The following is a 57229-nucleotide window of genomic DNA, read 5'->3' as shown; positions in this document are numbered from 1 at the left end:
TGGCGTGCGATGTCGTCCATCGACAACGCGTCGTAGGAGGTGTCGGCGAACAACTTCCGCCCGATGGCGATGAGTTCGGCCCGGCGGGCCGACGAGCGCTGGGTACCGCGCACGGCGGGCTGCTTGCTGATGTTCACTTTCGACCCAGGTCTCCTGCGGGCGGCGGGACAATCCCGCCGCAGTATGGCAGGTCGGGCGGCCCCTGGAGGGCCTCCGGGCTACAGCAGTCCCAGCTGGGTCACGAGCATCGCGAGGACCACGACGAGCGTCCATCCCATGATGTGCTCGAGGATCTTCGGTCCGTCGTCCCGGGGGCCGCCGGTGCGGGCGCGGGTGACGATGGCTGCGTTCGCGGTCATGGCTTCTCGCTGGTCTCGGTGGTGCGTGGGCTCCCCCCGCGGCTCCGTCCACCTTGCCACCGTGAGCGGCTTCCGCGATCGAGACGTTGCTCACACGCCGACGGGCCCCGGCTTCCCGGGGCCCGTCCGCCGAGCGGGCTCAGCGCACTCCCACCGCCGCGAGCGCCTTGCGCTGGCGCGGGGTCGGATGTGCCGGGAAGTAGAGGTAGCAGACGCCTCCGGTGCCGGAGACGACCTTGCCGGAGGCGTTGTACCGCTTGGTCCGCAGCCAGATGTTCTCCCACTCGCGCCGCTTGTAGACGCGGCGCACGGCCTCGTTGTCGTCCGAGGCGGGGTCGTTGGCGATCACATCACCGTCGGCGGTGAAGCCGATCACGGTCATCAGGTGCCCCGACGTGCCGTACCCCGCCCCGGTCAGCTCCTCCTTGAGGAACGACTGGGACGTGATGGCCGGGATGCCGGCGGCGATCAGCGTCTCCAGGTCGGTGAGGGAGCGGAGACGGGTGACCACTCCCTGCAGGCCCTTGAAGGTGGCCGCGTAGGCGGCGTTGAACGGCCAGTTGCCGCAGCCGGCGTACTGGTAGTCGTACGTGTACCGGGCCGCGTGGCAGATCTGCGGGTCGGCGAACGAGGGGTCGACCCAGGACAGCTGCTCCTCGGTGAGCCTGCCGCCCCAGTACTCGATGATCATCTGCGAGGAGGTCGGGCTGCACCAGGCCTCGCCGCCGTTGTCGTACTCCGGGTACTGGCCCTTGTGGATCTCCTGCGAGTAGCGGGGGACGATCAGTTCCCGGGCCAGGCCGGGCGTGGAAGCGGGGACGGTGAACCGGTCGGGGATGTCGGAGCCCATCGCGCCGGCCCGCCACACGGTTGGGGTGAGGCGGGTGCCGGGGCGGCGGTGCAGCGTGAGACGCAGCCGGTAGGAGACCAGACGCAGGCCCGAGGCGGCGTCGTCGACGGCGAACGTGTCCGTCCAGACGCTGCTCTTCCCGTCGCCCTGGTCGTCCACCGAGGTGCGCCGGATGTCCTGGTCCCCGGCCGCCCAGCGGCCCATGACGTACCAGGGGGTGTCCGTGCCGTCGGAGTACGTGCCCTTCAGCTCCACCTGGATCCAGGTGCCGTCGGGGGTGTGCGCGTTCCAGGAGGCGATGGCTTCCGTGGCCGGAACCCTGAGACGGTGCACGGGCGACGTCCAGGTCGCGTACTCCCAGGCAGCCGTGCGGCCGGTGTGCGGGTCGGTGTAGTCCGTGGTGCCGGCGGCCCTCGCGATCACCAGACCGGGACGGGCACCGGCGACGGCGCGGGTCCCGTCGGCGGTGCCGCTGCGCCAGTCGGTGTACGAGGTCCAGGCCCGGTTGTCGACGGTGCGGGCGGCGGCCCGCCCGCCGCCGGTGGTGTCGGAGGCGCCGGCGGTCGTGGTGCCGGCGTACGCCGGACCCGCGCTCCCGGCGACGGTGGCGACGACCGCCGCGGTCAGGAGGGTTCTGCGCGACGGCAGTTCGGCTCTGCTCATGGGTGGAGGACCCCCAGGTGTCGGAGTCGGGACAGGACAGTGCACGGCCGGACGGACGGTGTGCGTCCCGCCGGATGGAACGTGTGTGCGCCAACTATGGACGCAGCCGGGCGGATCCGGCCAGCATCCCGGCCGTGCCGCTCCCGGCCAACATGGGACTCGACCAATGGCGGGACCTGCGGCAGCCACGCCGGACCGGGGCCTAGAGTGCTCCCGTCAGCCCCTCACCCCCGGGAATCAGCCATTCACGATCTCGCCGCCCGCATCCGCCGGCTCGCCCCCTCCTGCGGCCCGGTCCGGCTCGTCGGTGTCGACGGGCACGCCGGCTCGGGGAAGTCGACCTTCGCCGGCCGGCTGGCCGAGGCGCTGGACGGCGCCCCGGTACTGCGGCTGGACGACATCGCCTGCCACGAGGAACTGTTCGACTGGACCGGACGGCTGCTGAGCGAGGTGATCGAGCCGCTTAGCCGCGGCCGGACCGCGCACTACCGCCCGTACGACTGGCGCACCCGGCGCTTCGGGCCGCCCCGCCCGCTCCCTCCGGCGCCGGTGATCGTCGTGGAGGGTGTCGGCGCGGGACGCCGGGCGCTGCGCCCGCATCTGGCGCTGCTGCTGTGGCTGGACCTGCCCCGCGAGGAGTCCTGGGCGCGCGGCCGGGCGCGGGACGGCGAGGAGCAGCGGGAGTTCTGGGACGACTGGGTGCGCGCGGAGCGCGAGCACTTCGCCGACGATCCCTCACGCCCCTACGCGGACCGTCTGGTGCGGCAGTGCACGGAGGGATACGAGGTGCTCAACGGGCCTGCCGGGGCGGACGCATCCACCCCTCCGCTCACGCATGGTGACGGACCGCCGTCAATGTGGTGAACTCGTGAAGAGCGGGTCCCGGACAAGTTGCCGCAGTCCCTCAACCGCGCTTGACCGGGGGCCCGTACAGGTCTTACGTTCTCAATGTGCGGCTCTCGGAGTCGCCCGCAGACACGAAGCCCCCGGTTGTTCCCCCGTGACCGGGGGCTTCGTTCTGCCCTCTGCGCGTTTGTCGACCGCTCAGCGGCATATGACGATCACCCTCGGTCACCAGACGCCCCGGCGTTCTCCCCTCTCACCTCGCCACTCGACGGGCACGGCACCCTACGGACGTGACGCCGCCGCGGGTACGATGCCCTCGGTGCGACCTACGGACGCTGCTTCGCGCACCTTGCAACTCCGGTCCGCGGTACAGCGGTTCGACCACAGGGAGCCGACGGGCCAGGGCCGGCCGGCACACCGACGGGGGCACGGTTTGTGGGGGACGTGATGGACTTCGGCACGCAGGGCCCGCGGGCCCCGGCCGACCTCGCCTGGCTGCGAGGCGTGGACGCCTACACCATGGGCGCCTATCCGCAGGCCGAGGAGGAGTTCCGGGCCGCGGTGCGGATCGACCCGGGGATGGCCGACGGCTGGCTCGGGCTGCACGCGCTGCGCGTCGACACGACGACCGCGCTGCTGCGGATGTTCCGGCACCGGGACCGTTTCGGGGAACAGCGCACCCGGCACCGGCGTACGCTCAACTCCTGGTACTGGCTCGGCTGGTGGGTGCAACCGGTGCTGGAGAACCCCCGCGATCTGCTGCTGGCGCACGCCTCCCACTGGCTGGACGGCCGCCATGTCCCCGAGCTGGACCGGGCCCTCGCGGGGCTGCCCCCGGTGGACACCGACCCGCAGGTCCGCTTTCTGCACGCCTGCCGCGCCTACCTCGTCAAGGACTGGGAGCAGTTGGTCCGGCACACGGACTCACTGGTCGAGGACCCGATGCTGGGCATCGAGGCAGGTCTGTTCGGCGGCATGGCGCGGGTGCGGCTCGAAATGTACGGGCAGGCCGAACCGCTGCTGTCGGCGGCGCTGATGCGATGCCGCAGCGAACAGCCGCAGCGCAAGGAGCTGCGCTACTGGCTGGCCCGCGCCCATGAGGGCACCGGCCGCAGCGCCGCCGCGCTTCCCCTGTACCGGGCCGTGCACCGGGTGGATCCGGCCTTCATGGACACCTCCGCCCGGCTGGCCGCGATCGCCGAGGGCGATGGCTACGACGATGCCGCCGACCTTGCGTCGATCACCTTGACGGGTGCCGGGCAGGACATGATCGACGGCCCCGACACACTCGACCCGCTCTTCGGTGCCGAGGGTCGTGACCTGCGCCTGTCGTCGGAGCCTGAGCCGCCGTCTCCGCTGCCGTCGGTCACCGGTCCGGGTGTGCGCGAACGGGCGGGCAGTTCCGGGGCACCGGTGCCGACGGGACCGACCGACCCCGCGTTACTGGAGGAGGCGCTCGCGGAACTGGAGCGCATGGTGGGGCTGGAGCCGGTGAAACGGCAGGTCAAAGCGTTGTCCGCGCAGCTGAACATGGCGCGGCTGCGGGCCGGCCAGGGGCTGCCGGTGCAGCCGCCGAAACGGCACTTCGTCTTCTCCGGGCCGTCCGGAACGGGGAAGACCACGGTGGCCCGGATCCTGGGCCGGGTCTTCTACGCCCTCGGACTTCTCGGCGGTGACCATCTGGTGGAGGCCCAGCGGGCGGATCTGGTGGGCGAGTATCTCGGACAGACCGCGGTGAAGGCCAATGAGCTGATCGACTCCGCGCTCGGCGGTGTGCTGTTCGTGGACGAGGCGTACTCCCTGTCCAACTCCGGGTACGGCAAGGGGGACGCGTACGGGGACGAGGCGCTTCAGGTGCTGCTGAAGCGGGCCGAGGACAATCGCGATCACCTGGTGGTGATCCTCGCCGGGTATCCGGAGGGCATGGACCGGTTGCTGGCCGCTAACCCCGGGCTGTCGTCCCGTTTCACCACACGGGTGGACTTTCCTTCGTACCGGCCGCTGGAGCTCACCGCGATCGGTGAGGTGCTGGCGGCGGAGAACGGGGATGTGTGGGACGAGGAGGCGCTGGACGAGCTGCGGTCGATCGCCGGGCATGTGGTGGAGCAGGGGTGGATCGACGAGTTGGGGAACGGGCGGTTTCTGCGGACGCTGTATGAGAAGAGCTGTGCGTATAGGGATCTGCGGTTGTCGGTGTATTCGGGGGAGCTGACGCGGGAGGATCTGGCGACGTTGCGGCTGGCGGATCTTATGCAGGCGTACGGGGAGGTGCTGTCGGGGCGGGGGCCGGCGGACCCACCGGGGTTGTGAGCAACCCTGGCGGACCCACCGGGGTTATGAGCCCCGGTGGGTTGAGCCGGCGGCCGGTGTGTTCGCTCGCCCCGCCGTAGGGGTGCCGCTGCGCCCACCCGTGCCGCCCTGGGGGCACCTCCCAGGCCCTTAAGGCACTGGGGGAGGCACGATTGCCCGCAGCTAGGTTGCCATGGCTTCTTGTTGGGGGATCGTCGAGCGCTGGGGGGTTAGGGTTACCTGTCTGTGGGCTGGGTCTCGTACCTCTCCTACCAGGAGTTCCAGGACGTCCTCCAGGGCGACCAGGCCCAGGATCTTGCCGGAGGCGTCGGTGACCTGGGCCAGGTGGGTCGCCGCACGGCGCATCACCGTGAGGGCGTCGTCCAGGGGCAGCTCGGGGCGCAGGGTCGTCATGGGGCGCCAGAGCTGCTGTGGAACGGCGCGGTCGGAGTCCTCCAGGTCCAGTACGTCCTTGACGTGCAGGTACCCCATGAAGGCGCCGCCGTCCGCGGCCACCGGGAAGCGGGAGTAGCCGGTGCGGGCGGTGAGTTCCACGATCTCTCCCGGGGTGACCGCGGGCGTGACCGTCACCAGCGACTCGCGGTCCAGCAGGACGTCCGTCACCGGGCGGGAGCCCAGCTCCAGGGCGTCCTCCAGACGTTCGGCTTCCTCGGGGTCGAGGAGACCCGCCTGGCCGGCGTCCTCCACCAGCCGGTTGAGCTGCTCGCTGGTGAAGACGGCCTCGACCTCGTCCTTCGGCTCGACGCGGAACAGCCGTAGAACGGCCTGGGCGCAGGCGCCGAGGGCGACGGTGACCGGCCGGCACAGCCGGGCGAACCAGACCAGTCCGGGGCTCAGCCACAGCGCGGCGGTCTCCGGTGCGGCCATGGCCAGGTTCTTCGGCACCATCTCCCCGATGACGAGGTGGAAGAAGACCACGACGGCGAGCGCGATGACATAGCCGAGCGGGTGGATCATGCCGTGCGGCAGGTGCATCCACACGAACGCCGGCTCGAGCAGATGGGCGACCGTCGGTTCGGCGACCGCGCCCAGCGTGAGCGAGCAGACGGTGATGCCGAACTGGGCGGCCGCCATCATCTGCGGCAGATGCTCGAGCCCGTACAGCACCTGACGGGCGCGGGCGGTGCCGAGCGGTTCGATCTGGCTGCGGCGGACGGAGACCAGTGCGAACTCGGCGCCGACGAAGAAGCCGTTGGCGAGCACCAGCAGCGCGGCGAAGAGGAGTTGCAGGACGCTCACCGTGCCACCTCCACAAGCGGCAGCGGTGCCGTTCTGACCAGCCGGACGCGCTCGGCGCGGTAGTGGCCGACCGCACGCACCGACAGGCGCCAGCCGGGCAGCTCCGCGCGGTCCCCGACGGCGGGAATGCGTCCGAGCAGATCGGCGACCAGGCCGGCCACGGTCTCGTAGGGCCCCTCGGGCACCTGCAGGCCTATGCGCCGCAGGATGTCGACGCGGACTCCGCCGTCGACGTCCCAGGCCGGGTTGCCGTCCTCCGGCGGGGCGGGGGCGAGTTCGGGGACGTCCTGTCCATCGTGCTCATCGCGCACCTCTCCGACGATCTCCTCGACGATGTCCTCCAGCGTGACGACGCCGGCCGTGCCGCCGTACTCGTCGACGACGACGGCGATGGGCTGCTCGCTGCGCAGCCGCGTGAGCAGCGGCCGTACGGGCAGCGTCTCGGGGACGAGCAGGGCCGGGCGGGCGATGCGGCCGACGGGAGTGCGCAGCCGGTCGGCCACGGACACCGCGAGAGCGTCCTTGAGATGGACCATGCCGACGATCTCGTCGATCCGGTCCCGGTACACGGGGAAACGGGACAGTCCGGTGGCCCGGGTCAGATTGACCACGTCCTCGGCGGTCGCCGACGACTGCAGGGCGCTGACCTTCACGCGTGGGGTCATGACGTGCTGGGCGGTCAGTTCGCCCAGGGACAGGGTGCGGACGAAGAGGTCGGCCGTGTCCTGTTCGAGGGCGCCGGCCCGGGCGGAGTGCCGGGCCAGGGAGACGAGTTCGCCGGGGGTGCGGGCGGAGGCCAGCTCCTCGGCGGGCTCGAAGCCCAGGGCGCGCACCAGACGGTTGGCCACGGCGTTCAGCCCGGCGATCACCGGGCGGAACAGCCGGGCGAAGGCGTGCTGCGGGCCGGCCACGAAGCGCGCGACCTGCATCGGGCGGGACACCGCCCAGTTCTTGGGCACGAGCTCACCGATCACCATCTGGACCGCCGAGGCCAGCAGCATGCCGACGACGACGGAGACCCCGGGGACCGCGCCTTCGGGTATGCCGATGCCGGTGAAGGTGCCGTGCAGCAGTCCGGCGAGGGCCGGCTGGGCCAGCATGCCGACGACGAGGGAGGTGATGGTGATGCCGAGCTGGGTGCCGGAGAGCTGGAAGGACAGCTCGCGGAGGGACTCGACGACTCGGCGGGCGCGCCGGTCGCCGGCCGCGGCGGCCTGTTCGGCGTCCGGTCGTTCGACCGTCACCAGGCCGAACTCCGCGGCCACGAAGAACCCGTTGGCCAGAATCAGTACGAACGCGGCTGCGAGCAGCAGCAGGGGGGTGGTCATGATGCCGCCGCCTCCACATGCGCGCGGGCCCGGGAATACGGGTCCGCGCTATGTCGGCAGGGGGCGGCGCAGGTACTGCAGGACGATCCGTCCATCGCCGGAGAGGGTCACTCCTCGGGTAGCTGGAGCCCCTGGGCACCGGGCGGGGCGGCAGGGGCGGAGGCGCTGTCGTCGCGCCTCCGCCCACCAGATTAATCAAGACATGGGCGACTGTGGCAGGTGGACGTCCCCGGACGCTTCCCTGAGCCGCCCCCGTACGGGCCCGCGGAGCCGGTCGGTGAGACCGGCCCGGGGTTCAGCTTTGGGGCGTCCCGTGGCCGGGCCTTGAGCGCTCCTCGACGAGGGCCCGCAGGGCGCGCGCGTCGGCGATGGCACGCTGCTTGGCGATGCCCGGCTGGATGCCGAGCGCGGGCAGGCTGGTGCCGTCGCTGAGGTCGAGGAAGACCCAGGGATCACCCGGGCGGAGGTTCACCTGAAGGATCTCCGCCCACTCCAGTCGGCGCCTGCTCACGATGTTGACAACCGTGACGCCCGCCTCGTCGGCGACGACTTTCGGCCGGGCCAGCAGGAACAGCACACCGGCCAGCAGTGCGGCGGTGAACACGAAGCTGATCCGCTCCCCCGGGCTGAGCTGCTCCAGCAGGAGCGCGACCAGGGTGATGACCACCAACAGCGCGATGCCGGCCGAATGCAGCACCGCGCGGGTGCGGGACGGACGGAAGGTGACGGGCAGCGCGGGCGGCCGGCCCGGAAGGGTGTCGGACATGGGAGTGCTCCGGGCCGGTCAGAGGCGGCAGGCGTGGATGGCCGTGGTGAGGATGGCGCGCGCGCCGATGTCGTACAGATCGTCCATGATCCGCTGGGCGTCCTTGGACGGGACCATCGCGCGGACGGCGACCCAGCCCTCGTTGTGCAGCGGGGAGACGGTCGGGGACTCCAGGCCCGGGGTGAGGGCGACGGCCTTCTCCAGCTGCTCGACCCGGCAGTCGTAGTCCATCATCACGTACGTCCGGGCGACCAGGACGCCCTGGAGGCGGCGCAGGAACTGCTGCACCTTGCTCTCGACGGTCGGGTCGGCGTCGGCGGAGGCGCCGGTGCGGCGGATGACGACCGCCTCGGACTTCATGATCGGCTCGCCGAAGACCTCCAGGCCCGCGTTGCGCAGGGACGTGCCGGTCTCGACGACGTCGGCGATGACCTCGGCGACGCCCAGTTCGATGGCGGTCTCGACGGCGCCGTCGAGGTGGACGACGGAGGCGTCGATGCCGTGGTCGGCGAGGTGCCCCGCGACGATCCCCTCGTAGGACGTGGCGACCGTCCTGCCGGTGAGGTCGGTGACGCCGTTGGCCGTTCCGGGCCTGGTGGCGAAGCGGAAGGTGGAGCGGGCGAAGCCGAGGGGAAGGATCTCCTCGGCGTCGGCGCCGGAGTCGACGAGCAGGTCGCGTCCGGTGATGCCGACGTCCAGCTTGCCGGAGGACACATAGATCGCGATGTCGCGCGGGCGGAGGTAGAAGAACTCCACCTCGTTGGCCGGGTCGACGATCCGCAGTTCCTTGGACTCGCGGCGCTGCAGGTAGCCGGCCTCATGCAGCATCTCCCCCGCGGGGCCTGACAGGGAACCCTTGTTGGGGACGGCGATGCGCAGCATGAGGTCGGCTTCCTTCGTGTGTGGAGGGGTGTGTCGGGTACGTCGGATCTACAGATGGGCGTAGACGTCGTCGAGGGAGATGCCGCGGGCGACCATCATCACCTGGACGTGGTACAGCAGCTGGGAGATCTCCTCGGCTGCCGCTTCCTTGCCCTCGTACTCGGCGGCCATCCAGACCTCGGCGGCCTCCTCGACGACCTTCTTGCCGATGGCGTGGACGCCCTTGTCGACGAGCTCGGCGGTGCGGGAGGTGGCGGGGTCGCCGTGGGCGGCCTTGTGCTGGAGCTCGGTGAAGAGCTCCTCGAACGTCTTCTTGGACATGGTGGTCCTTACCCTACGCGGTGACGGGGACTGCTCACCGCCAGGGTTCGGACACCGAACGCAGTGTGGCCGCGGTGGCCACGGCCGCGGTGACCGCCTCGTGGCCCTTGTCCTCGCTGGAACCGGGCAGTCCGGCCCGGTCCAGGGCCTGTTCCTCGTTGTCACAGGTGAGCAGGCCGAACCCGACGGGCACCCCGGTGTCGACCGACACCTGGGTGAGGCCCTGGGTGACGCCCTGGCACACGTAGTCGAAGTGGGGCGTGCCGCCCCGGATGACGACGCCGAGGGCGACGACCGCGTCGTAGCCCCGCCCGGCCAGGACCTTGGCGACGACGGGGAGTTCCCAGCTGCCGGGGACCCGGAGCAGGGTCGGCTCGTCGATGCCGAGGTCGTGCAGGGCGCGCAGGGCGCCGTCCACCAGTCCGTCCATCACCTTCTCGTGCCACTGTGCCGCGATGACGGCGACCCGCAGATCACCCACATTACGTACCGTCAGCTCCGGTGCACCCTTGCCGCTCACGTCTCTCCTCGGTTCTCTTACTGGTTGCCGCAGGCCGGCACGGTCGGCGTGTCCAGCCAGGGCAGGTCGTGGCCCATCCGGTCCCGCTTGGTGCGCAGGTACCGGAGGTTGTGCTCGGTCGTGGTGACGGGCATCGGCTCGCGCCGGGCGACCTCGATGCCGTACCGGACGAGCGCGTCGGACTTGTCGGGGTTGTTGGTCATCAGGCGGACGCTGCGGATCCCGAGGTCGGCGAGGATCTGCGCGCCGGCGCCGTAGTCGCGGGCGTCGGCGGGCAGGCCGAGTTCCAGGTTGGCGTCCAGGGTGTCCCGGCCGCGCTCCTGGAGTTCGTAGGCGCGCAGCTTGGACATCAGGCCGATGCCGCGCCCCTCGTGTCCTCGCAGGTAGACGACCACGCCCCGGCCCTCGGCCTGGATGCGGGCGAGGGAGGCGTCCAGCTGGGGGCCGCAGTCGCAGCGCTGGGAGCCGAAGACGTCGCCGGTGAGGCACTCGGAGTGCACGCGGACCAGGACGTCCTCGCCTGCGCCGACGTCGCCGTGGACGAGGGCGACGTGCTCGACGCCGTCGACGATGGAGCGGTAGCCGTACGCCGTGAAGGTGCCGTGGGACGTGGGCAGCCGGACCTCGGCCTCACGGCGGACGATGGGCTCGGCGGACCGGCGGTAGGCGATCAGATCCTCGATGGAGATGATCGTCAGTCCGTGCTTGCGGGCGAAGGGCACGAGTTCGGGCAGCCGCAGCATGCGGCCGTCCTCACCGGCGATCTCGACGATGGCACCGGCCGGCCGCAGCCCGGCGAGGCGGGCGAGGTCGACCGCCGCCTCGGTGTGGCCGTTGCGCACGAGCACACCGCCGGGGCGGGCGCGCAGCGGGAAGACATGGCCGGGGCGGACGAAGTCGGAGGGTCCGGCGGTGCCGCCCGCCAGCAGCCGGAGCGTGGTGGCGCGGTCGGCCGCGGAGATGCCGGTGCTCACTCCGTGGGCGGCGGAGGCGTCGACGGAGACGGTGAACGCGGTCTTCATCGACTCGGTGTTGTCCTCGACCATCTGCGGGAGCCGCAGCCGGTCCAGTTCGTCGCCCTCCATGGGGGCGCAGATCAGGCCGCGGCACTCGCTCATCATGAAGGCGACGATCTCCTCGGTCGCCATCTCGGCGGCGATGACGAGATCGCCCTCGTTCTCTCGGTCCTCGTCGTCGACGACCACGACGGGACGGCCGGCCGCAATGTCAGCGACGGCCTGCTCCACCGGGTCGAGCCGGAGGTCGAGGTCCTCGGTGCCGTACAGGATCGGTGCCGCGCTCATGCCGGCGCTCCTTCCGGGGCGGGCCGCGCCTCGCGGGAGCGCAGCCACCAGTCGCGCAGGCCCCAGAGGACCAGTGCGCCGTAGATGATGTAGACGAAGCCGGAGAAGGCGAAGCCGTTGGCGAAGTTCAGGGGGACGCCGACGAGGTCGACGAGCAGCCAGGCGAACCAGAACTCGACCATGCCGCGCGCCTGGGCGTACATGGCGACGATCGTGCCGACGAAGATGTAGGCGTCCGGCCAGGGGTCCCAGGACAGGGACGGGTAGAGGGTGAACAGCCCCCCGACGGCGAGGGTGCCGACGGCCGCCGCACCCGCCAGGAGGAATCGTTCGAGGTTTGTCGCGAACCGTACGGCGATGGCGCCGTCCTGCGCCTGCTGCCGGCCGCGGTTCCACTGCAGGAAGCCCCAGGCGGCGACCAGCATGACGACGACCTGCTTGCCCGCGCTGCCCGAGAGGTGGGCGGTGGCGAAGGCGGCGAAGAGGATGAGCCCGGAGACGAACTGGGCGGGCCAGGTCCACAGGGAGCGGCGCCAGCCGAGGGCGAGGGCGATCAGACCGATCACGTTGCCGATCATGTCCGACCATTTGATGTGCTGGTCGAGGACGGTGAACGCCTCGGAGTTGAGCCAGTTCACCGGGCCGCCCCCTCGCCGATCGCGCGGTCGCCGAGCATCCGCTCGACGTACTTGGCGATGACGTCCACCTCGAGGTTGACCGGGTCGCCGGGCTGCTTGCTGCCGAGCGTGGTCAGGGCGAGGGTGGTGGGGATGAGACTGACGGTGAAGTAGTCGGGCCCGGCGTCGACGACGGTGAGGCTGATTCCGTCGACGGTGATGGACCCCTTCTCCACGACATAGCGGGAGAGGTCCGCGGGGAGCGAGATCTTCACCAGCTCCCAGTTCTCCGACGGCGTGCGCTCGAGGATCTCGCCGGTGCCGTCGACGTGCCCCTGCACGATGTGGCCGCCCAGACGCCCGCCCACCGCCATGGGGCGTTCGAGGTTGACGCGGGAGCCGACGGTGAGGACGCCGAGGCTGGAGCGGTTCAGGGTCTCCGCCATCACGTCGGCGGTGAACTCGTCGCCTTCGTGCTCGACGACCGTGAGGCAGACGCCGTTGACGGCGATGGAGTCTCCGTGTTGGGCGCCCTGGGTGACGACGGGGCCGCGCAGCCGGAAACGACAGGCGTCGTCGAGGGTCTCGACGGCGGTGACCTCGCCCAGCTCTTCGACGATTCCGGTGAACACTTCCCGGGTCCTCCTGCCTCTTCGGGCACGGACTCCGGGGCCTGTCGATGACGACAGAGACTACGAGCGAGGATCCCGGGAACGACGCCGGACAGGGCTCGCCGCGAGGGCGAACCGGTACGGCGGCGTGCATGGATGCCCGCCCGCCGCGCACTGCCTCCCATCCGGACTTTAACCGTCGGTCCAGGAATTTCACCTGGTCAACCGGTCGCTGGAGGCGACCGGGTCGCGGACTGTAACCGCCGGTTCGGACTTTCACCGACCCCGGAGTGCGCTGCTACTGGTACAGGGCCAGTCTGCCACGACCGGCCGTCACCCATGCGGGGGAGGGGTGTGGGGTGCCTCACAGGGGGTGACGCGGGGGCTGCCGAGCGTGGCTCGGCGGGGAACTGCCCAGCGGTCGCCCCCACCCGGAGCTTGGTCCATACCTATTGACGCTATGGTCTAGTCCTCTTAGGGTCCGAGCCAACTCCCGGGCCAGGGAGCCTGCTGAGCCCTGCAGACCGGCCCGGCGGCGGTGACGACGGCCCTTGCCCGCCGCCGGGTCTCACCATGTGCGGATGCGCTCGCTGCCGGACCCGGCGAAGCTGGTCCTCCGACGCGGGGCGCTCCGTCCGGGGGCGCCGGTGTCCGAAGGGGATGAAGCAGCATGACCACGATCCTGGTGACCGGCGGGACCGGAACGCTCGGCAGGCATGTCACCGAGCGGCTGCGGGCGGACGGGCACGAGGTGCGGGTGCTCAGCCGGCACGCGCAGCCGTACGCCGTCGACCTGCGCGAGGGAGGGGCCGGGCTGGACGCCGCCGTCACGGGCGTGGACACGGTCGTGCACTGCGCGACCTCAGCGCGCGGGGGCGATGAGCAGGCCTCGCGCAACCTGATCGCGGCGGCGCAGCGGGCCGGGGTGGGCCATCTTGTCTACATCTCGATCGTCGGCGTCGACCGGGTTCCGTTCGGCTACTACAAGTCCAAGCTGGCGGTGGAGCGGCTGATCGAGGGCTCCGGGATGGGCTGGACGGTGCTGCGCACGACCCAGTTCCACGACCTGGTCTTCACGCTGTTTCAGGGCCTGGCGAAGCTGCCGGTGATGTTGCTGCCGGCGCGGGTGAAGGACCAGCCGATCGACGTCACCGAGGTGGCCGGCCGCCTGGCCGAGCTGGCGCAGGGTGCGCCGGCGGGGCGCGTCGACGACATGGGCGGTCCTGAGGTGCGCACGTTGGACTCCTTGGCGCGGGCGTATCTGAAGGCGGCGGGGCGGCGGCGGGCGGTGGTGAAGGTTCCGCTGCGGGGTGCTGCGTACGAAGCCTTTCGTGCAGGGGGGCACTTGGCGCCGGAGCGGGCGGTGGGTAAGCGGACGTTCGAGGAGTTCCTTCGGGCGCGGTTGGGATCCGGCACCGGGGGCCGGTGAGGTCGGGGTTGCGCTTCTCACATGGTTTGGTGTCCGGGGGGTGGGCTGCGCATCCGGCGTTGTGCAGGGTGCCCTGCGTTGGTGTGGGCCGGGGGCGGTTTGCGCAGCCCGGCGCTTGCGGGGTGCCGTCGCGCCCACCCGTGCCGCCCCAGCGGCACGACTGCCCGCGGATCGCGGCAGTGGGCCGCGGGAGCGGCCTGCGGCCGTCCGCGGAGGGCGGCAGCGGGCCGCCTACGGCGGGGAGGGGGCGGGGCGGGGGTGTTCGCCCGCAGTGGGTGGCGCGTCCGCGCCGGTCGGCTTCGGCAACAGGCGCAGTCGCGCCAGTCCGAGGACGGACACCCCCGACCCGGCCCCGCACCACCCACCCACCCACCGTGGGCCGCTAGCGGCCGGGGCTGCCGAAGAGGTCGTTCTGGGCCTGGTCGCGGGCTGTCAGGAGGGCTCCGCGCAGGACCGCGCCGCCGCCCAGGGTGCTGGGGCGGACCTCGGCGGGCAGGGGCGAGAGGACGGCCAGCCGGTCACGCACCCGCGCCGCCAGCGCCTCACCGCCCGCCTGTCCCACCTCGCCGCCCAGCACCACACGCCCGGGATCCAGCAGTGCGACCACGGACGCGACGCCCACCGCGACCCGGTCGGCGAGGCTGTCGAGGAAGCGTGCGGAGGCGCTCCCTGCCGTCGCCACGGCCGTCCGCACCGCCCCCGCCGCCGCCGGTTCGATCCCGGGCTCCGCCTCGATGCCGTACTCCGCCGCCAGTTCCGCGACCGCCGCCGCGCCCACCAAAGAGTGAAAGCCGCCCGCGCAGTCGGTGGCCGAGGGCAGGCCCCGGGTGCCCGGAACGGGGAGGAAGCCGATCTCGCCCGTGCCGCCGGAGGCACCCCTGCGCAGGGTGCCGTCGAGGATCACGGCGGCGCCGGTGCCGTGCCCCAGCCACACCAGCACGAACGTGTCCCGGTCACGGCCCGCGCCGTCGCGCTGCTCAGCCAGCGCGGCGAGATTCGTCTCGTTCTCCACACTGACCCGGGCCTCCGGCAGCCGTTCCTGAAGTGCGGCGACCAGACGGCGATGCCACTCGGGCAGCCCGCTGGAATCGCGCAGTTCGCCGCTCGCGGGGTCGATCAGCCCGGGCGCCCCGATCCCCACGGTGTGCAACCGGTCGACGCCCGCCTCCTTCGCCGTCCGCTCGACCAGCGCCACCGCCTGCTCCACCGCGGGGCCCGTCCCCGCGTCCCCGGTGATGGGCAGGGACGCCTCGGCGAGCACCTCGCCGACGAGGTCGGACACGATCACGGCGACGCCCTCGGTGCGGACGTCCAGCGCGGCCAGATGAGCCCGGCCCGCGACGATGCCGTACAGCTTGGCGTTGGGTCCCCGGCGCTGCTCCCCCGTCTCGCCGGCCACCGCGATGAGCCCGGCCGCGGTGAGACGTTCGACGAGGTCGGCGACGGTGGGCCGGGACAGACCGGTCAGCTGTTTCAACTGCCGCGCGGTCAGCGGGCCTTCCTGCTGGAGCAGACGCAGCGCGAGCCGGTCGTTGATGGCTCTGGCGGTGCTCGGGGATGCGGCCATGCCGGGATCCTTCCAGATCGGCGGAACCGGTCGGCACGGGAACCGGCAGCGCGGCGAACGAGGAGGGCTCCGAAAACCCCCTTATCTTTCAGGCAGGGTCCCTGATAGTTTACGCCGCGCCGAACAACAACGGCCAACCGGAGGGGCGGGTTCAATGGGTGCAGTGGTGTACGGACAGCGCGAGGTGAGGCGGGCACGGTACGCCGTGGCCGCGGTGTTCGCCGTGCACGGCGCCGTCACCGGTTCGTTCGCCACCCGGGTCCCCTGGATCCAGGACCACGCCGGGGTGAGCGCCGGTCAGCTGGGCCTCGCCCTCGCCTTCCCCGCGCTCGGCGCGTCCGTCGCGATGCCGCTGGCGGGGAGCGTCAGCCACCGCTTCGGCGCCCGGACCGCGCTGCGCGGGCTGACGGCGTTGTGGACGCTCGCGCTGATCCTGCCGTCGGCCGCCCCCAACCTGCTCACGCTCTGCCTGGCCCTGTTCGTCTTCGGCGCCACGGCGGGCATGGCGGACGTGGCGATGAACGCGCTGGGCGTGGAGGTGGAGAACCGTCTCAACAAGTCGATCATGTCGGGGCTGCACGGCATGTGGAGCGCCGGCGCCCTGATCGGCTCGGCGGCGGGCACACTCGCCGCCCACCTGGGCTCGGACGCCCGGCTGCACCACGCGCTTGCCGCCGCCGCGCTGACGGTGGCGGCGGTCACCGCCTGCTCGTGGGTGCTCGATCTGCAGCCGGCTGAGGACGAGGACCCGCCGCCCCGGTTCGCGCTGCCGCCCCGCTCCGCCCTGCTCATCGGTGCGATCGGTTTCTGCGCGGTGTTCGCGGAGGGCGCCAGCCTGGACTGGTCGGCGGTCTATCTGCGCGACCAGCTGGAGACCTCGGCCGGTCTCGCGGCGGCCTGCACGACGGGCTTCACGCTCACGATGGCGGTCGCCCGGATCGCGGGCGACCGTGTGGTGGACCGCTACGGCGCCGTGCGCACGGTCCGCGCCAGCGGTGTGGTCGCCGTGCTGGGCGGACTGCTGATCGTGTTCGCCGAGCACCCCGCGATGGCGATGGGCGGGTTCGCGCTGATGGGACTGGGCATCGCCGTGGTCGTACCGCTGTGCTTCGCCGCCGCCGGCCGCAGCGGTTCCAATCCGAGCCTGGCCATCGCGGGCGTCGCGACCATCACCTACACCTCGGGGCTGATCGCCCCGAGCGCGATCGGACTGCTGGCGCAGGCGACCAGTCTGATGGTGTCGTTCGTCCTGGTGACCGTGCTGTCCTGCGGCGTCGCGAGCTTCGCGGGCGTCCTGCGCGCCGGAGACCGTACGAAGGTCACGCGTCCGGACGCAGCAGTTCCCGAGCCGCGTCCCTGAACGCCTCGCTCCAGGGCGCCGGGCGCAGTGTCCCGGCGTCCAGCCGCACCAGCACCCGGCTGCCGCGGGCGTAGGTGACGGCCCCGTCCGCCGAGCAGAAGCGGAAGCCGTAGGTGAGCCCGGTGGTGCCCAGCCGGTCCAGCCACAGGTGGACCGCGTAGGTACCGGGCCGGGTCACCGGGGCCTCATAGGTGACGCGCAGTTCCTTGACGGCGTTGCAGGCGTCACCGGCCGCGGCCCAGTCGCCCTCGAAGCGGACGCCGTTGTCGTGCCACAGCTCGGTCCAGGCCCGCTCGACCAGCAGAGGGTAGCGGGCGTTGTGCAGCAGCCCCAGCGCGTCGAGGTCGTCGAAGTGAACGGTCACGGGGATCAGCCGGCCGTACTGAAGTGCGGGTGCGGGCGGTGCTTCGGCGGTCACGGGCGGTACTCCTGGGACGTACGAACTGAGTGCCATGGAACCGAGCGCCATGGAACCGAGCGCCGCAAACTGAGTGCCCTCTACAACGAGCACTGGCGCCCCCCCCCATCCTAAGCAACCGCTCAGCCAACCCCCACCCACCGGGTCACCTGCACAAAGCACTCCCCCGCAACCCGCACAATGGTTCGGACAAGCTCGACGAACAACGAAGAAAGCGACAGCCCATGGATCTCGGCGTCCGCTGGACACTGCACGGCGGCGACGGACGCACCCCGGCCCCCGGCGCGGTGGTCCGCCCCGACGAACGGCTCTCCTGGCCCCGCACCGTGGGCCTCGGCGCCCAGCACGTCGTGGCGATGTTCGGGGCGTCGTTCGTCGCCCCGGTGCTCATGGGTCTGGACCCCAACCTGGCGATCATGATGTCGGGCGTCGCGACCGTCGTCTTCCTGCTGGCCACCCGCGGCCGGGTGCCCAGCTACCTGGGCTGTTCTCTCTCCTTCGTCGGCGTCGCCGCGGTGATCCGGGCGCAGGGCGGGTCCAGCGCCACCGTCACGGGCGCGGTGTTCGTGGTCGGGGCCGCGCTGTTCCTGGTGGGTCTGGCGGTGCGGCGCTTCGGGGCACGGATCATCCACGCCACGATGCCGCCGATCGTGACCGGCGCGGTGGTGATGCTGATCGGCTTCAACCTGGCGCCGGTGACCGCCGCCACCTACTGGCCGCAGGACCAGTGGACGGCCCTGTTCGTGATGCTGTTCACCGGTCTGGCCGTGGTCTGTCTGCGCGGCTTCTGGTCCCGGATCGCGATCTTCCTCGGTCTGGTCTTCGGGTACGCCCTGTCCTGGGCGCAGGACCGGATCTTCGGGCAGATCCACTCGGCGGACGCGAGCGGCAAGGTCACCGACCACTGGCGCCTCGACCTGTCCGGGGTGGGCCGGGCCGACTGGATCGGCCTGCCGGACCTGCACGGCCCGTCCTTCGAGTGGTCGGCGATCCTGGTCGCCCTGCCGGTGGTCATCGCGCTGATCGCCGAGAACGCAGGGCATGTCAAGGCGGTCGGCGAGATGACCGGCGACAACCTCGACGACAAGCTCGGCACGGCCATCTCCGCCGACGGTGTCGGCTCCATGCTGTCGACCGCCGTCGGCGGCCCGCCGAACACCACCTACTCGGAGAACATCGGCGTGATGGCCGCGACGCGCGTGTACTCCACGGCCGCGTACTGGGCCGCCGCCGGTTTCGCCCTGCTGTTCGGCCTCTGCCCGAAGTTCGGCGCGGTCGTGGCGGCCATTCCGGGCGGGGTGCTCGGCGGGATCACGGTGATCCTCTACGGCATGATCGGCCTGCTCGGCGCCCAGATCTGGACCAACGCCAAGGTGGATCTGCGCAATCCGCTGAATCTCGTACCGGCCGCGGCGGGCATCATCATCGGCGTCGGCAATGTCTCGATGGAGTTCACCGACACCTTCTCGCTCAGCGGTATCGCCCTGGGCACGCTGGTGGTCATCACCGGCTACCACGCGCTGCGCGCCTTCGCCCCCGCCCACCTCAAGACGCAGGAGCCGCTGCTCGACGAGGGCACGTCCTCCTACGACGCGGAAGGTCAGCGCGCCAAGTCGTAGGCGTACGACGGGGTGAAGGTGCCCGGCGCTCCCTTGCAGCCGTCCGACTCGCCGGGGAGCTTCACCCACAGATAGCCGTGGATCCCGGCCTCGCCGGTGCTCAGCGTCGGGGTCCGGCCGAGCTTGCGGCCCGCCGGGTCGCACCACTCGCCGTCCGCCGGCGCGCCGTTGCCGTTGCGGCTGGTGTCGATGACCGCGCCGAGGGTCGACGGGCCGCCGAGGGCGTCGAGCACGGCACGGTCGTAGGCGATCTCGTCGGCTGTGCTGTGGAAGTTGGAGACGTTGCTGAAGATGCCGTCGGAGGAGGCGGCCGAGGCGGCCCCGGCCTGCCGCAGCCAACCCGCCTGCTTCGCCGGCGCGTTCCAGCCGGAGTGCCCGGCGTCGAAGTAGACCCGGGCCCGGGGGTTGGCCTGCTTCATCACCCGTCCGGCGCGGGCCAGCGAGGCGAAGCGGTCGGCGCGCTGTCCGGCGGAGAGGCATTCGGACTGGGCGATCGAGTCGGGCTCGAGGATCACGATGACCTCGCCGCTGCCCAGTCCGGCGGCGAAGCGGTCGATCCACGCGTCGTAGGCACCCAGATCGGGTGCTCCGCCCTGGGAGTGCCCGCCGCAGTCGCGGTCGGGGATCGCGTACGGCACGAGGACCGGCGTCCGGCCCTGGGCGGCGCCGCCGGACGCCACGGCGCGCACCCGGGACATGATCGAGTCCGGCGAGTAGTCGGCGAACCAGACGGCCGCCGGCTGATCGGCAATCCGGGACTCTATGACCGCGCGGCGCGAATCACCGGGGTTGGCCCGGACCCAGTCCAGGACCTGGCTCTCGGGGTGCCGGTACAGACGGGTGGACACGGCCGTGGCCTGCCGTTTCTTCTCGGTCCTGGAGGAGGACGGCTTGGGACTCGCCTTCTTCTTCGCACTGGCCGTCGGCGACGGGGACGCGGTGGCCGACGGGGAGGGCGACGGCACGGCGGGCAGCGGTTGCAGGCGCGGCGACGCGGAGACCTCGGGACGGGCCTCGTCCGCACCGCGCCCCTGACCGATCGCCGAGATCATCCCGGTGGCCGTGCCGACGGCGACCACGACGGAGGCCGCGGCGACCATCGTGCCGCGACGGGCGGCACGGCGGCGCTCCGCTCTTTGTGTGGACAGGCGCTGGGCACGCGAGCCTGGCACAGTACTGCTCCCCCTCCCCCACGGCGGTGTGCGTTCCCCCGTTCCGGGGAAGCGTCGGGCCCGCCGCCACTGGCACCACCCTAAAGGTGCCACTCTGCGCTCATGGCGCAAGGCGAACAAGTCCCGACTCCCGTGGACGGGGTCGTCTCCCGTTTGCGCGCCCTGGACGCGGCCCTGCCGGCGGGGGACGGGGTGGCGGTCTTCAACCGTGTCTACCTCGCCGTGACGGAGGCCGTGGACCGGCGCATCGACGCCGGACGATTCCCGGACGCGCGGGCGGCGATCGCGCTGGACGTGCGGTTCGCGGAGCGCTATCTGGCCGCGGTCGACGCGGTGTTGGAGGAACGGCGGCCACCGGCCTGCTGGCGTCCGTTGTTCGCGTTCCGGCACCATCCGGGCGTACGTCCGCTGCAGTTCGCGCTCGCGGGCATCAACGCGCACATCGGCCACGATCTGGCGCTGGCCGTCGTGGACACCTGTCGTACGCTGACCTGCGAACCCGTCGACCTGGAAGACGAGTTCGACCGGGTCGGCGATCTCCTTCTCTCGCTGGAGGAACGCATCCGCGAGGAACTGACGCCGGGCCCCGATCTGCTGCGGATCGCCGATCCGCTGACCCATCTGCTCGGCGCGTGGAGCCTGGAACGCGCCCGGGACGCCGCATGGACGGCGGCACGTGCCCTGTGGGCGCTGCGCGGACTGCCGGACATCGCCGGTGAGTTCACCGAGCGACTGGACACGGCGGTGGGTTTCGCCGGCCGCATGCTGCTCACCCCACTGCCTGACTGATCGGCCGTGGTGGGTGCGAAGCCCGCCCGGCCGATTCCGGTCCTGCTGCCCGCGGGCAGCGCCAGGGCCCGGCGGCGGGTCGTCGACCACGCCGACGCCTGGATGCCCACCGGCATGGCCGTCGAGGCCCTGACCGCGCAGTGGCGGCCGTTGCAGGAACTGGCCGCCGAACGCGGGCGCACCGAGCCGCTGCGCACGGTGCTGCGGGTGAACACGGTGTACTCGCCGGGGAGCCGGACGGGAGCGGACCGGCGGCCCTTCCACGGCGGCGTCGACCAGATCGTCGAGGACCTGGTCGCGCACGCCGCGACCGGTCCGGACGAGATGCTGATCGACCTGCAGAGCTCCACGCGTGACGCCGAAGAACTCAAGGACGTCGCCGCCGAGGTGTACGAGAAGGCACGGGCCGCCGGCGTCCGATCGGGGTCAGTCCTCCGGGAGTTCGACCGGGGCGATCTCGTCGTAGAGGTCGCCCGGGCCCGGGTTGGCCGGGTCGGTCTCGCCGCCGAGGTGGTGCATCACACCCCAGACCGCGTTCAGCGCGGTCTGGACAGCACCCTCGGCCCAGCCCGCCGTCCAGGAGATGTCGTCACCGGCGAGGAAGATGCCCCGCTTGTCCTCCGGCAGCGCCTCCTGCATGAAGTGGGTGAACAGGCGCCGCTGGTAGCGGTAGTGGCCGGGCAGATTGGCCTTGAACGCACCCATGAAGTAGGGCTCGTTCTCCCAGGAGACGGTCACCGGGTTGCCGATGATGTGCTTCCTGATGTCGACCTTGGGGTAGATCTCGCCGAGCGACTTCAGCATGACCTCCATCCGCTCGTTCGCGGACAGCGGCAGCCACTTCAGGCTGTCGTCGCACCAGGTGTACGACAGACAGATCACGGCCGGCTTGTCGGGACCGTCGTCCAGCAGGTACGTCCCACGCGTCATCCGGTCGGTGAGCGTCATCGACATGACGTCCCGCCCGGTCTCCTCGTCCTTGTCGAGCCAGAACGGCCGGTCCACGGGCACGAAGAGCTTGGAGCTCTCCATGTAGTGGGTCCGCTCGATGGCGGTCCAGTGATCGATGGGGAAGAGCGAGTCGTCGCAGGCGATCTTGGAGAGCAGCATCCAGGACTGGGCGGTGAAGATCGCCGCCCGATACGTGCGGATGTCGCCGTCGGCGTCCGTCACCGTGATCCGGTTGCCCGCGGTGCGGGTGAGCCGGGTCACGGCCGGGCGCGGCTCGCCGTCCACGTGGAGGGACTTCAGCGAGGTGCCGAAGGGCCAGTGGACGATCTTCTCCGGCTCCCGCTCCCACAGCCGCAGGGGCAGCTGCTGGGAGCCGCCGACGATGCCGCGGTGATGGTCGTCGGCCTCGGTGTAGACGACCCGCAGAATCTCCAGGATGGAGTTGGGGAAGTCGGTGTCCCACCCGCCGGTCCCGAACCCGACCTGCCCGAAGATCTCCCGGTGCCGGAAGGACTTGAAGGCCTCCGACTCACAGAGGAACCCGTAGAAGGTCTGGTTGTCGAGCTTCTCGACCAGCTTCGCCCAGATCTCCCGGATGCGCGGCACGTCCCGCTCGCGCAGGGCCCGGTTCATGTCGGAGAAGTCGGCACCCTCCTCCAGGCACCGCGCCCAGGCGTCGGCGACGTCCCGGTAGACCTGCGGCAGATCGTCAAGCGTCTCGGCGTAGTGCGACTCGCCCTTGAGGTCCACAACGGTGGAAGGCGTGGCCTCGGCGAGAGGGTTGGGAAAGGCCCGGGTGCGAAGTCCCACCAGGTCGATGTAGTGCTGGAGGGCGGTGGAGGACGGCGGGAAGCGCATGGCGCCCATCTCGGCGGTCAGCGCGGGGTCACAGCCCTCGAACCCCACGGTCCGCAGCCGCCCGCCGATCCGGTCGGCCTCGTAGACCACCGGCTTGAGCCCCATTTTCATCAGCTCGTACGCGGCGACGATGCCGGAGAGACCGCCGCCGATGACGGCGACCTCGGTGCCGTGCTCGGTGGCGGGCACCTGCCCGAGACCGGCTGGATGGGCGAGGAAGTCGTCGTACGCGTACGGGAAGTCCGGGCCGAACATGGTGATCGGCGGCTGCTGCTCGTCGGTGTGCTCGACGGCGTTGGGCACCGTGGACGTCATGGGGGTACGGACTCCTTGCGGGGGTGGTACGGGGGAGGTTCAGACGAGGGACCCGTAAAGGGCGGGGCGGCGGTCCTGGAGATACGGGTTGTTCTCGCGGGAGGCGGCGAGGAACACGGGGTCGGCGTCGGCGAGGACGAGTTCCTCGGTGCGCCCGGCCCGGGTGCGGGCGACTCCGTCGGGGGCGGCGAGTGTGGACAGGCCGACGAACTCGAACTCGCCCTCCTGGCCGACCCGGTTGACGTACGCGATGTACATCTGGTTCTCGAACGCTCGGACCGGCACGACGGCTTCGGCGACGAACTGGAAGGGGTGGAGCTGCGCCGTGGGCACCAGCAGAAGGTCGGTGCCGGCGAGGGCGTGGGCGCGGACGTTCTCCGGGAACTCGACGTCGTAGCAGATCATCAGGCCGACGGTGAGGCCGTCGAGCTGGGCCTGGACGACAGTCTGCTCGCCCGGGGTGAAGTGGTCCCGCTCCAAGGAGCCGTACAAGTGCGTCTTGCGGTAGTTCGCGAGGTGGGTGCCGTCGGCGGAGACGAGCTGGACGGAGTTGTACACCGTGTCGCCGGCGCGCTCCGGGTAGCCGTAGGCGACGGCGAGGCGGTGCCGGGCGGCGGTCTCCGCGATCGCGTCGGCGGCGTCGCCGTCGGCGGGCTCGGCGAGCCGGCGGAGATCGTCGCCGATGGCGTATCCGGTCAGGAACAGTTCCGGGGTGACGAGCAGCGCGGCGCCTGCGGCGGCGGCGCGGGCGGCTGCGTCGTCGAGGACCTTGAGGTTCTCGGCGACGGATCCGGGCCGGCCGGAGCTCTGGAGCAGGGCGGTGCGCATGCGTGTTCCTCACGGGTACGCGGGGGTTTTGGGGGCCAGGTAGACGGTACGGTCGGGCGGCTCGGGGGGACAAGGAGGAGCCGTTGCGTGCTGGTGAGGGGTTTGTTGCGTCGGGGGTGGGGTTGGCGGCGATTCGTTGCCGAACAGCAGCGCCGGACCCGGCCCCGCACCACCCACCCACCGTGGGCGCTACCCAAGCCCCCACCCCACCCGCAGATCGCCGCAGGCGTCACGCCCGCGCCTTCGCGAACAGCAGCGCCGCCGTCGCCAGGTACGGCACCGCGAGTACCGCGAAGGCCGTGCTGTGCGCGTGCCCCGAGGCGATCAGCGCGTAGACGCCGAACGTGCCGACCGTCGCCAGCTCCGTTCCCAGCCCCGCGACCGAGGTCAGCGTCGCCCGCCCGGAGTCCTCGATGCGCCGCTGCAGCCGGGCGTCGGCCAGCACGGTCGCCGCCTGGAACCCGCCGAAGGCGAGAGCGACGAGGACCAGCCCCCACGGAGTGCCGTCGGCCGCGCCGAGGACCAGCGCCAGACCGGCACCGGCCAGCAGCGCCGCGAGACCACGTCTACCGAGCCGCTCACCCTCACCCGCCAACAGGCTCCCGGCCGTGGCACCGGCCCAGATCACCAACAGCAGATACGGCACCGTCCCGTCCGCGACACCGGTGTCGCGGACCAGCAGCGGCGTGTACTCGTCGAGGGCGCCCCACACCGCGCTCACGGCCGCGACCAGCAGCAGCGCCCCCCGCACGGACCGGTCGGCGCGCGCCTCCGCGAGCCCGGCGCGCAGGGTCCCGGTCCAGGACCCGTGCCCGTCGGCGGGGGTGCGGTGCTCCGGGAACCGCAGCGCCGTGGCGGCTGTCAGCAGACACACCAGCACGCTCGCGGCGCCGACGGCGGCGTGCCCGCCCCAGGTGAGCACGGGACCGGCGAGTCCCATCGCCGCCATCACGGCGACCAGACCGGCGGCCCGGGCCCGTCCCATGATCCGGGCGTAGTCCCCAGCCGCGTCGAGCCGTTCCAGCTCGTCGTAGACCAGCGCCTCCAGCGCACCGGACCCGAGCGCACCGCCGGCGCCCCACAGCACGAAGCCGAGGGCGAAGGCGCCGTACGACGGCAGCAGGACCCACAGGGCGAGGCCGGCAGCGGTCAGCAGCGGGCCGAGCCACAGCAGCAGCCGGCGGGAGACCGTGTCGGCCCAGGCCCCGGAGGGGACCTCCAGCAGCACGCCGGTGATCGACCAGAGGGCGAACAGGGAGGAGATCTGCCAGACGGACAGCCCGGTGTCGCTGAACAGCAGCGCGTACACCGGGTACAGCAGAACGAATTCTTCGAGGAACGAGTAGCCGTACAGCGTGGTCGTCAGCCGTCGCACACGGACGTCGGAGGCACGCGTGGGCGTGAGAGTCATGAGGCCTTCCCGAAAGGGCAGTTCGGACACCGGACGTGGAGGACGTACGGCGTCCGAGGCGGCCCTCGGGCGGCCCGACTGGTGGATCAATGTCGCCAGATCATGACACCCATGCTAGCCCCCCACACCCACCGCTCACCGCCCCCGCGCAGACATCGCAGGCGGCAGCACCACATCACCGCTGCGCTTCAGACGCTGCCAGGGCAGCCGGTAGCCGTTGACAGCGGTCAGGCAGGCCTGGAGAAGCACCAGGTACATGAGCTGGCGGTACACCACCTGCTGCAACGGGAGCGCCCACAGCGGCCGGAGGCTCTCCCCGTCGAGGCGGAAGGCATAAGCCGCGCAGACGGTCTGCACGGCCAGCACACCCGTCCAGGCAAGCATCGTGGTGAGCGGGTTGCCGAACACCAGGCCGTAGACCATCAGCAGGTCGATGAGCGGGGCGAGGAGCGGGGTGACGATCTGGAACACGGCCAGCAGCGGCAGGCCGAGGCGCCCGAAGTGCCCCGCGTGGCCGCGCTCGACCAGCGCGTGCCGGTGTTTCCAGGCGGCCTGCATGGTGCCGTAGCTCCATCGGTAGCGTTGGCGCCACAGTTGCCGCAGAGAGGCCGGCACCTCGGTCCAGGCGAGCGCGTCCTCGACGTAGCGGACCTGCCACCCGGCCCGGTGCAGGGCCATGGTGATGTCGGTGTCCTCGGCGAGGGTGTCGTCGCTCATCGTCCCGGCCTCCCGCAGGGCCGTGACGCGAAAGGCACCCACGGCGCCGGGGATGGTGGGCATGCAGCTCAGCAGGTCGTACATGCGGCGGTCGAGGTTGAAGCCCATGACGTACTCGATGTGCTGCCAACGGCCGAGCAGACCGCGGCGGTTGCCGACCTTGGCGTTGCCCGCGGTGGCGCCGACGGCCGGGTCGGCGAACGGCTGGACGAGGCGTCGTACGGTCGAGGGGGCGAAGACCGTGTCCGCGTCGAGCATGACGACGAGGTCGTGGGAGGCCCGCCGGACGCCGGTGTTGAGGGCGGAGGCCTTGCCGCGGTTCGGCTGCCGTACGACGGTGACCGCGTCGAGTCGGAGCGACTCCGCGATGTCGGCGGTGCCGTCGTCGGAGCCGTCGTCCACGACGATGATCTCGACGGGGTGGTCGCCGGCCGCGAGCGAACGGAGCGTCTTGGCGATGCACAGCTTCTCGTTGTGCGCGGGTACGACGACACTGACCGGCCGCGTCACGGATGCGCCAGGGTGCACGCGCGGACGCCGGCGGGCGTGGTGACGGGCGAGGACGAGCAGCAGTGCGCACCGGCCGAGGACGAGGATGCCGACGGTGAGCAGCAGCACGCCGAGGACGGACATCGTCGCCCCGGACACGCTCACGGCGGCCACGAACACACGTCCCTTCCACAGGGTGCCGGTGTCGACGGGGCTGCTGAGGCTGTCGGTGCCGAGGACGTCGGCGAGGGTGGTGAAGCGGTAGCCCTCGGCCTGGAGCCTGGGGATCAGGATGTCGAGGGCCGCGACGGTCTGGGACCGGTCCCCTCCCGCGTCGTGCAGGAGGACGACCATGCCGCGGCCCGGCGCGCTCGGGGCGGCCGCGTCGGCGATCGCGCGGGCTCCCGGGCGCTGCCAGTCCCTGGTGTCCTGGTCGATGAAGGACAGGACGTAGCCCTTGTCACCCAGGTGCCGTGCGGCGGACCAGTCCGCCCCGTCCAGTGCGGCGGTGGTGGAGGAGTAGGGCATCCGCAGGAGCGAGCTGTTGACGCCCGCGGCCCCGGCGAGGGCGAGCTGGGTCAGCGCCATCTCGCGGTCGATGTCGCTCTCGGAACGGGTGGACAGGTCCGGGTGGGAGAAGGTGTGGACGCCGATCTCGTGACCGGAGCGGATGACGTCGCGCAGGACCCCGGGGTGATGGACCGCCTGCTGTCCGGTGACGAAGAAGGTGCCGGGTGTGCCGTGCCGGTCGAGGACGGCCCGGATGCGGGGCGTCCACACGGGGTCGGGGCCGTCGTCGAAGGTGAGGACCACGGTCCGGTCGGGCGGGCGGTAGGTGTTGAGGCTGCCGCGGGTGGTGTCCAGGACCGGGCCGCCGTCGGCGACCTCGCGGGGTACCCCGGCAGGGGGCCGCGCGGTGCGCCCCTCCTGGTCCCCGGAGAAGGTCCGCGTCGTGTACCCCTGGGCCAGCAGCACGGAGACGACGAAGGCCAGGAGGACGAGCGGAACGACGATGCGGAAGCGGTGACGGGAGGGCAGAGGCGCCCGGTTCCTCCGCGGCCCCGGGGTCGTCGGTGGGGGCCGGACCGGCGAGTGGGGGCGCCTGCCCATCACTCCGCCGGCGGGGCCTCGGAGTCGGGCGAATCATCCGTGCCCGCAGAGGGACCGTCCGTCCCGGTAGAAGGACTGTCCGTCCCCGCAGACGGGTCATCCGTCCCCGAAGAAGGACTGTCCGTCCCCGCAGACGGGCCATCCGTCCCCGAGGAAGGACCGTCCGTACCCCCAGACGGGTCATCCGTCCCCCCAGACGGGTTATCCGTCCCCGCGGACGGACCATCCGTACCCGCGGACGGATCATCCGTCCCCGAAGACGGACCATCGGTCCCACCAGACGGATCACCCGGAGCCGACGGAGGCGCCGGATCGTCCCCGGTACCGGTCGGCGGCGCCGTCGGGTCCTCGGGGCCGGGGGCAGGCGCGTCGGGCTCGTCCGGAGACGGCGGATCCCCGTCGTCTTCGCCCGGACCCCACGGCACCGGACCACCGGGAATGAACGGAGCCGCCGGGCCGAGGACCGAGTCCTCGGACGACGTGGACGGCGGAACCAGCAAGGCTCCCGCACCGAACTGATCGCCGCCGACGTCTCCCGCAGCGATCCGCCCCGGGTCGAGAACCCCGCTCGGCGGGAGCGTTTCCCCGTCCGGGCCCTGCGGCTCCGGCATCGCCGGCGCCGTGGCCTCCCCGGGCAGCGGCGGCAGCAGGGCGCTCGGCGCGAAGGGCGTCGCCCCCATGAGGGTGAGCGCCAGTACAGCCAGATACGCGGCCGCCGCTCCTGCCAAGCCGTACCAGGTGCGCTGGACGATCCGCGCGCGCCTGCCGGTGGAGTCGACAAACACGGGGAGGTTCGGATCAGCCGACGAACCTATCCCGCTTTGTCCGGAATTATCCTGACTCAGCATGAGCCCAGCGTACGCCGGTACGGGCCTGCCTACGTCGGTGAGCCCGAGGAGAACCGCCGCAGCAGCGGTGACAGCACCAGCACCGACTTGGTCCGCTCCACGAACGGCTCACCCGCGATGCGCTCCAGGACCCGTTCGAAGTGCCGCATGTCGGAGGCGAAGACCTGGGCGACCGCGTCCGCGTCACCGGTGACGGTGGAGGCGGCGACGACCTCCTGGTAGCGCTCCAGGCCCCGCCGGATGGTCTCCGGGGACGTGTTGCTGCGGCAGTAGATCTCGACGAACCCCTCCGTCTCCCAGCCGAGGGCCGCGGGGTCCACGCGTACGGTGAATCCGGTGATGGCCCCGGTGGCGCGCAGCCGGTCCACCCGCCGCTTCACGGCGGGCGCGGACAGGCCGACGAGCTGGCCGATGTCCGCGTAGGAGCGGCGGGCGTCCTCGGCAAGGGCGTGCACGATGCGTTCGTCGAGATCGTTCAGCACTGCGGGTGGTTCACTTCGCTTCTGATGCGGCCGGTGCGGCGGCGAGCCGGGAACGGCGGTAGCCGTAGAGGAAGTAGAACACGAGCCCGACGACCATCCAGATGCCGAAGACCACCCAGGTGGCGGTGGACAGGCTGCCCATCATCCACACGCAGAACGCGAAGCCCACGGCGGGCAGCACCGGCGACAGAGGCACCCGGAAGGTGCGGGGCATCTCCGGGCGGGTCCGGCGCAGCACCACGACGGCCACGTTGACCAGCGCGAACGCGAACAGGGTGCCGATGCTGGTGGCGTCGGCGAGCTGGCCGAGCGGGATGGCGGCGGCGAGCACGCCGCAGAAGAGGGAGACGATCAGGGTGTTGGTGCGGGGCGTGCCGGTCTTCGGGCTGACCTTGGCGAACGCCTTGGGCACGAGCCCGTCCCGGGCCATGGCGAACAGGATGCGGGTCTGCCCGTAGAGCACAGTCAGGACGACGCTCGCGATGGCGATGACGGCGCAGAACGCCAGCAGCGTGCCCCAGAAGGTCTGGCCGGTGACCTCGCGCATGATCTGGGCGAGTGCGGCCTCGGAGCCGGTGAACCGCTGCCAGGGCTTGGCACCCACGGCGACGGCGGCGACCAGGACGTACAGCGCGGTGATGATGGCGAGTGAGAGCAGGATGGCGCGGGGCAGGTCGCGCTGGGCGTTCCTCGCCTCCTCGCCGGCGGTGGAGGCCGCGTCGAAGCCGATGTACGAGAAGAAGAGCGTCGCCCCCGCGGCGCTGACACCGGCCATGCCGAGCGGCATGAAGTTCTCGTAGTTGCCGGAGCGGAAGCCCTGGGCGCCGATGGCGCAGAACAGCACCAGGGCGCCGATCTTCACGACGACCATGATGGTGTTGGCGCGGGCGGACTCGCGGGCGCCGCCCATCAGGAACGCCATGGCGAGCAGGACGACGATCAGCGCGGGCAGGTTGAAGACGCCGCCGTCGCCGGGCGGTGCGGACAGCGCGGCCGGGATGGTGACGCCGATGGTGCCGTCGAGCAGTTCGTTGAGGTACTCGCCCCAGCCGACGGCGACGGCGGCGACCGACACGCCGTACTCCAGCATCAGGCACCAGCCGCAGACCCAGGCGACGAGCTCGCCCATCGTTGCGTATGCATACGAGTAGGAGGAGCCGGAGACCGGGATGGTGCCCGCCAGCTCGGCGTAGGAGAGGGCGGAGAAGAGGGCCGTCAGTCCGGCTATGACGAAGGACAGCGTGACGGCCGGCCCCGCCTTGGGGACGGCCTCGCCGAGCACGACGAAGATGCCGGTGCCGAGGGTGGCACCGATGCTGATCATGGTCAGCTGCCACAGCCCCAGGGAGCGGCGCAGCGAGCCGCCCTCGCCCTGGCCACCCTCGGCGACCAGGCGTTCCACGGGCTTGCGGCGCATGAGGCGCCCGCCGACCCCCGGCGACTGCGGGGCGGCGGGACTTCCGTTGTGCGGGGGTGCGCCTTGGTCGAGCACGCGCTGACTCCTTCATCGCTGCCGGTCTTCCGCGGCAGGGACCGACAGCGTCCCGCGACAGCCGGGACCCGTCGAGCGGGCCCCCGCCGCACCACGTACAGCGCGTAACCCTACGAGGTTTGTCGTTGCTCGTGAAATGCAGCAACCTTGCGTACCTCCGCAAGATCATTGCGTTACTCACGGGGACGCGGGTGTTCATTGTGCGGGGGCTTTGGTCCGTTGCGTCCCTCGCCACCGGGAGGGGCCCGGAACACGCCGGGACACGCCGCGGCCCCCGCCGTTCCCGGGGGCGGGATCGGCGAGGGCCGGGCTGTGGAGGCTGCCGTCAGTTCCAGCTGGCGTGGAGGGGCTTGCCCTCGGCGTAGCCGGCGGCGCTCTGGATGCCCACGACGGCCTTCTCGGCGAACTCCTCCAGCGAGCCGGCACCGGCGTAGGTGCAGGAGGAGCGGACGCCCGCGATGATCGAGTCGATCAGGTCCTCCACGCCGGGACGCTCCGGGTCGAGGAACATCCGGGACGTCGAGATGCCCTCCTCGAACAACCCCTTGCGGGCCCGGTCGTACGCCGACTCCTCGGAGGTGCGCTTGCGCACGGCACGCGCGGAGGCCATCCCGAAGGACTCCTTGTAAGGGCGGCCGTCGGCGTCGTGCTGGAGGTCGCCCGGGGACTCGTAGGTCCCGGCGAACCAGGAGCCGATCATCACGTTGGACGCGCCGGCCGCGAGCGCCATGGCGACGTCGCGCGGGTGGCGGACACCGCCGTCGGCCCACACGTGCTTGCCGTACTTCCTCGCCTCGGCGGCGCACTCCAGGACGGCGGAGAACTGCGGCCGGCCGACGCCGGTCATCATGCGGGTGGTGCACATGGCCCCGGGGCCGACACCGACCTTGACGATGTCCGCGCCGGCCTCGATCAGATCTCGGACGCCCTCGGCGGAGACGACGTTGCCGGCGACGACCGGGACCTGCGGGTCGAGGCCGCGCACCAGCTTGACCGCGCTGATCATCGAGTCCTGGTGACCGTGCGCCGTGTCGATGACGAGCGCGTCCACGCCCGCCTCCAGCAGTTGCTTCGCCTTGCCCGTCACATCGCCGTTGATGCCGACGGCGGCGGCGATGCGGAGCCTGCCGTGGGCGTCGGTGGCCGGGGTGTACAGGGTGGCGCGCAGGGCGCCCTTGCGGGTGAGGATGCCGGCCAGGCGGCCGTCCCGGTCCACGGCGGGCGCATAGCGCCGGTTGGCGGCGTCAAGGGTGTTGAAGGCCTCGCGCGGATCCATGTCGGCGTCGATGAGGATCAGGTCCTTGGACATGACCTCCTCGAGCTGGGTGAAGCGGTCCACGCCGGACAGGTCGGCGTCGGTGACCACGCCGACCGGCCGGTGTCCGTCGTCGACGACGACGCCCGCGTTGTGGGCGCGCTTGGGCAGCAGGGCGAGCGCGTCGGCGACGGTCTGGTGAGGTGCCAGCACGATCGGGGTGTCCAGGACCAGGTGGCGGCCCTTCACCCAGGTGACGACCTCGGTCACGACCTCGATCGGGATGTCCTGCGGTATGACGGTGAGCCCGCCGCGGCGCGCCACGGTCTCGGCCATGCGGCGGCCTGCGATGGCGGTCATGTTGGCGACGACGAGCGGGATGGTGGTGCCCGTGCCGTCCGGGGAGCTGAGGTCCACGTCCTGCCGCGAGCCGACGGCGGAGCGGCTCGGCACCATGAAGACGTCGTCGTACGTCAGGTCGTAGGCGGGCCGGATGTCGTTGAGGAAACGCACGTGCTGCACATCCCAGTTGATCAGAGGTGGCCCCCGGACAGGACAGCCAGGGGGAAGAGCACGTACTTCATTGTCCCATGTCGACCGGAATGCCATCCCCCGGGAGCATCGTCCAAGCTGGTCGGAGCGCTGCTCGGAGAATCCTCCGAAGGCCGCCGCGCGCAGGGGCGAAGCCCGCCGCCCCTCCGCGTCGGCCGCCGTCAGGCGGCGTCGGGGTCCGCGCGGTTGAGGGCGGACCGCGGGGCCGGTCCCGCCGTCATCAGGTAGTCCGCGGCCGACGTGTCCGTCACCAGACTGGTGACGAGACCGGAGCGCAGCACGGCGTCGATCGCGGGCCCCTTGCGCTGTCCGCCGGCGATCGCGACGACCTCGGGGACCCGGCGGAGCTGGTCGGTCTTGACGGTGATGCACCGCTCTCCGAGGTCCCGGCCGACCCGGCGTCCCTCCGCGTCGAAGAGGTGCGCGGACATCTCCGCGGCGACGCCGAGGGAGGCGTAGTGCGCCCGCTCCTCGTCGGTGAGCATGTCGTGCACCGTCGAGATGCCCGGCTCCCACGAGCCGATGGAGACACAGGCGACGGTGACCTTGTCGAAGTACTCGAAGGCCCGGGCGATCCCGGTCTGGTGGCGCAGCGCCTCCGCGGTGGCCGCATCCGGCAGCAGCATGGGCGCGTAGATGGGGTGGGCGTCGCCGCCCGACACCTGCGCGGCGCGCCGTACGGCCTCCACCGAGCCGCGCTCGGCGGTCCCGGCGTCGTACACACCTGTCAGCTGTACGACGGTGCAGGGCGGCAGCCGGTCCAGGGCCGCCGCCATGTGGATGGTGGACCGGCCCCAGGCCAGACCCAGTACATCTCCTTCGTTGACCAGCTCGCCGAGCAGGTCGGCGGCCACCTCTCCGAGGTTCTCGGGGTCGGGCGTCTCCTCTGCCTCGGCCGGGGACTCCACCACGACGGCGTGCCTGAGCCCGTAGCGGGCGCGGAGCGCGTCGGAGCGCTCGGCGTCGAGCTCGGCCGGGACTCGGATCTCGATCCGTACGAGATCCCGTTCGAGGGCGGTCTCCAGGACCCGGGCCACCTTGAAGCGGCTGACGCCGAACTCCTCGGCGATCTGGATCTTGGACTTGCCCTCGAGGTAGAAGCGGCGGGCCATGGCCGCCGCCTGCACCAGCTCAGCGGGTCCCATCCGCATGGCTGACCGGCCCGCCGACATACCCGACACGGCGCTCTCCTCACTGCTGTTCACACTCTGGATTCGCCGTTCATCCTTGCAGATCCGGCGCGGTCGATCAGCCCTGCCGGGGGCCGTTCATGTTCCTGACGCTCAGTGGTCGCATGCCCACGATGCCTTGGCGGTCGCGGCCTCCGCCTGATTGCGCAATGCACGTACCGCTTCGGCCGGGTCGGCTGCCCCGTACACGGCGGAACCCGCGACGAAGACATCGGCGCCGGCGTCCGCGCAGCGCTCGATGGTGGAGGCCGAGACACCGCCGTCGACCTGCAGCCAGAGCTCCAGGCCGTGCTTGCGGATCAGCTCACGGGTGCGGCGGATCTTCGGCAGCATGATGTCGAGGAACGGCTGCCCACCGAAGCCGGGCTCCACCGTCATGACCAGCAGCATGTCCAGTTCGGGCAGCAGATCCTCGTACGGCTCGATGGGCGTGGCCGGCCGCAGTGCCATGGAGGCGCGGGCGCCCTTGGCCCGGATCTCCCGGGCGAGCCGCACGGGGGCGGTGGCCGCCTCGACGTGGAAGGTGACGGAGCCGGCTCCCGCCTCCACGTACTGGGGCGCCCAACGGTCGGGGGCCTCGATCATCAGATGGCAGTCCAGCGGAGTGTCGGTCGCACGGGCCAGCGACTCCACGACCGGCGCGCCGAGCGTGAGGTTCGGGACGAAGTGGTTGTCCATGACGTCGACGTGGAGCCAGTCGGCTCCCTCGACCGCCTTCGCCTCGTCCGCGAGGCGTGCGAAGTCGGCGGACAGGATGCTGGGGCTGATCTGCGGGGCCATGCACCAAGACTGCCACGTTCCGCGGGGGTTGCCCGCACCGGTCCGCGTGACGGACGCCGCGACGGTCGGCCACGTCCGCACGGCGGTCCCGCACCCGTTCCTTTTTCCACCCCGGAACACCCCCTTGTCCGGATCCCGCCGGGCGGGCATCAACCGCGCAACCTCGCCCCGGCCGGGCACACCAGCACCGGTGCGCTGCTCGGCCGGGGGTGGGTGTCTCTCGCCGGCGCTTGCCGGGTGCCGCTGCGCCCACCTGCCGCCCCAGCGGCACGACTGCCCGCAGCTGCGGCAGCTCCCGCCTGGCCACCCGACCCCGCCCAGCCGGAACCAACCGACCACGCCCGCCAGGCGTTAGCGCAACCCACGCCCCGGACACACCCAGCCGATACCGCCCGGGGGCGGCCGGTCGTGCCTGGTAGGCCGTCAGGCGGTGCGGCGGATGACGGCCAGGTACATTGCGTCGGTTCCGTGCAGGTGGGGCCATAGCTGGACGTCGGGGCCCTCGCCCAGGTGTGGTACGCCGGGGAGCAGCGGCCTGGCGTCGATCAGGTCGGCGGCCGGGAACTGCTTGAGGAGGTCGGCGACCACGGCCCGGGTCTCCGCGAGGTGCGGCGAACAGGTGGCGTAGCCGACGACCCCGCCGACCCGCACGGACTCCAGGGCGTTGCGCAGCAGCCCCCGCTGCAGGGGTGCGAAGCCGTCCAGGTCCTCCGGGCGGCGCCGCCAGCGTGCCTCGGGCCGTCGCCGCAGGGCGCCCAGACCGGTGCACGGCACGTCGACCAGCACCCGGTCGAAGCTTCCGGGGCGCCACGGCGGGCGTGTGCCGTCGGCGGCGACGACCTGGTACGGCCCGGGGTTCCCGGCGAGTGCCTGCTCCACCAGCCCGGCCCGGTGCGGCTGCTTCTCGGAGGCCAGCAGCATGGCGCCCCGCTCGGCGGCGAGCGCCCCGAGGAGCGCGGCCTTGCCGCCCGGACCGGCGCACCCGTCCAGCCACAGCCGGTCACGGCCCTCGACGGGGGCGTTGGCGAGCGCGAGGGCGACCAGTTGGCTGCCCTCGTCCTGGACACCGGCGCGGCCCTCGGCCACGGCGGGAACGGCGCCCGGCTCCCCGCCCTCGGACAACCGCACGGCGTAGGGCGACCAGCGGCCGGGAACGGCGGCCTCCTCGTCGAGCAGTTCGGTCGTCGTCGCCCGGCCGGGGCGGGCGACGAGCGTCACCTCGGGCCGTTCGTTGTCCGCCCGCAGCAGCTCCTCGATGCCGGCACGGTCGCCGCCCAGGGAGTCCCACAGCGCGGAGACGACCCACCGGGGGTGTGAGTGCACGACGGCGAGGTGGTCCTCGGGATCCTCGTCGTAGGGCGGCGCGACCCGTTCCAGCCAGCCGTCGAGATCGTCCTGCGCGATCTTGCGCAGCACGGCGTTGACGAACTTGGCCCGTCCGTCGCCGAGCACGACCCGGGCCAGTTCCACGGTGGCGGACACCGCGGCGTGCGTCGGGATCCGCGTACCGAGCAGCTGGTGCGCGCCGAGGCTGAGCACGTCCAGCACCGGCGGGTCCACCTCGCGCAGCGGCCGGTCGACACAGGCCGCGATGACCGCGTCGTACGTCCCCTGCCGGCGCAGGGTGCCGTACACCAGCTCGGTGGCGAAGGCGGCGTCCCTGGCGTCGAACTTGTCGGGTCCCTCGGCCTCCCGCGCCTTGCGCAGCAGCGGGGGCAGGACGAGGTTGGCGTACGCGTCCCGCTCGTCGACGGCCCGCAGGGCCTCGAAGGCGAGGATGCGGACGGGGTCCTTCTTGGGCCGGCGGTAGGGCTTGGCGGGCTTGCGGGGCCGACGGGGCTGGTCGCTCACGAAAAAGGTGCTCCGGAGGTGGGGTGAGGTGCGCGGTCCAGCCTACGTCGTGGCGGTCCCCGGGGGCGTCAGGCGCCGACGGTCTCCCCGGCGGTGATCCGCGCCCCGCGCGCCCAATCCGCCGCCCGCATCGGCTTCTTGCCCTGCGCCTGCACCCACAGCAGTTCGACGGCGTACGAGGCGGTGCCCACGTACACGTTGTTCTTGCCGACGGACAGCTGCCCGGGCGCGAGCTCGGTCATGTCCGGTACGGGGGCGGCCTGGACGATCTTCAGCCGCTCGCCCCGGAAGGTGGTCCAGGCGCCGGGCGCGGGCGTGCAGCCGCGCACCACCCGGTCGACGCGCAGCGCCGGGGTGTTCCAGTCGATGCGGGCGTCCTCGACGGTGACCTTGGGGGCGAGGCTGACGCCCTCGGCGGGCTGCGGTACGGGCTTCAGGGTGCCGTCCTCGATGCCGTCCATGGTCGCGGTGAGCAGGCCGGCGCCGGCGAAGGCGAGCCGGGTGAGCAGGTCGCCGCTGGTGTCGGTGGGGCGGATCTCCTCGGTGACGGTGCCGTAGACGGGTCCGGAGTCGAGGCCCTCCTCGATGAGGAAGGTGGCGGCGCCGGTGATCTCGTCACCGGCCATGATGGCGTGCTGCACGGGGGCGGCGCCGCGCCAGGCGGGCAGCAGCGAGAAGTGCAGGTTGACCCAGCCCCGGGCCGGGATGTCGAGGGCGGCCCGGGGCAGGAGGGCGCCGTAGGCCACGACGGGGCAGCAGTCCGGCGCGATCTCCGTGAGCCGGGCGAGGAATTCGGGGTCCTTGGGCCTGACCGGCTTCAGCACCTCGATCCCGGCCTCCTCCGCGCGCTCGGCGACGGGCGAGGCGACCAGCCTGCGCCCGCGCCCGGCGGGCGCGTCAGGCCGGGTGACGACGGCCGCCACCTCGTGCCGCCGGGAGGCGAGAAGAGCGTCCAGGGAGGGAACGGCGACCTCGGGGGTACCGGCGAAGACGAGCTTCATGGGGTGCGTAGGGCCTCTCGGGCGGGGGCGTCCAGGGACAGCGCACCAGTCTATGGGCCGGTGCCGCACCCCTGCGGCGCCCCCGCCGCCCTTCCAACGCCGGAGGGGCCGCATTCAGCCCCTCCGGCGTTTGAGGAGCGGGGTCTGGGGCGGAGCCCCAGGTCGGGACGGGAAGGGGCGGCGGGGGCGAGAAACAGGCCGCCCACCCGGCGGCCACGATCCGGTCGACCGCGGCGAACGCCGGTGCACATCTGCGCGGGGGCGTACGCATATGCCGCCACGCCCCCACCCCGTGACCCGCGGAGCGCCTACGCGTTGGTCAAGAAAGAGTTGACCACGGGCCCCGCAAGGGCTCATTCCTTTCAACGCCGGTTCGAGAGGCTTGTTCATGGCCGACCACGCAACCCACGACGCCCAGGCTCGTGCCAGCCTGCACTTGCTGGTGCGGGACATCGAGCGGGTCCGCCGGCAGGTGGACGCACTGCGCACGCTCACCGCCCAGCTGGGCAACGTCTACCGCCCGCGGCGCTCCGGCCCCTCCACGGGCTTCGTCGTCTACGGACGCGCCCCCGCCCCGACGGTCCGTCTCGCCCAGGAGCTGCGGGACAGTGTCGAGACCCTGGTCACGGCCGCCGTGGACTTCGACCGCTCGCTGGGCTTCTCGTGGGACGCGGTGGGCTCCGCGCTCGGAGTCACCAAGCAGGCGGTGCACCGCCGTTACGGCGCCCGCCGTGCGCCCGCCCAGACGTCCGCCGCCACCGCCACCGCCACTGCCACCGCGGAAGCCGAGCGCACGCCGGAGTCGTCGGGCACCCGCACGGTCAATGTGGGTGCCGGTGTCTCCACGGTGCCGACCGTCCCCGCCGCCCGCTCCATGCCGACCCAGCCCACGGCCGGCAGCCCGTCCCTCCGCGACGAGCCACGCCCCACGGTCCTTCCCGCCCCCCGCAACGGCTGACCCCCGCCCTCCCGGGCGCACCTCCCCGGGAGGGTGGGGCACGTCCGCCACCGGCACGGCGACGAGCGGGGCCCGCTCAGCCGATGTCCAGCGGGTCGATACGGACCCACACAGGGGCGTTGCCGCCCCGGGCCATGCGTGCCGCCTGCGCCGCCTTGAGCGCCGCGGCCAGCGCGGCGCCGTGGCCGGGGGGCACCCGGATCAGTGCCCGATCCCACTGCTCCCCGGGCGGGGGTGCGCCAGGGCGTCGCGGGCGGCCCGCCGGGGTGACCGGCAGGGGCACCGGGCCGAGGATCTCCGCCCGCGCCGGCAGCTCCACCGCGCGGAGGAACTCCGTCACCGTCTCGCCCGGCCCCGACACCGCCGCCATCCGCGACACCGGCGGGAAGCCCAGTTCCCCCCGCTCGGCCAGTTCCCGCACCGCGTGCCCGACCGGGTCCCACCGCACCAGCGCCTGCACCGGCCGCAGCGTCGGTTCCGCGACCACCACCACCGTGCCCCCCGCGGTCTGGGGACGCACCAGCGCCGCGGCGCCGATCCAGCGGCGCAGCGCCTCCTCCCCGGAGCGCAGGTCGGGCCGGCCCAGCATCGCCCATCCGTCCAGCAGCAGGGCCGCGGCGTACCCGCCCTCGGCCACCGGCTCAGCCCCGGGTGTGCTGACGACCAGCGCGGGCGCCCCCGGCACCGTGTCGAGGACGTGCTCGCGGCCCGAGGTCCGCACCGGAACGGCGGGAAAGGCCCGGCCCAGCTCCTCGGCGGTGCGGCGCGCGCCCACCACCTGGGCCCGCAGCCGGAAACCGCCGCAGTCGGGACAGTGCCAGCCGCTCTCCTCGCGCCCGCACCATCCGCACAGCAGATCGTCGGATCCCCGGGCCTCCAGCGGTCCGGAGCAGTGCCGGCAGCGCGCCGGGGCTCGGCAGTGGGCGCACGCCATCCGTGGCACGTATCCCCGCCGGGGCACCTGGACCAGGACCGGTCCATACCGCAGTCCCTCCCTGGCGGCCTGCCAGGCGAGCGTCGGGAGCCGCGCCGCGCGGGCCGCCTCGTCGCGTGAGAGGTCCTGGTCGCCCACGGTGCGCACCAGCGGTGCGGCCGCCCGTACCCGCTCCCTGCCCGCGACCAGCGGTCGTGCCCAGCCGGTGTCCACGAGCTGGGCGGCCTCCACGGTGCAGCTCCAGCCGCCGAGCAGGAAGCCGCACTTGTCCTGCGCCGCCCTCAGCAACAGCACCTCGCGCGCATGCGGCTGCGGGGCGTGCTGCTCGCTGTGGCTGTCGTCGCCGTCGTCCCAGATGGCGACCAGGCCGAGGTTCCGCACCGGCGCGAACATCGCCGCCCGCGTCCCGATGACGGCCCGCACGGATCCCCGCTGTACGGCGAGCCACTGCGCGTACCGCTTCTCGGGGCCGGCGTCGGCGGTGAGGACCGCGTGCCGTCCCTCCCCCAGCAGTCCGGTGAGGGCGGCATCCACGCGGGCGACGGTCCGTCCGTCGGGCAGGACGACCAGGGCACCGCGTCCGGAGGCCAGGGTCGCCGCGACGGCCCGGGCGAGTTCGTCGCTCCACTGCGGGCCGGGCAGCGCGTTCCACACGGCCCGGGGGGCGCCGCCCGAGGCCAGTGACTCAAGGAAGGCGGGGCCCTGCTCGTACCGCTCCCAGGAACGGGGGGCGGGCGCCGGGGGCGGGGGCTGCGGGGCGGGCGACGGCCGTTTCTCGGCGCGGGCGTTGCGCGGCGGCACGGCGAGCTGGAGTACGTCGGCGAGGCTGCCCGCGTACCGGTCGGCGACGGCGCGGGCGAGCGCCAGCAGTTCCTCGTCGAGCACCCGCTCGGGTGAGACGACCTGGGCCAGGGCCGCCAGGGGCCCCGCGTAGTCGGACTCGGCGCGCCGCTCGACGAGGAATCCGTCGATCAACCCGCCGCCCTCGCGGCGGCCCTCGCGCACCCGGTGCCGGCCGGCGCCGAACCGCACCCGGACCCGGACGCCCGGCTGGGCATCGGCGTCCAGTTCCTCGGGCACGGCGTAGTCGAAGTAGCGGTCGAGGTGGAGCACGCCCTTGTCGACGAGGACCCGGGCGACGGGCAGCTCCTTGGCGAGCGCGGCGCCCCGCCAGGTGCGCGGTTTGGCGCGCGGCGTCGTGGCCTTGCGCACGCTCTCCCGGATGAGCGCGAGCTGCTCCGGCGGGGCGCCCTCCGCGCCGCCGTCCGCCTGTCCGTTGTCGCTGCTCACGCTTGCATTCTTACAAACGCCTCGGACAGCGGCGCCGGGCCCGAGGTCGGTCTCGGGTACGGAGCTACGCCCGGAGGCGCTTCTGCCTTGGGCCGCTCGGCCATACCGGTCCGGGACCGGCAGCAGGATTCGAACCTGCGAGGGTCGTCACCCGGAAGGATCCGTGCCCTTCGCACCGGGCCGCGGCGCCGCCGCACTGCGAGGGTAGGGCGCGTCCATGCGGCGCGCACCCGGATATTCCGTGCAGCCCCACACCCGGATATGCGGTGTGCCCGGGTACGCGCCGAGGCCCGGCTCCCCGGTGAAGGGGGTGCCGGGCCTCGGCGGGTGACGGCGTGGGGTTACAGTCCCGTGGCCTTGCGGAGGGCATCGACGCGGTCGGTGCGCTCCCAGGTGAAGTCGGGCAGCTCACGGCCGAAGTGGCCGTAGGCGGCGGTCTGGGCGTAGATCGGGCGCAGCAGGTCCAGGTCGCGGATGATGGCGGCCGGACGCAGGTCGAAGACCTCGTCGATGGCCCGCTCGATCTTGTCCACCTCGACCTTGGCGGTGCCGAAGGTCTCCACGAACAGACCGACCGGCTCCGCCTTGCCGATCGCGTACGCCACCTGCACCTCGCAGCGGGCGGCAAGACCCGCGGCGACGACGTTCTTGGCGACCCAGCGCATCGCGTACGCCGCCGAGCGGTCCACCTTGGAGGGGTCCTTGCCGGAGAACGCGCCGCCGCCGTGACGGGCCATGCCACCGTAGGTGTCGATGATGATCTTGCGGCCGGTCAGGCCCGCGTCGCCCATCGGACCGCCGATCTCGAACCGGCCGGTGGGGTTCACCAGCAGCCGGTAGTTCTCGGTGTCCAGCTTGATGCCCTCGTCCAGGAGCGCCTTCAGCTCGGGCTCCACGACGAACTCGCGGATGTCGGGTGCGAGCAGTGAATCGAGATCGATGTCGCTCGCGTGCTGCGAGGAGACGACCACGGTGTCCAGACGGACCGCCTTGTCGCCGTCGTACTCGATGGTGACCTGGGTCTTGCCGTCGGGGCGCAGGTAGGGGATGGTCCCGTTCTTGCGCACGTCGGACAGGCGCTTCGACAGCCGGTGCGCGAGGAAGACGGGGAGCGGCATCAGCGTCGGCGTCTCGTCCGTCGCGTAGCCGAACATCAGGCCCTGGTCGCCGGCGCCCTGCCGGTCCAGTTCGTCGTCGTCGCCCTCGACGCGGGCCTCGTAGGCAGCGTCGACGCCCTGCGCGATGTCCGGGGACTGCGCGCCGATCGACACCGACACTCCGCAGGAGGCGCCGTCGAAACCCTTCTTCGAGGAGTCGTAGCCGATCTCCAGGATCTTGTTGCGCACCAGCGTCGCGATGTCCGCGTACGTCTTGGTGGTCACCTCGCCGGCCACATGCACCAGGCCGGTGGTGATGAGGGTCTCGACGGCGACCCGGGAGGCCGGGTCCTCGCGGAGCAGCGCGTCGAGGATGGTGTCGCTGATCTGGTCAGCGATCTTGTCAGGGTGACCCTCGGTCACGGACTCCGAGGTGAACAGACGACGGGACACAACGCTCCCTGGGGTTGCAGCGGCTGCTGGCTGATCATTGGTGGACGGCGGGGGCTGCACCCGACGCCGTCCGTGGAACAGTTTATCGGTCGCGCTTCACCGCGGGTCCCCCCGTCTCGTCTCACGAGAGCGCTGTGACCTGCGGCACGGGAATTCTCTCCGGGCCGGGCGAGGTTCGCCAGAGGAGCCACACCCTCGCGGGCGACGGTTTGCGGAGCCGCAGGCGACTGAATCACTCATCCCAGCCGGTCGGCCACCAGGTCCCAGACGGTTTCGGCCAGGGTCTCCTTCGGGCCGTGCGCGACGGGGGTCTCGCTGCCGTCCGCGCCCAGTACCACGGCCTCGCTCTCGTCCGCGCCGAAGGTCTTGTGCTCCCCCACCTCGTTCACCACGAGCAGGTCGCAGCCCTTGCGCTTCAGCTTGGCGCGGCCGTTGGCGAGCACGTCGTCGGTCTCGGCGGCGAAGCCCACGATCACCTGTCCGGGCCGCGCCCGGTCGCCGGAGATCTCGGCGAGGATGTCCGGATTCCGTACCAGGGTGACTGGCTCCGGCTCCCGGTCGTCCTTCTTCTTGATCTTCCCCGCCGCGTAGGCCGCCGGGCGGAAGTCGGCGACGGCCGCGGCCATGACCACCGCGTCCGCGTCGGCGGCGGCGGTCAGGACGGCCTCGCGCAGCTCCACGGCGGTTCCGACGGCGACGACGTCCACGCCGGCCGGGTCGGGCAGCGCGGTGTTGGCCGCGATCAGCGTGACGCGGGCGCCCCGGGCGGCGGCGGTGCGGGCGAGGGCGTATCCCTGCTTGCCGGAGGAGCGGTTGCCGAGGAAGCGGACGGGGTCGAGGGGCTCCCGGGTGCCTCCGGCGCTGATGACGACGTGCCGGCCTCTGAGGTCGGGTTCGCTGACTCCGCGGGCCAGCACCCGGCGGCAGACCTCGAAGATCTCCCCCGGGTCGGGCAGCCGGCCCTTGCCGGTGTCGGCGCCGGTGAGACGCCCGACGGCCGGTTCGATGACGACGGCGCCCCGTGCGCGGAGCGTCGCCACGTTGTCCTGGGTGGCCGGGTGCTCCCACATCTCCGTGTGCATGGCGGGGGCGAAGACCACCGGGCAGCGGGCGGTGAGCAGGGTGTTGGTGAGGAGGTCGTCGGCCAGCCCGTGGGCCGCCTTGGCCAGCAGGTCCGCCGTGGCGGGAGCGACGACCACCAGGTCGGCGTGCTGCCCGATGCGGACGTGCGGCACCTCGTGGACGTCGTCCCAGACCTCGGTGGAGACCGGGTTGCCGGAGAGGGCGGACCAGGTGGCAGCGCCGACGAAGTGCAGGGCCGAGGCGGTGGGAACGACCCGCACGTCGTGCCCCGACTCGGTCAGCCGCCTGAGCAGCTCACAGGCCTTGTACGCGGCGATGCCACCGCTGACCCCCAGAACGACGTTCGGCTTGTCCACCGTCTCTCCCCGGACCTCGGAATCGTGCAACCAACCCCCATGAGACACCACAGGCCCGGCAGGTGGACTGCCGGGCCTGTGGAAAAGTCAGCTGCGAGCTGATGGTACGACGAACTGACCGATTACTGGCCGGGGCCTTCGACGGCCTCGGAGGTCAGCAGTCCGGCGTTGATCTCGCGCAGGGCGATCGAAAGCGGCTTCTCGTGGACGTGGGTGTCGACGAGGGGACCGACGTACTCGAGCAGACCCTCGCCGAGCTGCGAGTAGTACGCGTTGATCTGGCGGGCCCGCTTGGCCGCGTAGATCACGAGGCTGTACTTCGAGTCCGTGGCCTCGAGGAGCTCGTCGATCGGCGGGTTGATGATGCCCTCGGGCGCGGAGATGGAAGAGGACACGCTCTACCTTCCGATGGATGGGAAAGATTCAGTCGCGAGACGACCGGTGAGTGGACCGCTGGGCGGTCGCTCACGATCACACGACGTTCATCAAGGCTAGCAGCTCGTGGGCCACGTCCTCGACGGAGGTGTTGACCAGGGTGATGTCGAACTCCGGCTCGGCCGCCATTTCGATCTTCGCGGCACTGAGCCGGCGCTCGATGACGTCGGCCGACTCGGTACCCCGGCCCGTGAGCCTGCGCACAAGCTCCTCCCAGGAGGGAGGAGCCAGGAACACCAGTTGGGCGTCGGCCATGGACTCGCGGACCTGCCGCGCGCCCTGGAGGTCGATCTCCAGCAGCACGGGCACCCCTGCCTCCAGGTGCTCCAGCACCGCCGCGCGGGGCGTGCCGTAGCGGTTGCCCGCGAACTCGGCCCACTCCAGCAGCTCACCGTTCGCGATCAGCTTGTCCATCTCCTCGTCGCTGACGAAGAAGTAGTGGACTCCGTGCTGCTCCCCGGGGCGCGGCTTGCGGGTCGTCGCCGACACCGAGAGCCAGACCTCGGGGTGTTCCTTGCGCATATGGGCGACGACCGTGCTCTTGCCGACCCCGGAGGGGCCGGAGAGCACGGTCAGCCGCGGACGTTCAGTCATGCAGCGATTATTCCAGCAATCGCGCAGTGCCCGGGACTCAGGAGCCCGTGCTGCCGAACTCGCGCTCCAGGGAGGCGATCTGGTTGGAACCGAGACCCCGCACGCGGCGGCTCTCGGAGATGCCCAGACGCTCCATGATCTGCTTGGCGCGGACCTTGCCCACGCCCGGCAGGGACTCCAGCAGGGCGGAGACCTTCATCTTGCCGATGACATCGTTCTCCTGGCCCTGCTTGATGACCTCGTGAAGGGAGGCGCCGGAGTGCTTGAGTCGATTCTTGACCTCGGCCCGCTCCCGGCGAGCCGCGGCGGCCTTTTCGAGCGCGGCTGCGCGCTGTTCAGGGGTAAGGGGCGGAAGAGCCACGCCTACGTCACCTCGGATGTCGAACTGTCGGATACGGACCGGTGAGGAACCTAGTCGCCCCACACCTGGGGAGCCACGAGCAACACGCTTGCCCGTTCTCCCCCACTGCCTGAAGGGCGTGGGAGATACCCCCACCCGTCGGAGACTAGCGGCCAACTCCGCCGGAGTCAGCGAGAACTGCGGAAAAGTCCTGGTCAGCCTCCGTCAGGCCGGACATTTAAGACATACTGCCCCCGATTTGCGGCTGTATCCAGAGTGCGACGACCATGGGATCCCTCGTCGACCGGTCTCAGGCGGCCGTCACGGCGGTCCGGATCTCCTCCGCGAACCGCTCCGCGGCGTCACGCAGAGCGACCGCGTCGGGACCGTGGCGCAACACACCCCGGCTGACGTTCGGCACGACGTTGCGCACCGCCCTCCCGAACACCGTCGGAAGGTCGGCCGCCGTGGCCCCCTGAGCGCCGATGCCGGGCGCCAGGATGGGTCCGCCCATGTCCAGCTCGTACGAGGACAGGTCGCCCAGCGTGGCGCCGACCACCGCGCCGAAGGACCCGAGCGGCTCCTCGCCGGCGTTCTCCAGGGCCAGGTGTCCGAGCATGGTCGCCCCGACGGTGCGCCCGTCGGCGCGGACCGCGTGCTGCACCTCCCCGCCCTCCGGGTTGGACGTCAGCGCCAGCACGAACAGTCCGGTGCCGTTCTCGCGGGCCAGGGCGACGGCCGGGCTGAGCGAGCCGTAGCCGAGGTACGGGGAGACGGTGAGCGCGTCCGAGAACAGGGGCGCGTCCTTGTGGAGGAAGGACTCCGCGTAGGCGGCCATGGTGGAGCCGATGTCACCGCGCTTGGCGTCCATGACAACCAGCGTGCCGGCCGCCCGTGCCTCCTCGACCGTCTTCTCCAGGACCGCGATCCCGCGCGAGCCGAAGCGCTCGAAGAAGGCGCTCTGCGGCTTGAGCACGGCGATCCGGTCCGCGACCGCCTCGACCACCGTGCGGCTGAACCGCTCCAGACCGGTCACGTTGTCGCTCAGGCCCCACTCGGCGAGCAGGGAGGCGTGCGGGTCGATGCCCACGCACAGCGGGCCCCGCTCGTCCATCGCGCGGCGCAGACGTGCGCCGAAGGGTTCCGAACCAGTCATGCCGTTGTCCTCACGTCGGCGCCGACCGCGTCGGCGAGCGTGGCGTAGGGGCTGGTGCGCAGCCGCGCGGTGAGCCCCTTGTGGAGGGAGCGGGCCCAGAAGGGGCCTTCGTGGATGAACGCGCTGTAGCCCTGGATCAGCGTGGCACCGGCGAGGATGCGTTGCCAGGCGTCCTCGGCGTTCTCGATGCCGCCGACGCCGATCAGGGTGATCCGGTCGCCCACCCGCGCGTAGAGGCGGCGCAGCACGTCCAGGGAGCGGGCCTTGAGGGGGGCGCCGGACAGGCCGCCGGTCTCTTTGACGAGGTCGGGATCGGAGGTCAGGCCGAGTCCCTCGCGGGCGATGGTGGTGTTGGTGGCGATGATGCCGTCCAGGCCGAGCTCCACCGCGAGGTCGGCGACCGCGTCGATGTCGTCGTCGGCCAGGTCGGGGGCGATCTTCACCAGCAGCGGCACCCGGCGGGCCGGAGCCGCGCGGTCGGCGGCCTCCCGGACCGCGGTGAGCAGCGGACGCAGGTGGTCCACGGCCTGGAGGTCGCGCAGTCCCGGTGTGTTCGGGGAGGAGACGTTGACGACGAGGTAGTCGGCGTACGGTGCGAGCCGCTCGGCGGACTTCACGTAGTCGGCGACCGCCTCGTCCTCCGGTACGGCCTTGGTCTTGCCGATGTTGACCCCGACCACGGTCCTGAAGACGGGCGTGCGGGAGGCCAGACGTGCCGCGACGGCGAGCGAGCCCTCGTTGTTGAAGCCCATGCGGTTGATCAGGGCCCGGTCGGCGACCAGGCGGAACAGCCGCTTCCTGGGGTTGCCGGGCTGCGGCTCCCCGGTCACCGTGCCGATCTCGACATGGTCGAAGCCCAGCATGGCGAGGCCGTCGATGCCGACGGCGTTCTTGTCGAAGCCGGCGGCGAGACCGAAGGGACTGTGCAGGCGCAGCCCGAGCGCCTCGGTGCGCAGCTCCTGGTGGCGGGGGGCGAGCACGGCGGCGACGAAGGTCCGCAGCACGGGGACGCGCGCGACGCGGCGGATCCAGCGGAAGGCGAGCTGGTGGGCCCGCTCCGGGTCCATCCGCCGGAAGAGCAGGCGGAAAAGGATGTGATACATCAGGAGTCCTCATACCGAGGGGGACACCGTTTCCGGGTCCCCCTCATCGGCGGCTAGGGTCCGCGCCCCGAAGGGGCGCCGGGAACTGCGCGACCAGCCACGGACGGCCCGCAGCGTTGAACTCGGCCTCTCCGCGGAGCGCTAGTCGCGGGCCGCGGTCAGATGTTCCGCGTGTTCCTGGAGTGAGCGGACTCCCACGTCCCCGCGGTTGAGCGCGTCGATCCCCTGGACGGCGGCGGCGAGCGCCTGGACCGTCGTCAGGCACGGCACGGACCGGGCCACGGCGGCCGTACGGATGTCGTAGCCGTCGAGGCGGCCGCCGGTGCCGTAGGGGGTGTTGACGATGAGGTCGACCTCGCCGTCATGGATGAGCTGGACGATGGTCTTCTCGCCGTTCGGGCCGGTGCCCTCGGAGTGCTTGCGCACGACGGTGGCGTTGATGCCGTTGCGCTTGAGGACCTCGGCGGTGCCCGAGGTGGCGAGCAGCTCGAAGCCGTGCGCCACCAGCTCGCGGGCCGGGAAGATCATCGAACGCTTGTCGCGGTTGGCGACCGAGATGAAGGCCCGTCCCTTGGTCGGCAGCGGGCCGTAGGCGCCGGACTGCGACTTGGCGTATGCCGTGCCGAAGACGGTGTCGATGCCCATGACCTCGCCGGTGGAGCGCATCTCCGGGCCGAGCACGGTGTCGACGCCACGGCCGTGGATGTCCCGGAAGCGGGACCACGGCATCACGGCCTCCTTGACGGAGATCGGCGCGTCCAGCGGCAGCTCGCCGCCGTCGCCCCGCGCGGGGAGCAGGCCCTCGGTGCGCAGCTCGGCGATGGTGGCGCCCAGCGAGATCCGCGCGGCGGCCTTCGCCAGCGGCACCGCGGTCGCCTTCGAGGTGAAGGGGACGGTGCGCGAGGCGCGCGGGTTGGCCTCCAGGACGTAGAGGATGTCCCCGGCCAGCGCAAACTGGATGTTGATCAGACCGCGCACCCCGACGCCGCGCGCGATGGCCTCGGTGGAGGCGCGCAGCCGCTTGATGTCGAAGCCGCCCAGCGTGATCGGGGGCAGGGCGCACGCCGAGTCGCCGGAGTGGATGCCGGCCTCCTCGATGTGCTCCATGACGCCGCCGAGGTAGAGCTCCTCGCCGTCGAAGAGGGCGTCGACGTCGATCTCTATGGCGTCGTCGAGGAAGCGGTCGACGAGCACCGGCCGGGAGGGGCTGATCTCGGTGGACTCGGCGATGTATGCCTCCAGCCGGGTCTCGTCGTAGACGATCTCCATGCCGCGGCCGCCGAGCACATAGGACGGCCGGACGAGGACCGGGTAGCCGATCTCGTCGGCGATGGCCTTGGCCTCGGCGAAGGTGGTGGCGGTGCCGTGCTTGGGGGCGGGCAGGCCGGCCTCCTTGAGGACCTGGCCGAACGCGCCGCGGTCCTCGGCGGCGTGGATGGCCTCCGGGGAGGTGCCGACGATCGGCACGCCGTTGTCCTTGAGCGCCTGGGAGAGGCCGAGCGGGGTCTGGCCGCCGAGCTGGACGACGACGCCCGCGACCGGCCCGGCCTGCCGCTCGGCGTGGACGATCTCCAGGACGTCCTCCAGGGTGAGCGGCTCGAAGTAGAGCCGGTCGGAGGTGTCGTAGTCGGTGGAGACGGTCTCCGGGTTGCAGTTGACCATCACGGTCTCGTAGCCGGCGTCGTGCAGCGCGAAGGAGGCGTGGACGCAGGAGTAGTCGAACTCGATGCCCTGGCCGATGCGGTTGGGGCCGGAGCCCAGGATGATCACTGCGGGCTTCTCGCGGGGCGCGACCTCGGTCTCCTCGTCGTAGGAGGAGTAGAAGTACGGCGTCCTGGCGGCGAACTCGGCGGCGCAGGTGTCCACGGTCTTGTAGACCGGGCGGATGCCCAGCACGTGCCGGACCTCGCGGACGACGTCCTCGCGCAGGCCGCGGATCTCGCCGATCTGCTGGTCGGAGAAGCCGTGCCGCTTGGCCTCGGCGAGCAGCTCGCGGGTCAGGTCGGGGGCGCCGGCCAGCTCGTCCGCAATCTCCTTGATGAGGAACAGCTGGTCGACGAACCAGGGGTCGATCTTGGTGGCCTCGAAGACCTCCTCGGGCGTGGCGCCCGCGCGGATGGCCCCCATGACCGCGTTGATCCGGCCGTCGGTGGGACGGATCGCCTCGCGCAGCAGCTCGGCCTTGTCACCGGGCTCGCCGACGAAGCTGAACTGGCTGCCCTTCTTCTCCAGCGAGCGCAGCGCCTTCTGGAACGCCTCGGTGAAGTTGCGGCCGATGGCCATGGCCTCGCCGACCGACTTCATGGTGGTGGTGAGGGTGGAGTCGGCGCTCGGGAACTTCTCGAAGGCGAACCGCGGGGCCTTCACGACCACGTAGTCGAGCGTCGGCTCGAAGGAGGCCGGGGTCTCCCGGGTGATGTCGTTCGGGATCTCGTCGAGGGTGTAGCCGACGGCGAGCTTGGCGGCGATCTTGGCGATCGGGAAGCCGGTCGCCTTGGAGGCGAGCGCCGAGGAGCGCGAGACGCGCGGGTTCATCTCGATGACGATGACGCGGCCGTCCTCAGGGTTCACCGCGAACTGGATGTTGCAGCCGCCGGTGTCGACGCCGACCTCGCGGATGATCGCGATGCCGACGTCGCGGAGCACCTGGTACTCACGGTCCGTCAGCGTCATCGCGGGCGCGACGGTGATCGAGTCGCCGGTGTGCACGCCCATGGGGTCGAAGTTCTCGATGGAGCAGACGACCACGACGTTGTCGTTCTTGTCGCGCATCAGCTCCAGCTCGTACTCCTTCCAGCCGAGGATGGACTCCTCGAGGAGCACCTCGGTGGTCGGCGAGAGGGTGAGGCCCTGGCCGGCGATGCGGCGCAGCTCGTCCTCGTCGTGCGCGAAGCCGGAGCCGGCGCCGCCCATGGTGAAGGACGGGCGGACGACGACGGGGTAGCCGCCGAGTTCCTCGACGCCCTTGAGGACGTCGTCCATGGAGTGGCAGATGTAGGAGCGCGCGGACTCGCCGTGCCCGATCTTGCCGCGGACGGCCTCCACGACCTCCTTGAACTGGTCGCGGTCCTCGCCCTTGTGGATCGCCTCCACGTTGGCGCCGATCAGCTCGACGCCGTACTTCTCCAGGACGCCGTTCTCGTGCAGGGAGATCGCGGTGTTGAGGGCCGTCTGGCCGCCCAGGGTGGGCAGCAGGGCGTCGGGCCGCTCCTTGGCGATGATCTTCTCGACGAACTCGGGGGTGATCGGCTCGACGTAGGTGGCGTCGGCGATCTCCGGGTCGGTCATGATCGTCGCCGGGTTGGAGTTGACCAGGACGACCCGCAGGCCCTCGGACTTGAGGACGCGGCACGCCTGGGTGCCGGAGTAGTCGAACTCGGCGGCCTGGCCGATGACGATCGGGCCGGAGCCGATGACCAGGACGGACTGGATATCGGTGCGCTTAGGCACGCTGGCCCTCCATCGGGACGGTGCTCATCAAAGAGGTGAAGCGGTCGAACAGGTAGGCGGCGTCGTGCGGGCCCGCTGCCGCTTCCGGGTGGTACTGGACGCTGAAGGCCGGCTTGTCGAGGAGGCGGAGGCCCTCGACCACGTTGTCGTTGAGGCACACGTGGGTGACCTCGGCGCGGCCGTAGGGGGTGTCGGAGACCGTGTCCAGCGGGGCGTCGACGGCGAAGCCGTGGTTGTGCGCGGTGACCTCGACCTTGCCGGTCGTACGGTCCTGCACCGGCTGGTTGATGCCGCGGTGGCCGTACTTCAGCTTGTAGGTGCCGAAGCCGAGGGCGCGGCCGAGGATCTGGTTGCCGAAGCAGATACCGAAGAGCGGGGTGCCGCGCTCCAGGACCGCCCGCATGACGGAGACCGCGTGGTCGGCAGCGGCGGGGTCGCCGGGCCCGTTGGAGAAGAACACGCCGTCCGGGTTCACGGCGTAGACATCGTCCACGGTGGCGGTGGCGGGCAGGACGTGCACCTCGATGCCGCGCTCGGCCATGCGCTGCGGGGTCATGCCCTTGATGCCGAGGTCGACGGCGGCGACGGTGTACTTCTTCTCGCCGATCGCGGGGACGACGTACGGCTCGGTGGTGGCGACCTCGGCGGAGAGGTCGGCGCCCGTCATCTCGGGCGCTTCCTTGACGCGGGCGAGCAGTGCCGCGTCGTCGTGCACGGCGTCGCCGCTGAAGATGCCGACGCGCATGGCGCCGCGCTCGCGCAGGTGGCGGGTGAGGGCGCGGGTGTCGATGCCGCAGATGCCGACGACGCCCTGGGCGGCCAGCTCCTCGTCCAGCGAGCGCGTCGAGCGCCAGTTGGAGGGCACGCGCGCGGGGTCGCGCACGACGTAGCCGGAGACCCAGATCCTGCGGGACTCCATGTCCTCGTCGTTGACGCCGGTGTTGCCCACGTGCGGGGCGGTCATCACGACGACCTGGCGGTGGTACGACGGGTCGGTGAGAGTCTCCTGGTAGCCGGTCATGCCGGTGGAGAACACCGCTTCGCCGAAGGTCTCCCCCACCGCCCCGTAGGCACGGCCGCGGAAGATCCGGCCGTCCTCCAGGACGAGTACGGCGGGAACCTTGGCGGTTCCCCTGGTGGAGGTTGTCATCGTGCGCCTTCCGTCTTGTCGATCATGTGCTTGTTGATCAGGTGGTTGAGGGCTTCCACCCACTCGGTGTGCTCGGCCGCGCGGTCGGAGCGGAACCCGGAGTCGATCAGCCGGTCGCCGTGCGCCCAGGTGACGACCAGCAGCCCGCCCTCGGTGAGGACCTTGCCGGCGATCCCCTTGTCGAGCCGGGCCTCGCGCAGCGCGCCGGCCGGGACGAAGAAGTCGTCCGCGCCGGGGCGCACCACGTCCAGTCCCGCGTCGGTGAGCGTCAGCTCGGCCCGGCTGCGGGTGCCCAGACCGTGCGCCACGATGCGGTCGAGCCACTGACCGGCGGTGGTCGAGCCGTGGTAGCGGCCGCTCATGGTCAGTGTCGCCGGACCGGGGTCGTCCGGCGCGGTGGGCAGCTCGGGCAGGTCGCTCTGGAGGGTGCCGCGCCACCTCCAGCCCTCGCGCATCAGCCAGTAGACGAGGGCGACGAAGAGGGCGAGTCCGACGACCCAGCCGATCCGGGCGGCCCAGTCGGTCACTTCCGCCGATTCCCTCTCGGCGGCCAGCAGGAGTACAGGTGTCACGTGAGCTTCCCGTCGACGAGCGTGGCCTTGCCCCGCAGCCAGGTGTGCGTGACACGGCCCGGCAGCTCACGGCCCTCGTAGGGGGTGTTGCGGCTGCGCGAGGCGAAGCCCGCGGGGTCCACGGCTCCACGGTATGCCGTGTCGACGAGGGTGAGGTTGGCGGGCTCACCTGCCGAGACGGGACGGCCGTGCCCCTCGGCCCGTCCGATGCGCGCCGGCTTGACGGACATGCGGTCGGCGACGCCGGCCCAGTCCAGCAGGCCGGTGTCGACCATCGTCTCCTGGACCACCGACAGCGCCGTCTCCAGGCCGACCATGCCCATGGCGGCGGCGGCCCACTCGCAGTCCTTGTCCTCGTGCGGGTGCGGGGCGTGGTCCGTGGCGACGATGTCGATGGTGCCGTCGGCCAGCGCCTCGCGCAGGGCCATGACGTCGCGCTCGGTGCGCAGCGGCGGGTTGACCTTGTAGACCGGGTTGTAGGACCGGACCAGCTCGTCGGTGAGGAGGAGGTGGTGCGGGGTGACCTCGGCGGTGACGTCGATGCCGCGGGACTTGGCCCACCGCACGATCTCGACACTGCCCGCCGTGGACAGGTGGCAGATGTGCACGCGGGAGCCGACGTGCTCGGCGAGCAGCACGTCCCGGGCGATGATCGACTCCTCGGCGACGGCCGGCCAGCCGCCCAGCCCCAGCTCGGCGGAGACGACGCCTTCGTTCATCTGGGCGCCCTCGGTGAGGCGGGGCTCCTGCGCGTGCTGGGCGACGACGCCGCCGAAGGCCTTCACGTACTCCAGGGCGCGGCGCATGATCACCGCGTCGTGGACGCACTTGCCGTCGTCGGAGAAGACGGTGACGCCCGCCGCGGACTCGTGCATCGCGCCCAGTTCGGCGAGCTTCTGCCCCTCCAGGCCGACGGTGACCGCGCCGATGGGCCGTACGTCGCAGTAGCCGTGCTCCTTGCCGAGCCGCCAGACCTGCTCCACCACGCCGGCGGTGTCGGCGACCGGGAAGGTGTTGGCCATGGCGAACACGGCGGTGAAGCCGCCGCTCGCCGCCGCGCGGGTGCCGGTCAGTACGGTCTCGGAGTCCTCGCGGCCGGGCTCACGCAGGTGCGTGTGGAGGTCGACCAGGCCGGGGAGCAGGACCTTGCCTGCGGCTTCGACGATCTCGGTGTTCTCGGCGTCCTCTGTGGAGAGGTTTGGGGCGACCGCCTCGATGACGGCGCCGTTGATCAGTACGTCCTGCGGCTCGCCGCCGAGCACCCTCGCACCGCGGATCAGGATCTTGCTCATGGTTCTTACTTCTCCTCGGTGGTACGGGCGTGGGTGACGGCGGGTTCCTTGCCGCCCAGGAGCAGGTAGAGGACGGCCATCCGGATGGAGACACCGTTGGTGACCTGTTCGGTCGCGGTGCAGCGGTCCGAGTCCGCGACCTCGGCGGTGATCTCCATGCCGCGGACCATCGGGCCGGGGTGCATCACGATGGCGTGCTCCGGCATCCGCGCCATGCGGTCGCCGTCGAGGCCGTAGCGGCGCGAGTACTCCCGCTCGGTGGGGAAGAACGCGGCGTTCATCCGCTCGCGCTGGACGCGGAGCATCATCACGGCGTCGGATTTGGTGAGCGTGGAGTCCAGGTCGTAGGAGACCTCGCAGGGCCAGGTGTCGACGCCCACCGGGAGCAGGGTGGGCGGGGCGACGAGGGTGACCTCGGCGCCGAGGGTGTGCAGCAGGTCGACATTGGAGCGGGCGACGCGGCTGTGCAGGACGTCGCCGACGAGGGTGATACGGCGGCCGTTCAGGTCCTGGCCGAGCCCGGCGTCCCGGCCGACCAGCCGGCGGCGCATGGTGAAGGCGTCGAGCAGCGCCTGGGTGGGGTGCTGGTGCGTGCCGTCGCCCGCGTTGATGACGGCGGCGTCGATCCAGCCGGAGGTGGCGAGGCGGTATGGGGCTCCCGAGGCGCCGTGCCGGATGACCACCGCGTCCACGCCCATGGCTTCCAGGGTCTGGGCGGTGTCCTTGAGGGACTCGCCCTTGGAGACGCTGGAGCCCTTGGCGGTGAAGTTGATGACGTCCGCGGACAGGCGCTTCTCGGCCGCCTCGAAGGAGATCCGGGTGCGGGTGGAGTCCTCGAAGAAGAGGTTGACGACGGTACGGCCGCGCAGGGTGGGGAGTTTCTTGATCGGCCGGTCGGCGACCCGGGCCATCTCCTCGGCGGTGTCGAGGATGAGGACGGCGTCGTCGCGGGTGAGGTCGGCGGCCGAGATGAGATGACGCTGCATCTGTCAGGCTCCGTAAGGCAGTTCAATCAGGCGAAATCGGGCAGACGGGGACGCGCGAGGGCGTGCCGAGCCGGCGCACGCCTCGGCGTGCGCGCGCTGTGCTACTGGGAGGTCCGCTTGGCGCCGAGCAGCACGGTGTCTCGACCGTCCTCCTCGGCGAGCAGGACCTTGACCGTCTCCCGCAGCGACGTGGGGAGGTTCTTGCCGACGTAGTCGGCGCGGATGGGCAGTTCGCGGTGGCCGCGGTCGACAAGGACGGCGAGCTGCACCGCGCGGGGGCGCCCGATGTCGTTCAGCGCGTCGAGGGCGGCGCGGATGGTGCGGCCGGAGAAGAGCACGTCGTCGACGAGGACGACCAGCCGGCCGTCGATGCCGTCACCGGGGATTTCGGTGCGGGCCAGCGCACGCGGCGGGTGCATGCGCAGGTCGTCGCGGTACATCGTGATATCGAGCGAGCCGACCGGGACCTTGCGCTCGGTGATCTGCTCGAGCTTGGCGGCGAGCCGCTGGGCGAGGAAGACGCCTCGGGTCGGGATGCCGAGGAGCACCACGTCGTCGGCGCCCTTGGCGCGTTCGACGATCTCGTGGGCGATGCGGGTGAGCACCCGGGCGATGTCGGGGGCCTCCAGGACGGGGCGGGCATCGGGGTGCGGGTGCGAGCTCTGCGAGGAGTTGTGCAGGTTTTGTGAGGGGTTGTGCTGGTTCTGCTTGTCCATACGAAACGGACCTCCTTCTCCGCCTCACGGGACGGACCTTAAAGGACGTCGGATTGCGTCACTCAGGCTATCAGGCCGGGATCGGTGCGTAGCGACACCCCCGGTCACACCAATGGAGTAGCCGATGTTCGCTACCACGGAAGAGTCGGTGTGGACCATTCGGCTTGACGCACCAGAGTAACGCTGCGTAACCTCACAGTGAGTTACCAGCCGCGCGGCATGGAAACCAGCCAGAGCCGCGTCGACACAGTGCCGGGGAGCTATATGTCCAGCGAATACGCCAAACAGCTCGGGGCCAAGCTCCGGGCGATCCGCACCCAGCAGGGCCTTTCCCTCCACGGTGTCGAGGAGAAGTCCCAGGGCCGCTGGAAGGCGGTCGTGGTCGGTTCGTACGAGCGTGGCGACCGCGCCGTGACCGTGCAGCGCCTCGCGGAGCTGGCGGACTTCTACGGCGTTCCGGTGCAGGAGCTGCTGCCGGGCACCACCCCGGGTGGCGCCGCCGAGCCGCCGCCGAAGCTGGTCCTGGACCTGGAGCGGCTGGCCACGGTGCCGGCCGAGAAGGCGGGCCCGCTGCAGCGCTACGCGGCGACGATCCAGTCCCAGCGCGGTGACTACAACGGCAAGGTGCTCTCCATCCGCCAGGACGACCTGCGCACCCTCGCCGTCATCTACGACCAGTCGCCCTCGGTCCTCACCGAGCAGCTGATCAGCTGGGGCGTCCTGGACGCGGACGCCCGCCGCGCGGTGGCCTCGCACGAGGACGCGTAGCCGCTCCGCGGGGTGCGTGAGGGCTGCTCGTAGATTGAGAAGCTCGCAGAAACGTGCCGCCGGGGTGGCGGGGAACCTTTGCTGGTTCCCCGCCACCCCGGCGGCTTTTTCGTGCACTGTGGGGTTACGGCGGCGGCGGGTGGGTGGGGGTGATTACGCCTGGCGGCGGAGTGACGGCTTGAGCTCCTTCAAGCGGCCGAGTAGGCCGTTTACGAAGGACGGCGATTCGTCCGTCGAGAACTCCTTTGCCAGCTGCACCATCTCGTCCAGGACCACCGCGTCCGGCGTCTCGTCCACCCAGATCAGCTCGTAGGCGCCGAGACGCAGGATGCTGCGGTCGACGACCGGCATCCGGTCCAGGGTCCAGCCGACCGAGTACTGGGCGATCAGTTCGTCGATGCGCTTCGCGTGCTCCGCGTAGCCCTCCACGAGTTGCATCGTGTACTCGCTCACCGGCGGCTGCCGGGTGTCGGTCCGGGAGTGCCGGATCCAGTCGGCGAGGACCGTCAGGACCTCCGTGCCGCGCTGGTCACCCTCGAAGAGGATCTGGAAGGCACGCTTGCGGGCCGTGTTGCGGGCAGCCACGGTTAGCTGTTCACCCGGCCGAGGTAGTCGCTGGTGCGGGTGTCGACCTTGATCTTCTCACCGGTGGTGATGAAGAGGGGGACCTGGATCTGGTGACCGGTCTCCAGGGTGGCGGGCTTGGTGCCGCCGGTGGAGCGGTCGCCCTGCACGCCCGGCTCGGTCTCCTGGATCGTCAGCTCGACGGCGGCGGGCAGCTCGACGAACAGCACCTCGCCCTCGTGCTGTGCCACGGTGGCCTCGAAGCCCTCGACGAGGAAGTTGGCGGCGTCGCCGACCGTCTTGCGGTCGATGTGCAGCTGGTCGTAGGTCTGCATGTCCATGAAGACGAAGTACTCGCCGTCCATGTACGAGAACTGCATGTCGCGCTTGTCGACGGTGGCCGTTTCGACCTTGACGCCGGCGTTGAAGGTCTTGTCGACGGTCTTGCCGGACAGCACGTTCTTCAGCTTGGTGCGCACGAAGGCCGGGCCCTTGCCGGGCTTGACGTGCTGGAACTCGACGACGGACCAGAGCTGGCCGCCTTCGAGCTTGAGCACCATGCCGTTCTTGAGGTCGTTCGTGGAAGCCACGGTTGCGGAATCTCCTGGACTGGACTGACGTGGACGACGGCCGGGGCGGGGGCAGGCGCACAGCACGGGGCTAGAGCGCGAGCAGCTCCTTGGTCGTGATGGTGAGTAGCTCGGGTCCGCCGTCCGCCTCGGGGCGCACGACGAGCGTGTCATCGATCCGGACTCCGCCCCGGCCGGGGAGGTGGACCCCCGGTTCGACGGTGACCGGCACGCAAGCGTCCAGTTTACCCATGGCCGCAGGG

General features: G+C 71.5%; 51 protein-coding genes, 1 pseudogene and 1 riboswitch (2 of these 53 running past the window's edge). Of the genes and pseudogenes, 9 read left to right on the top strand and 43 right to left on the bottom strand.

Going from position 1 to position 57229, the window contains the following annotated elements; translation table 11 throughout:
• The 3 genes from AB0L56_RS09230 to AB0L56_RS09220 form a co-directional block, all read right to left on the bottom strand.
• Positions 1-137, bottom strand: partial view of a TetR/AcrR family transcriptional regulator gene (locus AB0L56_RS09230; RefSeq protein ID WP_361033407.1) — the 5' portion only. 508 nt of this gene lie to the left of the window's left edge; 137 of the gene's 645 nt are visible here — the first part of the coding sequence; the start codon lies at positions 135-137; its stop codon lies off the left edge, out of view.
• 81 nt (positions 138-218) lie between these two features.
• Positions 219-359, bottom strand: a complete 141-nt coding sequence (locus AB0L56_RS09225; protein ID WP_361033404.1) for an SCO1431 family membrane protein — start codon at positions 357-359, stop codon at positions 219-221.
• Positions 360-498: 139 nt separating this feature from the next.
• A complete protein-coding gene (locus AB0L56_RS09220) occupies positions 499-1872 on the bottom strand; it encodes a peptidase C39 family protein (protein ID WP_365420641.1) in 1374 nt (457 codons plus the stop codon).
• Positions 1873-2079: 207 nt separating this feature from the next.
• Between AB0L56_RS09220 and AB0L56_RS09215 the strand changes: the two genes are divergently transcribed.
• A complete protein-coding gene (locus AB0L56_RS09215) occupies positions 2080-2736 on the top strand; it encodes a hypothetical protein (RefSeq protein ID WP_361033398.1) in 657 nt (218 codons plus the stop codon).
• Positions 2737-3165: 429 nt separating this feature from the next.
• Positions 3166-5028: an AAA family ATPase gene (locus tag AB0L56_RS09210; RefSeq protein WP_365420637.1), complete on the top strand. Its 1863-nt coding sequence runs from the start codon at positions 3166-3168 to the stop codon at positions 5026-5028.
• 162 nt (positions 5029-5190) lie between these two features.
• Here AB0L56_RS09210 and AB0L56_RS09205 read toward each other — a convergent pair whose 3' ends face one another.
• The 9 genes from AB0L56_RS09205 to AB0L56_RS09165 form a co-directional block, all read right to left on the bottom strand.
• Positions 5191-6267 carry a hemolysin family protein gene (locus AB0L56_RS09205; protein WP_361033392.1) on the bottom strand — a complete coding sequence of 359 codons (1077 nt, stop codon included), beginning with the start codon at positions 6265-6267 and terminating at the stop codon, positions 5191-5193.
• Positions 6264-7595, bottom strand: coding sequence for a hemolysin family protein (locus AB0L56_RS09200; RefSeq protein ID WP_361033389.1), 1332 nt, complete (start codon positions 7593-7595; stop codon positions 6264-6266). Before AB0L56_RS09200 ends, AB0L56_RS09205 begins: the two co-directional genes overlap by 4 nt.
• Positions 7596-7890: 295 nt before the next feature.
• Positions 7891-8361, bottom strand: a complete 471-nt coding sequence (locus tag AB0L56_RS09195; protein ID WP_361033386.1) for a PH domain-containing protein — start codon at positions 8359-8361, stop codon at positions 7891-7893.
• 18 nt (positions 8362-8379) lie between these two features.
• Positions 8380-9243, bottom strand: a complete 864-nt coding sequence (hisG, locus tag AB0L56_RS09190) for an ATP phosphoribosyltransferase (protein ID WP_361033383.1) — start codon at positions 9241-9243, stop codon at positions 8380-8382.
• Positions 9244-9291: 48 nt separating this feature from the next.
• The gene (locus AB0L56_RS09185; RefSeq protein ID WP_004990764.1) at positions 9292-9564 is read right to left on the bottom strand and encodes a phosphoribosyl-ATP diphosphatase; all 273 of its coding nucleotides are present in this window, start codon (positions 9562-9564) and stop codon (positions 9292-9294) included.
• Positions 9565-9598: 34 nt separating this feature from the next.
• Positions 9599-10084 (bottom strand): 6,7-dimethyl-8-ribityllumazine synthase, encoded by a 486-nt coding sequence (gene ribH, locus AB0L56_RS09180; RefSeq protein ID WP_361033379.1) that lies wholly within the window; start codon positions 10082-10084, stop codon positions 9599-9601.
• Between the two features lie 17 nt (positions 10085-10101).
• A complete protein-coding gene (locus AB0L56_RS09175) occupies positions 10102-11388 on the bottom strand; it encodes a bifunctional 3,4-dihydroxy-2-butanone-4-phosphate synthase/GTP cyclohydrolase II (protein WP_365420631.1) in 1287 nt (428 codons plus the stop codon).
• On the bottom strand, positions 11385-12026 hold the full coding sequence (locus AB0L56_RS09170; RefSeq protein WP_365420629.1) for a nicotinamide mononucleotide transporter family protein: 642 nt from the start codon (positions 12024-12026) through the stop codon (positions 11385-11387). The genes AB0L56_RS09175 and AB0L56_RS09170 overlap by 4 nt, the downstream gene beginning before the upstream one ends.
• Positions 12023-12637 (bottom strand): riboflavin synthase, encoded by a 615-nt coding sequence (locus AB0L56_RS09165; protein ID WP_365420626.1) that lies wholly within the window; start codon positions 12635-12637, stop codon positions 12023-12025. Before AB0L56_RS09165 ends, AB0L56_RS09170 begins: the two co-directional genes overlap by 4 nt.
• Before the next feature lie 146 nt (positions 12638-12783).
• Positions 12784-12914: riboswitch (FMN riboswitch) on the bottom strand.
• 372 nt (positions 12915-13286) lie between these two features.
• Here AB0L56_RS09165 and AB0L56_RS09160 point away from each other — a divergent pair.
• On the top strand, positions 13287-14045 hold the full coding sequence (locus tag AB0L56_RS09160; protein ID WP_361033367.1) for an NAD(P)H-binding protein: 759 nt from the start codon (positions 13287-13289) through the stop codon (positions 14043-14045).
• Positions 14046-14427: 382 nt separating this feature from the next.
• Here the strand turns inward: AB0L56_RS09160 and AB0L56_RS09155 are convergent, their stop codons facing one another.
• The gene (locus tag AB0L56_RS09155) at positions 14428-15612 is read right to left on the bottom strand and encodes an ROK family transcriptional regulator (protein ID WP_361033364.1); all 1185 of its coding nucleotides are present in this window, start codon (positions 15610-15612) and stop codon (positions 14428-14430) included.
• 154 nt (positions 15613-15766) lie between these two features.
• Here AB0L56_RS09155 and AB0L56_RS09150 point away from each other — a divergent pair, with 154 nt between their 5' ends.
• Positions 15767-16972, top strand: coding sequence for an MFS transporter (locus AB0L56_RS09150; protein WP_365420621.1), 1206 nt, complete (start codon positions 15767-15769; stop codon positions 16970-16972).
• On the opposite strand, the gene AB0L56_RS09145 is transcribed toward AB0L56_RS09150, so the two are convergent.
• Positions 16932-17390 (bottom strand): thioesterase family protein, encoded by a 459-nt coding sequence (locus AB0L56_RS09145; RefSeq protein WP_365420618.1) that lies wholly within the window; start codon positions 17388-17390, stop codon positions 16932-16934. The two genes, AB0L56_RS09150 and AB0L56_RS09145, sit on opposite strands and share 41 nt — an antisense overlap.
• Before the next feature lie 224 nt (positions 17391-17614).
• Here AB0L56_RS09145 and AB0L56_RS09140 point away from each other — a divergent pair, with 224 nt between their 5' ends.
• On the top strand, positions 17615-19009 hold the full coding sequence (locus AB0L56_RS09140) for a solute carrier family 23 protein (protein WP_365420615.1): 1395 nt from the start codon (positions 17615-17617) through the stop codon (positions 19007-19009).
• Here the strand turns inward: AB0L56_RS09140 and AB0L56_RS09135 are convergent.
• Positions 18991-20109, bottom strand: a complete 1119-nt coding sequence (locus tag AB0L56_RS09135) for a glycoside hydrolase family 6 protein (RefSeq protein WP_365420699.1) — start codon at positions 20107-20109, stop codon at positions 18991-18993. The genes AB0L56_RS09140 and AB0L56_RS09135 overlap by 19 nt on opposite strands.
• Positions 20110-20283: 174 nt before the next feature.
• Here AB0L56_RS09135 and AB0L56_RS09130 point away from each other — a divergent pair, with 174 nt between their 5' ends.
• Positions 20284-20970, top strand: a complete 687-nt coding sequence (locus AB0L56_RS09130) for a DUF5995 family protein (protein ID WP_361033352.1) — start codon at positions 20284-20286, stop codon at positions 20968-20970.
• Positions 20971-21387: pseudogene (locus AB0L56_RS09125) on the top strand (LLM class F420-dependent oxidoreductase); the annotation flags it as partial.
• A 9-nt stretch (positions 21388-21396) separates the two neighbouring features.
• Here the strand turns inward: AB0L56_RS09125 and AB0L56_RS09120 are convergent.
• The 11 genes from AB0L56_RS09120 to fmt all read right to left on the bottom strand — a co-directional run bounded on the left by AB0L56_RS09120 (position 21397) and on the right by fmt (position 37100).
• Positions 21397-23094: an NAD(P)/FAD-dependent oxidoreductase gene (locus AB0L56_RS09120; RefSeq protein WP_361033349.1), complete on the bottom strand. Its 1698-nt coding sequence runs from the start codon at positions 23092-23094 to the stop codon at positions 21397-21399.
• A 39-nt stretch (positions 23095-23133) separates the two neighbouring features.
• Entirely contained in the window at positions 23134-23922 is a 789-nt protein-coding gene (locus AB0L56_RS09115) for a carbon-nitrogen hydrolase family protein (RefSeq protein ID WP_365420610.1), read from the bottom strand.
• Between the two features lie 229 nt (positions 23923-24151).
• Positions 24152-25333 carry an MFS transporter gene (locus AB0L56_RS09110; protein WP_365420607.1) on the bottom strand — a complete coding sequence of 394 codons (1182 nt, stop codon included), beginning with the start codon at positions 25331-25333 and terminating at the stop codon, positions 24152-24154.
• Between the two features lie 135 nt (positions 25334-25468).
• Complete coding sequence (locus AB0L56_RS09105) at positions 25469-27649, bottom strand: bifunctional polysaccharide deacetylase/glycosyltransferase family 2 protein (protein WP_365420604.1); 2181 nt, start codon at positions 27647-27649, stop codon at positions 25469-25471.
• A gap of 877 nt (positions 27650-28526) precedes the next feature.
• A complete protein-coding gene (locus tag AB0L56_RS09100) occupies positions 28527-28979 on the bottom strand; it encodes an Lrp/AsnC family transcriptional regulator (RefSeq protein ID WP_361033338.1) in 453 nt (150 codons plus the stop codon).
• Between the two features lie 10 nt (positions 28980-28989).
• Positions 28990-30471, bottom strand: a complete 1482-nt coding sequence (locus AB0L56_RS09095) for an amino acid permease (protein WP_365420601.1) — start codon at positions 30469-30471, stop codon at positions 28990-28992.
• Positions 30472-30796: 325 nt separating this feature from the next.
• Positions 30797-32239, bottom strand: coding sequence for a GuaB1 family IMP dehydrogenase-related protein (locus AB0L56_RS09090; protein ID WP_361033526.1), 1443 nt, complete (start codon positions 32237-32239; stop codon positions 30797-30799).
• A 200-nt stretch (positions 32240-32439) separates the two neighbouring features.
• Positions 32440-33483, bottom strand: coding sequence for a sugar-binding domain-containing protein (locus AB0L56_RS09085; protein ID WP_361033332.1), 1044 nt, complete (start codon positions 33481-33483; stop codon positions 32440-32442).
• A gap of 78 nt (positions 33484-33561) precedes the next feature.
• The gene (rpe, locus tag AB0L56_RS09080; protein WP_361033329.1) at positions 33562-34248 is read right to left on the bottom strand and encodes a ribulose-phosphate 3-epimerase; all 687 of its coding nucleotides are present in this window, start codon (positions 34246-34248) and stop codon (positions 33562-33564) included.
• A 423-nt stretch (positions 34249-34671) separates the two neighbouring features.
• The gene (locus AB0L56_RS09075; RefSeq protein WP_365420596.1) at positions 34672-36099 is read right to left on the bottom strand and encodes a transcription antitermination factor NusB; all 1428 of its coding nucleotides are present in this window, start codon (positions 36097-36099) and stop codon (positions 34672-34674) included.
• Positions 36100-36167: 68 nt separating this feature from the next.
• Positions 36168-37100: a methionyl-tRNA formyltransferase gene (fmt, locus tag AB0L56_RS09070; protein WP_361033324.1), complete on the bottom strand. Its 933-nt coding sequence runs from the start codon at positions 37098-37100 to the stop codon at positions 36168-36170.
• A 388-nt stretch (positions 37101-37488) separates the two neighbouring features.
• Between fmt and AB0L56_RS09065 the strand changes: the two genes are divergently transcribed.
• The gene (locus AB0L56_RS09065) at positions 37489-38058 is read left to right on the top strand and encodes a hypothetical protein (protein ID WP_365420593.1); all 570 of its coding nucleotides are present in this window, start codon (positions 37489-37491) and stop codon (positions 38056-38058) included.
• 76 nt (positions 38059-38134) lie between these two features.
• On the opposite strand, the gene AB0L56_RS09060 is transcribed toward AB0L56_RS09065, so the two are convergent.
• The 14 genes from AB0L56_RS09060 to pyrR all read right to left on the bottom strand — a co-directional run bounded on the left by AB0L56_RS09060 (position 38135) and on the right by pyrR (position 55065).
• A complete protein-coding gene (locus AB0L56_RS09060; RefSeq protein ID WP_365420590.1) occupies positions 38135-40282 on the bottom strand; it encodes a primosomal protein N' in 2148 nt (715 codons plus the stop codon).
• 341 nt (positions 40283-40623) lie between these two features.
• Entirely contained in the window at positions 40624-41832 is a 1209-nt protein-coding gene (metK, locus tag AB0L56_RS09055) for a methionine adenosyltransferase (protein ID WP_361033316.1), read from the bottom strand.
• A gap of 236 nt (positions 41833-42068) precedes the next feature.
• Entirely contained in the window at positions 42069-43271 is a 1203-nt protein-coding gene (gene coaBC, locus AB0L56_RS09050; RefSeq protein WP_361033313.1) for a bifunctional phosphopantothenoylcysteine decarboxylase/phosphopantothenate--cysteine ligase CoaBC, read from the bottom strand.
• A 122-nt stretch (positions 43272-43393) separates the two neighbouring features.
• A complete protein-coding gene (gene rpoZ, locus AB0L56_RS09045) occupies positions 43394-43666 on the bottom strand; it encodes a DNA-directed RNA polymerase subunit omega (RefSeq protein WP_004933985.1) in 273 nt (90 codons plus the stop codon).
• A 76-nt stretch (positions 43667-43742) separates the two neighbouring features.
• Complete coding sequence (gmk, locus tag AB0L56_RS09040; protein WP_361033310.1) at positions 43743-44300, bottom strand: guanylate kinase; 558 nt, start codon at positions 44298-44300, stop codon at positions 43743-43745.
• 37 nt (positions 44301-44337) lie between these two features.
• Complete coding sequence (locus AB0L56_RS09035) at positions 44338-44661, bottom strand: integration host factor (protein ID WP_003977346.1); 324 nt, start codon at positions 44659-44661, stop codon at positions 44338-44340.
• A 289-nt stretch (positions 44662-44950) separates the two neighbouring features.
• The gene (gene pyrF / locus AB0L56_RS09030; RefSeq protein WP_365420581.1) at positions 44951-45796 is read right to left on the bottom strand and encodes an orotidine-5'-phosphate decarboxylase; all 846 of its coding nucleotides are present in this window, start codon (positions 45794-45796) and stop codon (positions 44951-44953) included.
• Positions 45793-46899, bottom strand: coding sequence for a quinone-dependent dihydroorotate dehydrogenase (locus AB0L56_RS09025; protein WP_365420578.1), 1107 nt, complete (start codon positions 46897-46899; stop codon positions 45793-45795). Before AB0L56_RS09025 ends, pyrF begins: the two co-directional genes overlap by 4 nt.
• A gap of 141 nt (positions 46900-47040) precedes the next feature.
• The gene (gene carB, locus AB0L56_RS09020) at positions 47041-50349 is read right to left on the bottom strand and encodes a carbamoyl-phosphate synthase large subunit (protein WP_365420575.1); all 3309 of its coding nucleotides are present in this window, start codon (positions 50347-50349) and stop codon (positions 47041-47043) included.
• Positions 50342-51499 carry a glutamine-hydrolyzing carbamoyl-phosphate synthase small subunit gene (carA, locus tag AB0L56_RS09015; protein ID WP_361033298.1) on the bottom strand — a complete coding sequence of 386 codons (1158 nt, stop codon included), beginning with the start codon at positions 51497-51499 and terminating at the stop codon, positions 50342-50344. Before carA ends, carB begins: the two co-directional genes overlap by 8 nt.
• Positions 51496-52071, bottom strand: coding sequence for a hypothetical protein (locus AB0L56_RS09010; RefSeq protein ID WP_365420572.1), 576 nt, complete (start codon positions 52069-52071; stop codon positions 51496-51498). Before AB0L56_RS09010 ends, carA begins: the two co-directional genes overlap by 4 nt.
• On the bottom strand, positions 52068-53363 hold the full coding sequence (locus AB0L56_RS09005; RefSeq protein ID WP_365420569.1) for a dihydroorotase: 1296 nt from the start codon (positions 53361-53363) through the stop codon (positions 52068-52070). Before AB0L56_RS09005 ends, AB0L56_RS09010 begins: the two co-directional genes overlap by 4 nt.
• A gap of 5 nt (positions 53364-53368) precedes the next feature.
• A complete protein-coding gene (locus tag AB0L56_RS09000) occupies positions 53369-54349 on the bottom strand; it encodes an aspartate carbamoyltransferase catalytic subunit (RefSeq protein WP_365420566.1) in 981 nt (326 codons plus the stop codon).
• A gap of 101 nt (positions 54350-54450) precedes the next feature.
• Positions 54451-55065 carry a bifunctional pyr operon transcriptional regulator/uracil phosphoribosyltransferase PyrR gene (gene pyrR / locus AB0L56_RS08995; RefSeq protein WP_365420563.1) on the bottom strand — a complete coding sequence of 205 codons (615 nt, stop codon included), beginning with the start codon at positions 55063-55065 and terminating at the stop codon, positions 54451-54453.
• A gap of 264 nt (positions 55066-55329) precedes the next feature.
• On the opposite strand from pyrR, the gene bldD reads away from it, so the two are divergent.
• Positions 55330-55833 carry a transcriptional regulator BldD gene (bldD, locus tag AB0L56_RS08990; protein ID WP_006131213.1) on the top strand — a complete coding sequence of 168 codons (504 nt, stop codon included), beginning with the start codon at positions 55330-55332 and terminating at the stop codon, positions 55831-55833.
• A gap of 153 nt (positions 55834-55986) precedes the next feature.
• On the opposite strand, the gene nusB is transcribed toward bldD, so the two are convergent.
• The 3 genes from nusB to AB0L56_RS08975 all read right to left on the bottom strand — a co-directional run.
• Positions 55987-56418 (bottom strand): transcription antitermination factor NusB, encoded by a 432-nt coding sequence (gene nusB / locus AB0L56_RS08985; RefSeq protein WP_361033284.1) that lies wholly within the window; start codon positions 56416-56418, stop codon positions 55987-55989.
• Positions 56419-56420: 2 nt separating this feature from the next.
• A complete protein-coding gene (efp, locus tag AB0L56_RS08980; RefSeq protein WP_190167144.1) occupies positions 56421-56987 on the bottom strand; it encodes an elongation factor P in 567 nt (188 codons plus the stop codon).
• A 70-nt stretch (positions 56988-57057) separates the two neighbouring features.
• Positions 57058-57229 carry the end of an aminopeptidase P family protein gene (locus tag AB0L56_RS08975; RefSeq protein ID WP_365420558.1) on the bottom strand. The gene runs 935 nt beyond the window's last position, so 172 of the gene's 1107 nt are visible here — the last part of the coding sequence; its start codon lies off the right edge, out of view; the stop codon is at positions 57058-57060.

This window comes from Streptomyces sp. NPDC052079 (assembly GCF_040680275.1).
GTDB lineage: Bacteria > Actinomycetota > Actinomycetes > Streptomycetales > Streptomycetaceae > Streptomyces.
The sequence above is the reverse complement of the archived record's forward strand: the minus strand, read 5'-3'. Positions and strand labels throughout refer to the sequence as shown.

What these genes read in the sequence shown, in the direction of transcription:
- AB0L56_RS09130 (WP_361033352.1), top strand. Translation starts at nt 20,284, where the DNA reads ATGGCGCAAGGCGAACAAGTCCCGACTCCCGTGGACGGGGTCGTCTCC.
- AB0L56_RS09225 (WP_361033404.1), bottom strand. Translation starts at nt 359, where the DNA reads ATGACCGCGAACGCAGCCATCGTCACCCGCGCCCGCACCGGCGGCCCC.
- AB0L56_RS09105 (WP_365420604.1), bottom strand. Translation starts at nt 27,649, where the DNA reads ATGGGCAGGCGCCCCCACTCGCCGGTCCGGCCCCCACCGACGACCCCG.
- AB0L56_RS09200 (WP_361033389.1), bottom strand. Translation starts at nt 7,595, where the DNA reads ATGACCACCCCCCTGCTGCTGCTCGCAGCCGCGTTCGTACTGATTCTG.
- AB0L56_RS09005 (WP_365420569.1), bottom strand. Translation starts at nt 53,363, where the DNA reads ATGAGCAAGATCCTGATCCGCGGTGCGAGGGTGCTCGGCGGCGAGCCG.
- AB0L56_RS09135 (WP_365420699.1), bottom strand. Translation starts at nt 20,109, where the DNA reads ATGGTCGCCGCGGCCTCCGTCGTGGTCGCCGTCGGCACGGCCACCGGG.
- hisG (WP_361033383.1), bottom strand. Translation starts at nt 9,243, where the DNA reads ATGCTGCGCATCGCCGTCCCCAACAAGGGTTCCCTGTCAGGCCCCGCG.
- AB0L56_RS09140 (WP_365420615.1), top strand. Translation starts at nt 17,615, where the DNA reads ATGGATCTCGGCGTCCGCTGGACACTGCACGGCGGCGACGGACGCACC.
- bldD (WP_006131213.1), top strand. Translation starts at nt 55,330, where the DNA reads ATGTCCAGCGAATACGCCAAACAGCTCGGGGCCAAGCTCCGGGCGATC.
- AB0L56_RS09175 (WP_365420631.1), bottom strand. Translation starts at nt 11,388, where the DNA reads ATGAGCGCGGCACCGATCCTGTACGGCACCGAGGACCTCGACCTCCGG.
- AB0L56_RS09000 (WP_365420566.1), bottom strand. Translation starts at nt 54,349, where the DNA reads ATGCAGCGTCATCTCATCTCGGCCGCCGACCTCACCCGCGACGACGCC.
- AB0L56_RS09195 (WP_361033386.1), bottom strand. Translation starts at nt 8,361, where the DNA reads ATGTCCGACACCCTTCCGGGCCGGCCGCCCGCGCTGCCCGTCACCTTC.
- AB0L56_RS09120 (WP_361033349.1), bottom strand. Translation starts at nt 23,094, where the DNA reads ATGACGTCCACGGTGCCCAACGCCGTCGAGCACACCGACGAGCAGCAG.
- rpe (WP_361033329.1), bottom strand. Translation starts at nt 34,248, where the DNA reads ATGGCCCCGCAGATCAGCCCCAGCATCCTGTCCGCCGACTTCGCACGC.
- AB0L56_RS09185 (WP_004990764.1), bottom strand. Translation starts at nt 9,564, where the DNA reads ATGTCCAAGAAGACGTTCGAGGAGCTCTTCACCGAGCTCCAGCACAAG.
- AB0L56_RS09115 (WP_365420610.1), bottom strand. Translation starts at nt 23,922, where the DNA reads ATGCGCACCGCCCTGCTCCAGAGCTCCGGCCGGCCCGGATCCGTCGCC.
- fmt (WP_361033324.1), bottom strand. Translation starts at nt 37,100, where the DNA reads ATGAAGCTCGTCTTCGCCGGTACCCCCGAGGTCGCCGTTCCCTCCCTG.
- AB0L56_RS09110 (WP_365420607.1), bottom strand. Translation starts at nt 25,333, where the DNA reads ATGACTCTCACGCCCACGCGTGCCTCCGACGTCCGTGTGCGACGGCTG.
- carA (WP_361033298.1), bottom strand. Translation starts at nt 51,499, where the DNA reads ATGACAACCTCCACCAGGGGAACCGCCAAGGTTCCCGCCGTACTCGTC.
- pyrF (WP_365420581.1), bottom strand. Translation starts at nt 45,796, where the DNA reads ATGACTGGTTCGGAACCCTTCGGCGCACGTCTGCGCCGCGCGATGGAC.
- pyrR (WP_365420563.1), bottom strand. Translation starts at nt 55,065, where the DNA reads ATGGACAAGCAGAACCAGCACAACCCCTCACAAAACCTGCACAACTCC.
- AB0L56_RS09160 (WP_361033367.1), top strand. Translation starts at nt 13,287, where the DNA reads ATGACCACGATCCTGGTGACCGGCGGGACCGGAACGCTCGGCAGGCAT.
- AB0L56_RS09025 (WP_365420578.1), bottom strand. Translation starts at nt 46,899, where the DNA reads ATGTATCACATCCTTTTCCGCCTGCTCTTCCGGCGGATGGACCCGGAG.
- AB0L56_RS09155 (WP_361033364.1), bottom strand. Translation starts at nt 15,612, where the DNA reads ATGGCCGCATCCCCGAGCACCGCCAGAGCCATCAACGACCGGCTCGCG.
- AB0L56_RS09220 (WP_365420641.1), bottom strand. Translation starts at nt 1,872, where the DNA reads ATGAGCAGAGCCGAACTGCCGTCGCGCAGAACCCTCCTGACCGCGGCG.
- AB0L56_RS09065 (WP_365420593.1), top strand. Translation starts at nt 37,489, where the DNA reads ATGGCCGACCACGCAACCCACGACGCCCAGGCTCGTGCCAGCCTGCAC.
- AB0L56_RS09150 (WP_365420621.1), top strand. Translation starts at nt 15,767, where the DNA reads ATGGGTGCAGTGGTGTACGGACAGCGCGAGGTGAGGCGGGCACGGTAC.
- gmk (WP_361033310.1), bottom strand. Translation starts at nt 44,300, where the DNA reads ATGACTGAACGTCCGCGGCTGACCGTGCTCTCCGGCCCCTCCGGGGTC.
- AB0L56_RS09210 (WP_365420637.1), top strand. Translation starts at nt 3,166, where the DNA reads ATGGACTTCGGCACGCAGGGCCCGCGGGCCCCGGCCGACCTCGCCTGG.